Raw genomic sequence first — 57,671 nt, 5'->3', positions numbered from 1 at the left:
TGGAGTTAGATCATTTAAATCGTTTGCTTCAATTGCACCAACCGAATCAAAAGCCTTCCAGCACGAGTTTGCCGCGGGCCCGGCCGCTTTCGAGTAGTGCGTGTGCCTCTTTCAGATTGGCGGCATTGATGGTGCCGAGTGTGTCGGCAATGGTGGTGCGAATCACACCGCTGTCGACGAGGTCTGCAACCTTATCCAGCAGCTGATGCTGCGCGATCATGTCGGGCGTGCCGAAGAGCGAACGCGCGAACATGAACTCCCAGTGCAGGGAAGCGGCCTTACGCCTGAGTGGCTTGGCATCGAGGACTTTGGGGTCGTCGATGATGCCGATCTTCCCTTGTGGGGCGAGCACTTCCACCAGTGCCGGGTAGTGTGTCTCGGTGGCTGTCAGGCTGGCGATGTACTCCACCTCCGCAGTGCCGAGAGCGCGCAATTGCTCCGCCAGGGATTTGGAGTGGTCGATGACATGATGTGCGCCGAGATCGAGACACCACTGCTGTGTCTCCGGACGCGACGCTGTCGCGATCACTGTTAAGCTGGTGAGCTTGCGCGCGAGTTGGATCAAAATAGATCCCACTCCACCCGCTCCTCCAACGATCAGTAAGTTGGTCGAGCGATCGGGAGTAACTCCCAGGCGATCGAACAACAGCTCCCATGCGGTGATCGTAGTCAATGGCAGTGCTGCGGCGTGGGCAAAGTTCAAGGTTCGCGGCTTCTTTCCTACGATGCGCTCATCTACCAGGTGCAGTTCCGCGTTTGTGCCGGGGCGCGCAATGGAGCCTGCATAGTAGACCTCATCGCCGGGCTTGAACAGCGAAGCCTCGGGGCCTGCTTCCTTCACCACTCCGGCTGCGTCCCAGCCAAGAATTTTATATTCACTGCCTTCGGGCTTCCCGCTGGCGCGTACTTTTACATCCACCGGATTGACGGAGATAGCCTTGACCTCGATCAGGAGATCGCGCCCGTTTGCGTGTGGCTCAGGAACCTCGATATCGAGTAAGGATTGTGGATCCTCGATAGGCAGCGGTGTCTTTTATCCAATCGCTTTCATCGTTCCTCCTTTCCCTGTTAGATTGCGTCGAAGTCCGTCGAGATCGAAAGCGAGCGGTAAGCCTCGATCTCTGCCTTGAGCGCGTCGAGCTTCTCTTCGACGAGCTTCACTGCATCCGGGCCAAGTAGAAGATGCGCGGGCGGGTTTGGGTCCGCGAGGATCGTCAGCATGGCTTTGGCTGCCTTCACTGGATCGCCGCTCTGCTTGCCGTTGCGCTGCTGCCTTGCTTCACGCTGCGGCTCGAACATCTCGTCGTAGTCGGGGATGGTGCGTGGAGCGCGGCTCAGCGATCGGCCTGCCCAGTCGGTGCGGAATCCACCTGGAGCAACAGCGGTCACGAAGATGCCGAAGCCACGGACCTCTTTGCCCAGGGTCTCGGAGAGGCCTTCCAGGGCGAACTTGCTTCCGTGGTAGATGCCGACACCGGGAAACGTGATCAGCCCACCCATCGATGTGATGTTGAGGATGCGTCCTGAGCGGCGCTGGCGCATGAAAGGCAGTACCGCCTGCGTGACGGCCAGGGCTCCAAAGACGTTGACCTCAAACTGCCTCCGTATCTCTTCCAGAGAGGACTCTTCGATAGGGCCTTCCATGCCGTACCCCGCATTGTTGACCAGGACCTCGATGCCGCCGATTGTCTTCTCTATCTCGGCAACGACCTCCGGGATGCGAGCGTAGTCCGTCACGTCGAGCACATAGGCAAACGACTTGCCGGGCGCTGTTGCCGTGAAGTTCCTGGCGGCTTCCTCGCTGCGCACTGTGCCGACCACGGTCCAACCCTGTGCCAGGGCCTCTTGTGCCAGTGCGAGCCCAAGCCCCGAGCTGACGCCTGTAATCAGAATCGTTTTGTTTGCCATTATCTTTTTCCTTTCACTGTTGGGCGGGCCGGCTCTCTGCCGACTCCGCGAAAAGCTCCCGCTATCAACGCATCCGCTTGCGTATCGCTGAGAGGGGCATGGCCTGTCAGGAGCCGAAAGATCATCGGCCCGCTGATCAGGTCGAGGACTGTATCCATCGCCAGGTCAGACTTGATGTCTCCGCGATCGACGCCACGCTTCCAGATGCTTTCTATGACCTCACGGCGTGGCATGAGAAAGCGCTGAAGGAAGACCTCGCCGAACTCAGGATCGTTCTGTCCTTCGGCCAGGAGCTGCCGAAAGGTGCGTCCGACCGGGCCGGTATAGAACCGGATAACGGAACGAAGATGCAGGGCGAAGTCCCGTTCCGCCGAGCCGGTGTCCGGCGGCACAACGTTTCTCCGCATGGAGTACATCACCGCGTCGAGAGCCACGTAGGCCTTCGACGGCCACCAGCGGTAGATCGTAAGCTTGCCGACTCCGGCCTTCCTGGCGATGGCCTCAATGCTCAGGTCACGAAGAGAGGTCTCCTTCAACAGCTCTGTCGTGGCGGCGAGAACGGCTGCTTGCGACGCTTCGCTGCGAGGCCGACCGCGGCCTGAGTGCGTCTCTTCACCGATCTCTGAGGGTGCAAGCATTCTCTCCACGTTTCTGTAGATTCATTTATTTACGAAACGATTCGTATTATTTATGAAGATACCAACAACAGCCGGCTTACTTCGATCGATCGCCGGCAAGGTATTGGCTTGGCGAAGCGCCCATCACACGCTTGAACATACCGGCAAAGGCCCCTGGGGTCTCGTAGCCGAATTCCATCGCAAGTTCAGTGATAGGCACTCCCTCTATTAGACGCGGAATTGCGGATAGAGCACGAAACTGGTCTCGCCAGAGACGAAAGGACATGTTGCTCTCTTTGAGGAAGAGTCGCGTCAAGGTGCGAGGGGCAGCGCCTACCAGGCTGGCCCACTGGTCCAGCGTCCGGTTATCCGCAGGGTCGGCCGAGAGGGCTTGTTCAATGAGGATGAGGCGGGGATCACGCAGTAAAGGCATCACGATACCCGAGGCCGGCAGCCAACTGATTTCCGCGAGGAGAAGCTCGATCGTCTTCCCGTCATGACCCTCTTCGTCATACTCGATGGGCATCATCGTTGCGCGGCGCACGAGCTCTCTTAGCAGTGCGGACACCTGAATGATGCATGGTTCTTTCGGTGCCTGCGAGGGGCAGGATTCGGGGCGAATATAAAGCGTTCGCATCTCCAGGGCACTGAGCGCTCCGGTCTGATGAGGGTAGTTTGGTGGGAACCAGACCGCGCGGTGAGGAGGCACAATCCACGAGCCGCGATCTGTCGTGACCTTCATCGTGCCGGACTCCGCATAGAGAAACTGAGCGCGCGCATGGCTGTGCCAATACCCCGGATATCCGCTCGCATAGGACTTCGCCATTGCGCCGATGGGGCGGGGCACCTGCTGGTAGAACTCATGATCTGTACTTCGTTGCATTGATTTGTCCAATTCGGCGCAAAGACTGTCCGAACTCAGGAAGTAAGTTTCGGCACACTGTAATACTCTAAATACGACCGAATGAGTCCGAAATGCAAATCGACTCCATTTCAACCAGCTTTATCGGCTTAGCCGGTCTGAAGCTTTTGAAGTGCAAGTTGAGATTTGCGCAGAAGAGGAAGTCCCCGCAGCAGTCTTTTGGCGAAGCGTTGCGAGGACTTTGAGATCGACAACCCGCAGGCCGACGAACATCTTTCCTTCGGGAAGGACAGGGCGGACTGCGGAGACACGAAAGGTGTGTTCATGGCAGGTCCTGCTTTTCTATCGTGGCGGAAGTCCGCTTTCTTGTGCGTTCCATTGCTGCTGATGTTCCTGGCTCTTGATGCAAGAGGCTTTGCTCAAACAAAAGCCGATGGTCTATGCAATGTCTCCCGGACGGCAGAAGCCAGATCCATTACCGGAGCGATCACGGATACGTCTGGCGCAATGATTACGTCGGCCAGGGTGGAGGCCGAGTGTGACGATCTCCAGCGGCAGACTCAGAGCGGTGCGGATGGATCGTATCGGTTGAAGCTGAACCCTGGGCAATATCACCTTCGTGTGAGCGCGCCGGGATTCACGCCGGTTTCGCAGGACTTGGTGATTCCGTCTGACGGCAATGTCTCCGCGCTGAACTTCACACTCAAGGTGGGGCAGGCAGGGAGCACGGTGACGGTAACGGCCGATAGCGGATATATCGCCTCCGATGCCAGCACGGGAACGAAGACAGATCTGCCGTTGCTGGAGACACCACAGTCCATATCGACGATCACCCGCGAACAGATGGATGACCAGGGCGTCACAGGGTTGAGCAGCCTCCTGCTCTATACAGCCGGCGTCGCGGCGCAGACGCAGGGCTATGAACCGTCGCGTGATTGGAGCATCAGCCTGCGTGGGTTCGATGCGACGAGCTTTGGACTCTTTCACAACGGACTCTTCTGGGATTCCTATGCTCAGACCGACAGCTTCGAGCTGGAACGAGTCGAAATTTTAAAGGGGCCGAGCTCTGTTCTCTATGGAGAAAATACTCCGGGCGGTCTCATCAACATGGTGACGAAGAAGCCGGTCACGAGTTTGCTGCGGCGATCGGAGTTGGACTATGGCAGCTATGATCGCGTCCAGCTTACGGGAGATTTTGGAGATGCCCTCGATCGAGACGGACACTGGTCCTACCGTGCTCCTGTGCTCTATCGCCATAGCGGAACCCAGATCGATCACATCCCCGATAACCGCTTTCTGGTTGCACCTTCGCTGCGCTGGTCGCCGAACAGCGCAACCAGCCTGACGCTGCTGATGGACTATCAGTACGACCATACCGGCTGGATTCAGTTCATGCCGGGATATGGAACTCTCTTTCCCAATCCAAATGGACAGATTCCAACCAGCCTCGACCTCGGACAGCCCGGCTGGGACAAGACGATACGCCGCCAGGCTTCGGCGGGCTATGAGTTTACACAGCTCTTTGGAAGCCACTGGAGCTTCCACCAAAATCTTCGGGAGCTACTCACGAAGAGCGATACACGATTCACCTACTACGGAGATGGCAGCACGAATGGCAGCGGCTTTATCGACGCGGCGATGACCACCATTCTTCGTTATCCCTGGGAGTACTACCCACGCAATAACACCTTTGCTGTCGATAACCAGGCAGAAGGGAAGTTTGGCGGAGGCAGGTTGCAGCAGACGATCCTGGCTGGGGCGGATGTCCTGCGGTATAACTCGTCCATCACCTATACGGGTAGCGATACCTCTATCCCCTTGAACCTCTTTCATCCTGTCTACGGTCCCGTTGTCTTGCCCAGCGATTACAGCAAGGAACGAGAGAATGTGCACCAGACGGGGGTTTATCTTCAGGATCAACTGAAGTTCGATACGCACTGGGTGTTGCTGCTGAGCGGCCGCAATGACTGGGTCAACAGCATCACGGACTTTGACAGCAGCCAGCCTGCAACCGTTCAACCCGACCATCACCTATCGGGAAGAGCCGGTCTGCTCTGCGTCAGCAGCTCAGGGTTCGCACCGTACTTTAGTTACTCTCAGTCCTTTGTGCCCAACGTCGGCACCAACTTTTATGGACAACCCTATAAGCCCACAACTGCCGGTCAGTACGAAGCGGGCATCAAGTATCAGCCTCGCAATGCACGGTATTTGGTTACCCTGTCGGCCTTCAACATCTCAGAAACCAATGTGCAGACCCCCGATCCGGCAAACCCTTTGAACACGATTCAGACAGGGGCGGAACGCTCCCGTGGAATTGAACTGGAAGTCAAGGCGAATCCTCTTCAGGGATTAAACCTGACCGCCTCCTACACCTACGATCCCGTCAAGATCACGAGCACTACGATTCCGGATCAGCTAGGGACAAGCCCTGTAGCGACTCCTCGTTCTATGGGGTCTGTCTGGGGAGACTATGTGCTTCATACCAGAACAGCGCGAGGACTTGGCTTCGGTGGTGGCGTTCGCACGACCAGCAGCACGTATGGCGGATTAGGAGACAGCCTTCACCCTTCCATCACAGTGCCTTCTTACACGCTGTTCGACGGAGCTTTGCACTATGACCTGGAGAGATGGCGTGTCGCCGTAAATGGAGCCAACCTCGCGGACAAGCGATATGTTCCCTCCTGCAGCGGCATTGACAACTGCTACTACGGCTATCGCCGCACGGTAAACGGAAGCCTGCGCTTTACCTGGTAATTGGTTCGGAGGGAACTACGATGGGAAATACTCAAAGCTCAATGAGCGCACGGACTGTTCGCGCCTGGTATCGAATCCATAAGTGGACGAGCCTCGCCTGCACGGCTTTCCTTCTTATGGCCTGTGTTACCGGGCTTCCCTTAATCTTTTCGGATGAGGTCACTGCTCTCATAGAGCCGCACGTTGCTCCGGCGCCTGCATTGGCCGGAGCAACGGCAGCGAGCCTTGATCGGATGGTCGTGGAAGCTCAGGCGAAGTTCCCGTCGTTGCATCCCTTCGGACTAAGTTGGGATGAGGATGAGCCTAGGATCTTTGTCAATATGAGCCCATCGGCAGAGCCTAAGAGTGGAGAGATTCGTTCGGTTATTTTCGATGTTCACACCGGACGTCTTCTTGAGATCCCGAAAGGTGGATTTAGCCTTCTCGAATTTCTTTTAAATCTGCATCGAGAGTTATTCCTGGGATTGCTCGGAGAGTTATTCATGGGGCTCATGGCCTTATCCTTTGTCATCTCTTTGGTCTCGGGGGCCTTAGTCTATGGCCCTTTCATGCGAAGACTAAGCTTTGGAACCTACCGGCGCGGAGCAGTAAATAGAATACGGTGGTTCGACCTGCATAATTTGCTTGGAATCGTCACCCTGACCTGGGCGATGGTTGTCGGTGCGACTGGCGTGATGAATGCGCTATCGACGCCTCTCTTTGGATTGTGGCGTGCGCAGACTCTACCTAAAATTCTTGAACCTTATCGAGGCAATCCTGTGCCGTCCCATTTCGGTTCGGTCGACAGTGCTGTCAGCAAAGTCTCCGCGGCTTTGCCGCAGATGAAGGTTAGCTCTGTGCTCTTTCCGAATGAAGTCTTTGGCAGCCCTCGCCACTACATCGTCTGGACCAGGGGAAAGACCCCTGTCACGTCACGTCTCTTTACTCCGGTGCTTGTCGATGTGTCGACTGGTGCGATGACTGTCTCCGGTGGACTGCCCTGGTATTTGCGTGCCCTGGAGCTTTCACGTCCACTGCACTTCGGCGATTATGGCGGGCTTCCACTCAAGATCATCTGGGCGCTGTTCGATGTGGCTTTGATTGCGGTGCTGGTGAGTGGCGTGTATCTTTGGCTCTCCCGGCGTAGGGCCTCAGTCGAGAAAGAACTGGATCGTCTTGTAAAGCTGGAGAGCGTTCCTGAAGGAGTGATGGCGCAATGACCCAACCCTTCCCCTTCCGCAAAGTTTATGGGCCGGCAGCTATCCTCGCCGCCATCACAGCCTATGGGCTGCTCTCTGCGCTTCTTGGAGGTGGTGTTTGGGACGCAATCTCCTGGGTGGCGCTGGCGTGTCCACTCGTGGTGATTGCCCGTCTGCTTGGCAGACGTGGAAGAACGACAAAGTAAGTACATGAATATCTGTGGCTGCGAATTGGATATTCGCAGCCACAGATGGGATGTTTACAGTGCTGCTATGCCATTGAAGCCTGCGGATTTTGCGAAGTCGCCCGCTGTGCCGAGGTTTGTGAGAGCGCCATCCGTCCGGATGCCGAAGACGCCGATATTGCCTGTGGCGGAGTTCAGCGTGTAAATGTACTTGCCATCAGCGCTCACTGCGATGTCCAGATTGGTGGCGCCTTCAGGATTGTTTCCGACCACCGTTCCACCAATAGGCGTCAGAGCTCCGTTGCTGCCGATGGCAAATCCGGAGATGGTGGCGCTACCCGCGTTTGAGACGTAAACAAATTTGCCGTCCGGCGTAACTACATTCCAGCAGTTCGCACCTCCAAAGGTCGGGACGCTCTGGCTGATGGGAGATAGTTTGCCGTTTGTGGTGATCTTGTAAGAAGAGATCGCCGAACCATTGGTCGCTCCAGCTGCACCGGTTTCCGACACAATCGCATTTCCTTCAGGAGCAAAGGTGACTGAAAAAGCTCCGGGAGCAGGGCTGGGATTGACGATGATCGGGCTTAAGGTGCCGTTAGGTAGAACGTGGAAGACATCAATATTGTTGGCCAGTCTCTCTGTGACAACAAGAAACTTTCCATCGGGGCTGAATTTCAGCGATGCTCCGCCGGTGACGGTAGCCGTCAGGAACATAGTCGAATTTTTAATCTGTTTCAGCTGGCCGCCGAAGTCCAGCGTGAAGCCCACAACACTGCCTGCACCGCCCGAATTGAGGACGTAGACGAGGTTCTGGTTCTCCGCTACAGCTACCGGTTGGCTTCCGCCCGAAGGAACCTTGTTCAGAAGGATCAGATCAGAATGATGAACACTGAAGACCGAGATATTTCCGCTGCCGGCGTTGGCCGCAAAGAGGAGCGACTGATCCTGGCTGAGCGTCAGAGATCCCTGAGCCTCCAGCGGATCAGTGGTGCCACTGCTTCCACGACCTTCTGTATCGTAGTGCACCCCTCCGCTCAGGAGGCCGTTCGTAGCGCGTTCGTAAGAGATGATCTCATTTTTATCGGCATTGTTTGTCATGACGAATACTGCTCCGCCATGCGCACCTGATTGAGCGACGGTAGGGGTTGGCGATACGAGACTGATTACCGCCGCGACCAGAGACAGACCACAAGTTACTTTGAACATTCCCAGCTCCTTGGAACAGATTGCACAATGCCGCGAAGAAATGGATCTACTCTCAAGAGAGACTTTGGCCATGCTTATTGGATCGTGCAACCGTTAGAGCTACGACGTCAGAGAAAGTTACAGCCTTCGAATCGATTAACCTGCGGTACATCTATCGATATTCTGCTCGACTAATCGACGTACATTTTTACTGCCAACTCTTTGTCGGGACAACTCTTCTCCGGTCTATTGCATCGTGATGTAGCTCTGCTGGTGATTTACAGTTTAGGCAAGGTCGTAACATCCCAACCTCCACCTAACGCCTTGATCAGAAGGACATTGGCTTCAAACTGTCGCCGCATAATATCGATGTCATTCCGTTCGTTCGCCAAGGCTGTTGTTTGCGAAGTGACAACTTGCAGATAGGTATCGACACCACCCTCATAACGGTTTTGAAATAGCTGAAGAGCTTTTTCGGCAGATCCTGTAGCTTCATGCTGCTGTGCCGATTCTGTCTGGAGCACGTGCAGGACGACGATGTTGTCCTCTACCTGCTGAAAGGATGTCAGCACGGTCTGTCGATAGTTGGCAACTGCGCTGTCATAACCTGCTTTGGCTGTGTCCGTCGTCGCCCGGCGTCTGCCTGCATCGAAGAGAGTCTCCGATAGTCCTGGCCCGACGGCCCAAAAGCGGCTGGGCCAGTTGAACCAGTTCAACAGGGAGGAGCCTTCAAAGCCGGCAGCTGCCGACAGATTGAGAGTTGGATAGTAGGCAGCTTGCGCGATTCCAATCTGCTCGTTTGCCGCTGCCATGTGCCGTTCGGCAGAGGCGATGTCGGGGCGTCGTTCGAGCAGTTGCGCAGGGAGAACGACAGGAATAGACGGCATCGCGGGAGGCTGCAGATTGAGCGGGATCGGCTGCAGGTTGAAGGCAGCGGGAGGCTTCCCAATGAGAATGGCCAGAGCATGCTCGTACTGTGCTCGTTGAACTGTAATCTCTGAAGCCTGAACGCGAGCGGCATCGAGTTGGGTCTTTGCCTGTGCGACGTCGGACTCAGGCGCCGCGCCGCCCTCGAAGCGATTCACCGTCAATTCGAGCGCCTGACGATAGGCGGCGACGGTATCGTCGAGAAGCTTCTTCTGCGCATCCGCACTCCGCACTTCGAAGTAGTCGATGGCAACTTCGGCATGGAGACTCAACCGCGCTGTCTCAAGATCGGCGGCGCTTGCCTGGGCCTGTTCTCTCGACGCGGTGACGGTGCGGCGCACCCGTCCCCAGAGGTCGACTTCGTAGTTGAGATCGAAGGGGAGTGTGAAACTTCCTGTGCCGTTGTTTGCCAGGCTGGGCGAGAAATAGGGCTGGTTGGCTGAGTCGCGAACCGCTGAGATGCTGGGCGAAGTTCCAATCGTTGGAGCTTCAGCGGCACGGTTGAAGCGGATCGCTGCGCGGGCCTCGCGGAAGTTCGCTTCGGCAATCTTCAACGACTGGTTGGAAGGTTCTACCTGCTCTTCCAACTCGTTCAGTTTCGGATCTCCGTAGAGCTCCCACCACTTTCCTCGAATCAGCGTGCTATCCGGTTGGGCGACCTTCCAGCCATCCGATTCTTTCCAGTTGGTCAATTCCTTGAAGTCGGGTGCCAGGGGAGCTGTTGGCCTGGTGTACTTGGGGCCAACCATACATCCGGATAACAGCAATACGGCTGCGCTTAGAGGTAGAAGATACTTATTCATTGTCGTGCTCCGTCTGTCGGCTTCTGGGCGATCTGAACGGCGGCTCCATTCGCAAGGGAGTCCGAAGGATTTACGATGACTGCGTCCTGCGCAGAAAGTCCGCTGAGCACCTCTACGGAAGCCCCGTAGTCCTGCCCAATCGTGATGGGCGTTAGCTGTATGTGACCGTTGCGCACGATGCCGGCCCTCAGGCCCTCAGAGCGGAAGAGCAGCACGTTGCTTGGAACGGAGACGGCGCCGGTGCTGGCCGGGACTTTGAGATGCACAAAGGCGTAGGCTCCGGGCATCAATCGTCCCGAGGGGTTCGCGACGTCGACCTCTACGTTCAACGTGCGGGAGTTCGAGTCAATCGCATCGGCATTTCGTACCAGTGTTCCTGTGAACTTCTCTCCTGGAAAAGCATCCAGCGTTACTGGAACCTCTTCCCCCGTCTTGATGGAGGAGGCATAGACCTCAGGAACGGGAATATACACGCGCAACTTTTGAACGGCGGCGAGGTGGAAGAGCTCTTTGGGGCCAGTGTTGTCACCGGCCTGAATCAGGGCACCGATATCCGTGTTGCGAGCCGTAATCACTCCGTCGAATGGCGCGGTAATCCGCTCGAAGGCTTGAAGCTGTTCCAGGCGATCGACGTTGGCTTTATTCGAATCCACCAGGGCCTGTTTCGAGCCGAGATCGCTGATCGCTTGATCCGTCTCCTGTTGTGAGACGGAGTTCGTTTTGATCAGCTTCTGCCAGCGCGTTGCCGTAATCTGCGAGATCTGCAGATTGGCTTGAGCATTCTTGAGCTCTGCTTTCGCTTGTGCGAGTTGCTGGTCGAGTTCGGGGGTCTCGATCACGGCAAGAAGCTGTCCCTGCTTCACATGAGCACCGATATCTACATACCAATGCTGCACGTAGCCACTGGTGCGGGCATAGATAGGAGTGTCGGTAAAGGCCTGCGTGTTTCCAGGCAGCTCAACCTCTTCCGCCTCGGAGTTTCCCTTGGGATAGACCACATCGACAAACGGTATGGAGGAAGCTCGCGCCACGGAATGCAACTGCTCCTCCGCTTCCACGCGTGAATGGATGCCCTTGAAGACGGCTAACCCAATGCCAAGGACAAGGATGACTCCGATGATGACCGGTCGCTTGCTGCGAGGCCGATTCTGAGAAGGCACTGGAGCGTTTGCTGCGGCAATGTTTGATTCATTTTGTGTCATGACGTAACTCCGCTTTAGGCTGTTGCGTGATCCTGGATGTCCTCAGAGAGTTCTGAGGTTTTGATTTGAGTGTTGTGGTGGAACAACGTAAACACGGACGGAACAAAGACCAGGGTGGCGATGGTGGCGCAGAGCAGGCCGCCGATCACGGCGCGTCCGAGCGGCGCATTCTGCTCGCCACCGTCGCCGAGGCCAAGAGCCATTGGCACCATGCCGATCATCATGGCGAGAGCCGTCATGATGACGGGACGAAAGCGGGTGTTGCCGGCCTCTATAGCAGCTCTCAGAGCGTCTCCGTGAAGCTGTAGCCGTTCCTTCGCGAAGGAGACGACCAGGATGCTGTTGGCCGTCGCAACGCCGACGCACATCAGCGCTCCCATCAGGGCTGGAACACTCAACGTCGTGTGGGTGAAGAAGAGCATGAGAACGATGCCTGCCATGGCGGCGGGAAGTGCCGTGATGATGATGAAGGGGTCAAGCCATGACTGGAAGTTCACGACGATCAGCATGTACACCAGCACGATCGCAAACCCGAGACCCAGCAGCAAGCCGTTATAGGAGGCACGCATCGTAGTGATCTGGCCGCGTATGGTGATGAAGGTTCCACGCGGTAGGGAAGCCCGATTTGCATCGACGATTCGTTGCACATCGCGGCTGACAGAGCCGAGATCGCGATCCTGCACGGCTCCATAGACATCGATCACGCGCCGGATATTGTAGTGAGAGATGACCGCCATCTCATGGGAGCGCTGCATGGATGCAACGTCCCCGAGTATCTCCGGATTATTTTTATTGCCGTCCGCGATCGGAATATTCTGAATATCCTTCACCGATTGAATGCGGTACTGCGGAGTTTGAGCGACCATGTTGTAGTTCACCCCGTTGTTCCAATTGACGAAGAACATCGGTGTGACCTGGAAGCTGCCGCTCAGGGTGTTCAGTACACTCGAAGCAATATTCTGCTCCGTGAGTCCTGCCTGTGAGGCCTTCGTTCGGTCCACGTCGACATTGAGCGTGGGATAGTCGAGAGGCTGCTGGATGTGAAGGTCCGCAAGGCCGGACACCTGGTGTAACTGGGCCATCAGCTTTTCGGCGATGACATGGTTCGCCTGTACGTTGCTTCCTTCGATCTGCACATCAATTGGAGAGGGAAGACCGAAGTTGAGGATCTGGGTCACGATGTCCGCCGGCAGGAAGTAGAAGGTGACGCCGGGAAACTCTTGCGGAAGAGTCTTCCGCAGGTCGCGAACATAATCGGCTGTTGGACGATGGTGTTCGTTCAGTGACACGAGAATGTCGACGTCATTCGCGCCGAGCACCCCTGATGTCGAGTGCATCGTATTCAACGGGCTGTAAGGGAGGCCTATGTTATCGAGGATGTTGTCCATCTCATTCGCGGGGACTTCCTTGCGAATCACACCTTCGATGCGATCTGAGAGCTGTGCTGTCTCTTCGATCCTCATGCCGGTCTTCGAGCGAACGTGCAGGATGAATTGACCGCTGTCACTCTGCGGGAAGAAGTCCTGCCCGAGCCATGGCACCAGGAGAAAGACGCAGAGACAAACCAGGAGGAAGGCGGGAATAAAGAGCTTCCGATGGGTGACAAGGCGCGTCAGCAGATCGTGATAGGCGGCACGTACGCGCTCGAAGCCTCTCTCAAAGCCTCTTTGAAAGTGCACGAAAGGGTTGCGTGAGTCTTCGCGGCCCTCATTGAGCTTGAGCATGTACATCGCCAGCGTAGGCACAAGCGTTCTGGAAAGAATGTAAGACGCGAGCATCGCGAAGACGACAGCTTCCGCGAGAGGAACGAAGAGATAGCGAGCTACTCCGCCGAGCAGAAAGAGCGGCATGAAGACGATGCAGATGCAGAGCGTCGAGACCAGGGCTGGAACCGCAATCTGCTGCGCACCATCCAGGATGGCTTGCTTGATGTCGGTCTCATGCCCCTCTTCGAGAATGCGATTGACGTTCTCGATCTCAACGGTGGCATCGTCGACCAGGATGCCGACGGCGAGAGCCAGGCCGCCGAGTGTCATGATGTTGATCGTCTCGTGCAGAAAGCTCAAGACGATGATCGAGGTGAGAATCGAGAGGGGTATCGAGACGGCGATGATGATGGTGCTGCGCCAGCTCCCGATGAACAGCAGGATCATCAACCCGGTCAGAGCACCGGCGATCACGGCTTCTCGAATCACGCCGCTGATTGCGCCGCGCACGAAGACCGACTGGTCGGAGAGCGGGTTGATCTTCAGTTCGGGGGGCAGCGTTGCAGCGGCATGGGGCAAGATTCCGCGAATGCCCGAGACGACATCCAGCGTCGAAGCATTGCCTGCCTTCAGGATGGAGAGAAGCACGCCACGATGCCCATCCTGGCGGACTACGTTGGTCTGGACGGCGAAGCCGTCGCTTACGCGGGCAACTTCTCTCAGATAGATCGTCGTGTGCCCGACCTGTTTGATCGGGATGTTGTTCAACTCGGCGATCGTGCGAGGCGCTACATTCAGGCGCACATCCAGTTCGCTTTCAGCCACCTTTGCGGTACCAGAAGGAAGAATCAGGTTCTGTGCGTTGACGGAGTTCAGTACGTCGTCAGGCGTGACTCCCTTGGACTGCATCAGATTCTGATCCATGTTGATCATCACCTGCCGTTGCTTGCCGCCATAGGGCAGGGGGATCACGGCTCCTGGAACCGTGATGAGCTGGGTTCTCAGGAAGTTGAGGGTGAGGTCGTTCAACTGGGATTCGGACATCCCTTTTCCGGAGATTCCGAGCTGCAGGATGGGAACGCTCGAAGCGCTGAAGTTGATGATCTCCGGCGGCTGGACGTTTGGAGGAAGAAAGCGCTCTACAAACCCACCTGCTGCCACCACCTGGGCGTTCGCTGTGTCGAGGCTCGTTCCGGGCTGAAGATAGATCTTTACTACCGAGACACCGTTGTACGTCGTGGACTCAATGTGCTGAATGTTGTCGACCAGCGTGGTCAGCACCTTCTCGTAAGGAGTGGTGAGGCGAGTCTCAAGGTCTTCAGGATTAAGTCCCGTGTAGGTCCAGGCGACAGAGATCACCGGGATATTGATGTTGGGGAAGATGTCTGTGGGAGTTTGAAGAATGATCGCTGGGCTAAGCAACAAAATGAGGAGCGCCAGGATAATAAAGGTATAGGGCCGATTGAGGGCTAATCTGACTATCCACATAATCTTGTTTTCGCTCCGGGTGGCCTATGTTGGCCTCCGCTTCGCTTCTCCTTGGGTGCTGTTTCTCTGGTTCACCTCTTCCGCAAGCCGCAATCCCGCAGAAAGGGTTATGCAGTGATAGATTCCTATCGTGCATACTAAGAATCATGAAACTTCTTGATACTCATTATGAAAATTGAGCATTCTGTGGGGCTGAAGATGGCATATAAGGAATCATTCAAAGAAGAATGAGCATCATAAAGAGGAGAGGAGTCGAAGCGAATGAACCTGATTGATCTTGAGGCTTTCGTCTCTGTCGTAGACCATGGCTCGGTTGTGGCCGCTGCTGCCGGCCTTCATCTCACGCAGTCGGCTGTGACCCGCCGGATTCAGAACCTGGAAGACGCCTTGGGGATGCCGCTACTCGATCGGCAGACACGGCCCATGCGTCCCACTCGCGCGGGGCAGGAGACCTACGAGTTTGCGAAGCCCGTATTGAGCTCTGTGAACGATCTGAAGACAGGCATCATGAACGGGGGAGAGCCCTCCGGCAATTTTCGTTTTGGAATGCCGCGCGGGCTTGGAGATCTAGCCATCGGTTCGCCGATCCGATGTCTCCGCACGGAATTCCCGAAGTTGCAGATTCAGGCCTTTGTGCAGTGGAGTACGGTTCTCCTGGAGCGTCTCGCCAATCGAACGTTGGATGCTGCTGTCGTCCTGATTCCCGAGGGAGTTGTCCCCCCGTCCTCCCTGGTGGCGGAGTGCATTGGAACAGAGCCGCTCTCTATCGTTGCAGCGAAGACGAAGCGCTTACCGCAGTCGATAGACTTTGAAGAACTCTCTGCGGAGTCCTGGGTGCTGAACCCTCACGGATGCGGAAGCCGCCAGCTACTGGAAGTGGCTTTTCTGCAGCGTGGGTTGCCTTTTGTCTCTGCGGTGGAAGCAGAAGGATATGAGTTGCAGTTCTCTCTTGTGGCGGAGGGTATTGGGCTTGGTCTCGCGATGCCGCAGGTGTTTTATTCGTCCCCCTTGCGCAAACAGTTGAAACTGGTCGATGTAAAGGATTTCACTCCAAGGCAAAATATCTGGTTATTGCACTCCAGGCATATTGGCCGGTTAGCTCCGGCTGTTCGCTGTGTACGAGACATGGTCATCCAGTACCTTCGCTACAAAGGTCGGCAGTAGTGGTGGGTCATTCGTTAATGGAAGAACCAGGGGTATTCCATAGCGCGAAGCGCAAACCGTGACGCTTTAGCGTCGCGGGACGGAGGGAGCCGTAGCCTTTAGGCTACGGAATCAAGAGCAGGCGAGAATTGGGCTTTAGCCCCGGGCCCTTTTACCGCAGCCGAAAGAAGGCCCGGGCCTAAAGGCCACATCTTTGCTAAGCCTCTATTTCCGTAGCCTAAAGGCTACGACTCCCTCCGTCGCCCTGATGCTGAAGCATCAGGGAACGCGCTTCGCGCTGTGCTGAACAGATCATCATTCTTCCACGAACTAATGCTCCCTACACCAGTATGAAATTTCCGCGCTACATCTTCGGCGCGATGGCCAGGGGTGCATAGTGTGCCCAGTCCACATCGACATAGCCCATAACCTGAGCGTCTTCATCGGCATTGAAGGTGAAGATCGCGGGGCGAGCTGCCTTCCACCAGGTGAAGAAGATCGGGGTGGGAGTGCCCAGTGTCTGAAAGGTCTTTCCTTCGTTCGTGCTCCACGCATAGGTGGCGGTTTCGTGGGAGACCGTCACCCGAAGTTGTACGAGGTCGGTCGTGATGGTTGGACCGTCGAAGGCCTTGCCATCCAGTAGAGCGTGAAGCTGCCGTTTGCCATGGTCTTGCGTGATGAAGAGGGAGCCTGCCCGTTCCGAGAACATGGCTACTCCGGCTTGTTGTCCATCTGCCAGGCCTTTCAGTTGCAGCGCCACCGTGAAGGAATAGGCTGGGTCCTGTCCCATTTCGGTGAGGGTATTGCGCGCCTCCTGAAGACTGTGCGCAGGCATGGCATAGAGGCGAAGGAACCCGCGACGCTCCTCGAGCGACCAATGCGTAGGCTCGGGATTATGGTTCCACTCCCATTGCAGTCCGAGTTCGGAGCGAGAGAACTCGTCTGACGTCGCGGGCCGAGCGTTGGAGGGTGAACTCGCGGACACAGGCACGGGAGCGGAACTTACAGGCTCGCCCGTCACCTCATCGCTACCGGCTTTGCCGATGACGGGCCATCCGTCGTCCCATCGAACCGGTTCGAGATAGTCGATCCGCCCATAGGCACCGGCGGAGTGAAAGTGCAGGAACCAACCTTTGCCGCCGGGCGTTTCAATATAGCCACCCTGATGGGGGCCATTGACGGACGTTGAACCCTGCGCAAGCACCGTGCGAACTTCATAGGGGCCCTCGATGCTGCGTGATCGGAGAACGGCCTGTGCTCCTGTGCTGACTCCGCCATAAGGAGCGAAGATGTAGTAATAACCATCCCTCTTGTAGAGCTTTGGCCCTTCAAGCGTCGGCAGGTTTTTCGCATCCCGTTCGATCACTGTGCCGGCGTCGAGCACGGTGCGTCCATCCGGGCTCATGTGATGCAGGATCAGCGGACCGGCACCGACGCGTGAATGGATCAGGTAGGCCTGACCGTCGTCATCCCAGAAGGGGCAGGGGTCTTCATAGCCTGGACCTGCGAGCACAGCTACGGGAGGCGTCCACGGGCCTGCCGGAGAGCTCGCCGAACTCATGAAGATTCCTTCGTCCGGCGTGGGGAAGTAGACATAGTAGCGGCCAGCATGAACGCGAATGGCAGGCGCCCAGGCCCCTCTTCCATAGCGATTACCGCCGATCATGCTGTAGCGGGGATCGATGTCGAGGCGCGGAAATACGTGGCCTATGATCGTCCAGTGCAGCAGGTCTGTTGACTTCAGAACAGGGATGCCCGGCATGAAGGAGAAGGTCGAGGCGACGAGCAGGTATTCGTTGCCTACACGGATGACATCAGGATCGGAGTAGTCGCCCCAAAGGATCGGGTTGTGGTATTCCGTGTGAGGCGTCGATTGTGCGGCGCCTGGCGATATAAACCCGCAGGAAGGAATCAGAAAAAGAAGAACAGGGGAGAGAACTCGGTAGGCTATGGAACGCTTTCGTGGACTTTGCCGTGTCTTCAGAATCTTCATATCGATTGCCTTCCATCTTATAGAAGGCAATCGTGCGAGTTCCCTGTAACGGGCCTCCGAGGCGTCTTTGCGCCAGCCCCGTTCGTCTATTGGAACAGTCGTCAGCCTTTTGGGTTGTCGATCTCGGACCTCCTCCGGTGCTTCGCCAAAAAGACAACCGGAGGGGGTCTTCCTTCACTTCCCAAAAACATTTAGAACAACAACCTGGCGCCGAACTGAAACTGTCTGGCAGGATCGCTGTTGGAGATGCCTGCCGTCGGAATCATGAAGGTGTTTGCAGGCTTGATCCCGTTGCCGTAGGTGGTCGTCAACTTTACGTAGTTACCATGGTTGAGGACATTGGAGACCTCGGCCCGGCTTTCGAGATTCAGCTTCTGCCATAGGTGAAACGTTCGCGTCAGGGCCAGGTCCGTTTGTGCCTGTACGGGGCCTCTGAAGGAGTTTCGTGAGACTCCAAAGGCTCTGTCGGCAAGAATTCCATCCCCGTCGTTGTCCACGCCCGAGAGTGGATTGACCGGTAGACCAGAGGCTGCGACGGTTACTCCTGTGAGGCGAACTGCTGCGGGAAGATTCAGGATTCCCGTAGCGACAAAGCGATGCCGCTGGAAGTAATCGGACGGACCGCTTTCGCCCGTCTTCACGTTCCATACGCTGGGCGTGCCGGTCGAGTTGCCACCGGTGAAGAACACATTCGTAATGTTGGAGCTCAACAGGTACGCGGCCTGGAACTGAAACAGGCTTCCAAAGTGCCGCGATAGCTGCACCTCTCCCGAAGTGTTCCGCGCATTTCCCACATTGTCTACCTGCTCGACGTTGGCCACGGCGATCTGTGTGCCGTCGCTTCTGGGATAGAAGAGATAGGGCCTCGTAGCATTAGCTGCTGCCGTTGTTCGCGTCTGCCCTGCGGCAGTGCGAATAAAGGGTGCCGGCGCGTTCAGATTGTCGAGCATGAGTTGATGCCTTGAACCCATAAATACGGCATCGACCTGAAGCACCCAACCTTTGGGCAGCCGTTGTTCGATGCCTGCTGAGACCTCCATCGTGTAAGGATTCTTCAAACCAGGATTAAGCAACATGATGTCGCGACGATCCGCCGCTCCTCCTACGGTGGGTGGAGTTGGGTAAGACGGATTCGAAATGGTGTAGCTCGCCGCAGAAGAGTTCGGGCCGAGGTTCAATACGTTACGCTGCAACTGTCCGTAGATCTGATCGTAGAAAAGTCCTGCACCGGCGCGAACGAGGGTGTTGCCATTCCCGAAGGCATCCCAGGCGAGACCTAATCGTGGCTGTACATTGGCCACTCCGGAGCTGTTGGATTGATAGTCGTAGCGGACTCCCAGATTCGCCTTGAGCCTTTGCGTTGCCTTCCATTCATCCTCGGCAAATGCGGAGACGATCTCCTGTCCATACTGCAGCACCTGAGCTCCTACGGTTTGCGTGTACTTCAGAGGCTGCTGGTTTGGAGTCGGCGCCCTTGCCGCAAAGGTATACGTTCCGAGCGGCGTGCTGATGAAGTTGTAGTCCGTGTACTGATGGATGTAGTCTCCGCCTGCCGTGATCGCATGCGTCCCAAAGGTCTTTGAGATCGTCTCTGCCGCCTGCCATGCCTGCGCCCTCAGATGCTCGACGGCCGAACCGCCTGTAGTCGAGTAGCTGGGCCTTACGATCTGAATGCTCGCAGCCACGGGCGTGTACCAGAGAGGCAGCGAGTTCGAATAGGAGATTCTGAAATCGTTCAACCAGCTTCCGAACAGGGAGCGCTGGGTAATCTGTCCTGCCGCACTCTGCTGGATGTCGGTTCGCGCAGCGTTTGCCTGAACAAATCCTCCGACAATATCGTTCAGGTTATTGCTCTTAAGAAAGTCGCCGTTCAATCGAACTGTCGTAAACTCGCGATCGCTCCACTTGCGGTCCAACCGGACCAGGCCCATGTAGGAGTTCTGGATTCCATCGAAGAACCCCGGCACAGGGGATTGGATGAACGCACCGCGCTCCTGATGCTGCTGCTCGTAGGAGGCGAGAAAGTAGGTCCTGCCCCGCTGCACCGGACCGCCAATCGTGCTGCCCCACTGCTGCTTTGAGTTGGGCACATGAAACGTCGAGACGGGTGGCGCTGCCTGAATTCCAGAGGGTCTTACATATCCAAAGGCCTCTCCATGAAACTGGTCGGTGCCCGATCTTGTCGAAAGAAGAATGACGCCTCCACTCGATCTGCCGTACTGTGCCAGATACTCATTGGTAAGAAGCTTGAACTCGCCGATGGCAGAGATCGACACATTCTGCTGTGGTCCGTTGGACAGAATGAAGTCGGAGTCTGTGCTGCCATCGAGCTCGTACTGCGTGAACCGGAAGGACTGATTGTTGATCGTCAGCCTGGTGGAACTACGGCCATCCGATCCCGAGCCCACAGTATTTCTGGCCCTCGGATCGACCATCGCAAACTGCGCGAGATTTCGATTGGTACTTGGCAGTTGTGTGAGTTCGGTGGGGTCGAGCGTTCGCGTCAACTCCGGGGCCGTCACCAACTCTGAAGAGGTGTCGAAGACTGTAATCGTCTGCTGCAGTGGATCTATCCCGAGTGACAGGTTGAGCAATGTACCGTCCGCCATCACGCCTTCGCGGGTCAGGCGGCTCATTCCGAGTGCGGTCACGGTGAGGCGATAAGGCGTTCCAGCGGTCAGTGCGTGAAAGACAAAACTTCCATCATTCTGACTCGTCGTTTCCAGGCTTTTACCGGACGCATCCAGGAGGACGATGTTTCCTCCGGCGATAGCCGCCCCGGAACTGTCCTGTAGAACACCGTGAATCTCCGTCGCCGCGACTCCCTCCGGTTTCTGGGCATGGATCCATGAGAACGACGAGACCAGGACAAATCCAGTGATGCACAAGATCACACGAGCAATCTTTACGAGCGAAGACATGAGCGTACCTTTCTGTTGCAACGGAGACCTGCTTGTTGTTGGAGAGAATGAGGCTTTTGATTTACTGCCGTGCACGCGATAGGGACGGTCTGATCTAGACCATCTCCAGAGCTACCTTCTGCTCGACCTTGACTGTGCGCTTTCTCCACGCTGCCAGCCTGCGAAGCGCCAGCGAGAATCCGGTCCATACCAGGAGAAGCGCAGCCAGTGCTGCGATCAACGCGATCAACTGACCGGTTGCCCCAAAGAACTCGCCGGTATGCAGGTAGCGCGCATAGAGTCGCCACTGGCGGCCGCGCGGCTGGCTGCCGAACGGCTCCCAACGCACGACCTTCGCGTTTTTCAAGGACAGAACGAGCTGCGCCCTTTCCTGAGGGCGACCACCCTTGCCATCGTCGATGGAGAAGGTAACGTTCTTGTCCTTCTCTCCCGGCATCCGAAGCGACAGGCTGTACCAGCGAGCATCCTGCAACTTCGCACGCGCTATCAGAGGATCGAGAAGAGTGAGATCGGAGAGGGAGCCATGCTGCATCGGCCGCTCCGCTGGAGCCGTTGGGAGAGGCGTTCCTGCCGCTTGATAGAGCAGCCCATTGGCCCAGCCATAAGCCATGATCGAACCCGTTGCAGAGATGATGAGCAGCGGTACCGCCAACCAGAATCCGGCGATGTTATGCAGATTCCACTCGCGAGCCCTGCCCGCCAGGTTCCTCCGGAACGTAAACGCAGACTTCAGATTGGCCGCTCGCCAGCGGCGCGGAAACCAGAGGATCAATCCACTAAGCAGGAGGAAGAAGAAGCCCAGGTTGGCCGCATCCTTCACGTACCGCAGTCCCTCATGTTGACCGCGGCTCAGTGCGACCCAGCGGTGCAGATCACGCACGGAGTTGAAAAATATCCGAAGCCTGCTGGCACCCGGCCCAAGCACCTTGCCGGTGCAGCCATCGACGAGCAGAGTCGCGTCGCCCTGCAAGGTCACTTGCGCCGGCACGCCAGGGTCAGAGAAGAGTTGGACCGCCGTAGCAGCCTGACCGCTTTGCGCCTGAGCCGATATCAGAATGGCCGATGGAACCGCGCAGACTTCGCCTGGCGACGGAACGCTGGGCTTGATGCCTCGCTCGGCAAAGTGAACGATCTGGGTTTGAAAGGCCAGAATGGTTCCGGTAGCCGCCATATAGGCGACCCCTAAACCCACCGTAATTCCAACGATCAAATGTGCCCAGAACAAGAGGCGTCGTACGCTCATACTACTGTCTCCATATGGATGGAGGCTTGTAGAGCCATACCTCTAGGGCCTGCTCGTGAGCCATCATCGCCGATCTCAAGAACTATCCGGGCGCTTCGCCAAAAGACTCCCGGATAACTCACCTTCAAATGAAGACTAAATTGGTCCTATATTTAAATCAAGCCCATCCTGGCGCTAATAGCGCTTGTAGGAAAGAAACTTTCCGGACATGTTGATCTTGACCCTGTCGCCTTTGGGGTTGGGCTCGCGTTCGATCTGCATGTCGAAGTCGATGGCGCTCATGATGCCGTCACCAAACTCTTCTTCGATCAGAGCCTTCCAAGTCGTGCCATAGGTCTGCACCAGCTCATGGAAGCGGTAGATGAGAGGATCGGTGGGAGGTAAGGTCGGCAGGGAGCCGCGTAACGGAGGTTCTGTCAGCATGGTGGCCTCTATTTCGGTCAGCCCGAGAAGCCTGGCTGCATTCTCCGCTTCAGTTTTAGTGAGTGTCATCTGCCCGAGTAGGGCTGCGGTGTAGAGAATCGGAGAGCCCGGACCGATGCCCTCGGCGATCTGCTTCCAGGTCAGATTACGGCTGCGCTTCTCGTCCTGAATCTTGAGTGTGAGTTCTTCTCTTGTTGCCATGATGGTTCTTCCTCGTTTCGATGGGGCTAGTGTCCTGAGTCAGAAGTTCGTTTGCAAATGAAGCCAGCGATGGAAAGAATGCTGTTTGTTTTTCGCCGTCATCCTTCGCGTACCGCTCAGGATGACGACGAAAAAAAGAGAATTACTGATTCCTATCCGCGCAATGACTTCAACAAACTTCTGACTCAGGACACTAATGCATCTTCCTCTCCAGCGTGATGTGGCTCTTTCTATCCCACCCATACATTGTCATCTCTACACCACACTAGCTCTGAAGATGCTTTAACTGAAATGGGCGGAGCCTACGCTCCACCCATTCGTGATTGCCGGCAGGGCTACTTGCTGACAGTGTAAGAGTGCGCGCCGGTTCCGGCGAGCTTTCCGCCGTCGACGATGAGATATTCCTCACGGATGGGGCGCTCTTCGAACCAGCACTCCAGGATCTCGCGTGTGCCTGCCGCATAGCGTGCCTGTGCGGAGAGCGAGGTGCCCGAGATATGAGGCGTCATCCCGTGATGCGGCATCGTCCTCCACGGGTGGTCCTTCGGGGCAGGCTGCGGGAACCAGACATCGCCGGCGTATCCGGCCAGCTGTCCGCTCTCGAGCGCGCGAACGACCGCATCCCGGTTGCAGATCTTGCCGCGTGCCGTGTTCACCAGATAAGCGCCACGCTTCATCTTGGAGATCAATTCGTCGTTGAAGAGATCGAGCGTGCCTGGATGCAGCGGAGCGTTGATGGTGACCACGTCGCAGACCTTGACCATGTCTTCAACGCTGGGATGGTAGGTGAGGCCGAGTTCGTTTTCAACGCTCTCGGGAAGCCGATGCTGGTCGAAGTAGTGCAGCTTCACATCGAAGGGCTTCAGACGCCGAAGGACGGCGAGTCCGATGCGTCCCGCGGCAACGGTACCCACGTGCATGGCTTCGAGATCGTACGAGCGCTCCACGCAATCGGCGATGTTCCATCCGCCCTTGATCACCCACTGGTAGGACGGGATGTAGTTGCGCACGAGCGAGAGGATCATCATGACGACGTGCTCTGACACGCTGATGCTGTTCGAGTACGTGACCTCTGCTACGGTGATGCCGTTCTTGATCGCCGCTTCGAGATCGACGTGATCCGAACCAATGCCGGCGGTGACTGCCAGCTTGAGTTGCTTGGCCTTGGCGATCCGCTCCGGTGTGAGATAGGCAGGCCAGAAGGGCTGGGAGATGACGATTTCGGCATCGGGAAGTTCGCGCTCGAAGACAGAGTCTTCGCCTTCCTTGTCCGACGTTACGACAAGCGTGTGGCCCAGGCCTTCGAGATACTTGCGCAGGCCAAGTTCTCCGGAGACGCTACCCAGCAGCTCGCCTGGAGTGAAGTCGATTTGTTTGGGGGTAGGTGCTGTTTGTCCGCCGGGGTAGTGATCGATCTTGGGAACATCAGCGCGTGCGTAGGATTTCGGGTAGCCGGTGATTGGGTCGTCGTACAAAACACAAAGTATCTTTGCCATTGCTTCCTCCACTTACAGAAGCAAAGCTCTCAAACTGAAAGAACGACGGTCAAACAAACTACTTCGATGGGTCAATCGATAAATTCGATCATGATTGCAGGCATGTTCGATTTCGCTCCAAAAGCAGTTTGATGACAAGCCCTAGTGTGGTGAGTCGTTAATTCGTTGAAGAACCAGCGTTACTCCATAGCGCGAAGCGCAAACCGTAATGCTTTAGCGTCACGGGACGGAGGGAGCCGTAGCCTTTAGGCTACGGAATAAGGGCCAGGCAAGAATCGGGCTTTAGCCCCGGGCCTTTTCTCCGCAGCCGAAAGAAGGCCCGGGCCTAAAGGCCACATCTTTGCTAGGCCTTGATTTCCGTAGCCTAAAGGCTACGGCTCCCTCCGTCTCCCTGATGCTGAAGCATCAGGGAACGCGCTTCGCGCTGTGCTGAACAGACCATCCGTCTTTCGCAAATTAATGACTCACCACCCTGGAAAATTCTCTATTCGAGCGTGTGGGCAATCTCGTGTTTCGAATTCATCTCCTTTGCCAGATCCAAAAAAGCACGCGCTGCAGGCGGCAGAGGATCGCGGTCGGATGCGACCAGGCCGACTGCATGAGTCGTATCCGGTTCCACAAGAGCCAGCGCTCGCACACCTTCCATCTCTCCGACGAGTGGGAGAAACGAGTGCGGCACGATGGTCGACCAATGCCCGAAGTGGAGATGCGACCAGAGCGTGATTAACGAGTTGCTCTCGATCATCGCGTGGACCTCCGCTCCGGCCTCGCGAAAGTGCATATCGAGGATGCGGCGGTTCTGCATGTCGGAGGTCAGAAGGCACAGGGGATAGGTCGCAGCCTCTGACCAGGAGATGGTCTTGCGATCCTGCAGATGTTCACCCTGTTTTGTAAGGAGCACGTACCGCTCCATATAGAGCTGCAATCTGCGAACTCGCACCAGCGGCTCGTTATCGAGATAGGTCACGCCGATGTCGAGACTGAAGTCGTCCAGACCTCGCTGGATCTCGATCGATGTCAACGAGCGGATCACGGTTGTGGCCTGCGGATGGCGTTTTGCGAAAGGCGTGGTGAGAAGAGAGATCATCGGCAGTGTGGCGGGAATCGCGCCGATCTTCAGTTGACCTCCCAGACCGCGACGCATCTGGGTAAGATTCTGCTGCAGCCCGTCAAAGTCCGTCATGACGTGCTGCGCCCACTCCAGGACCTTTGCGCCCTCGGGGGTGAGGCCGACGAAGCGCTGGCCGCGCTCCACGAGCAGGACTCCGAGGCTCTCTTCCATCTGCTTGATTCCCGCAGAGAGAGTAGATTGAGACACATTGCAGGCGGTTGCGGCTCGGGCGAAGTGTCTTTCGCGTGCCAGTGCGGTGAGGAATTCGAGATGCCGAAGAATCATGGGATATCGCTAACGATTTAAATCATATCGTTTCACCATGTTCGGGCCGTCGTGTGGACCGGGTGCTGGCTTCGCTCACACAGCCAAGGGTGTCGGTCGTAGCCTTCTTCCGGGAAGCGGGCCAACCAGCAGACAGCCAATGATCGCTAGCGCGGCGAAGACCATGAGCACCAGGCGGTAGCCTCCTGTCGCGTCGACGACATGCCCGGCTCCCCATGAAGCGAAGAGTGTCTGTACCACGAGCAGCGGAGTGGAGAGTCCGATGATGGCTCCGAAATCGGCGCGCCCAAAGGTCTTGGAGACGACGACAGGAATCATTACACCCGATGCCCCTCCGCCAGCGCCAAGCAGCAGGCTCGCCAGTGCAAAGGAGGCAGAGGATCTGTCTTCAATTAGAAGCAGACACGCGAGCAGGCAGCCAAGCGGAGGAAGTGCGGCAATCACCCGCAATGGAATTCTGTCCGCAAGCCATCCGACTACCAGTTTGGCGGCGAGAGCGGCAAGAGCTAACCGGGACATGAAGAGGGAAGCGGTTCGGATGTCTACGCCACTCGCCTTGGCCATGGGCACGAAGTACGTGATCAGTTGATTCACGATGAGCGGCGTGAGCGTGATGATGATCGCCACCAGCCAGAAGAGCGGCGAAGGGAGGAGTGAGGCAATCGCGCGGCCTGATTTTTTCTCTGGAGTGATGTCGGCGGAGAGGCCGACGGCTGGCTGACCGTCCGGTGCCAGTCCTAACTCCTCCGGCCAGTCGATGACATAGCGCAGAACCAGGGGGATGAAGAGCAGGATGAGGCATCCATAGCCGAGCATCGTGTGGGAGAAGCCGAAGCGGTGAATCGAAAAGGCCATGGCGGGCGCGCCCAGAAATCCCGGCACGGCGAAGCCGCAGGCCGCAAGTCCAAAAGCCATGCCGCGACGCGCGATAAACCAGTGCGCAATCATCGTCTGCGCTACCGGCAGCCCTAACTGACCGATTCCGAACAGCACTCCGTAGATCAGTGCGATGTGCCAAACGTGCGACACCAGGCTCAAGCAGAGATACCCGACCGCCATGCACCCATAGATCACGACGGCAAAGACGCGCAGCTTGTATTTGTGTGCAAGAACACCAAACAACGCTGATGCGATTCCATAAGTGATCGTCATCAGCCCCGTGGTCGCCAGAAAGATCTGTTGATTCGAGACCTTGAACATCTCACGAAAGGAGACGATCAGGATGCCGTTGAGATAGAGCTGGCCGAAGCTGACAGCCTGGGTAAGCGCCGCCAGAAGTACGATGACCCATCCGTAGAAAAATCGAGATTTCGGTTGCATGTCTTCCGATCGTCTTTCATGAAGCAAGGGCAGGGACTTCTCAAAGTGAACCATACTTCGCGGCTGGCTGCTGCAATTTGAGGATGCTCTCAGTGTGCAGTCAGTTTGTTGAGCCACGAATCGGAAGGGCACGGTTTCAACCGTGCCGTAAAAGCAGCGTTTATGGGACTTTTCCACTCTGCCGAAGGCCGAAGTGAAGCCCGAAGGGCGCAACGACTGAATTGCCTTCCTTCGTGTGGTCCAAGCTGCACAAGCGCCACCGAGGGCACTTTTGAGGATGTAGCCACCTATTTTGCCGCAATCAAAGAAAGCAATTCAATCGTTCCGGCTGCGCCTCCACTCCAGCCTTCGGCAGAGCGGTACAGGTCTTCGGCTTGATGCTTTACGGCACGGTTGAAACCGTGCCCTTCCGCTTCGTGCCCCATCTGCACTATCCACCCATCGGGTGAAGCTCTACGCGTTGACGAAGTGCCGCGAGACGGCTGGTAGCTTCTTGTCCGGTTGCCGCGGAGAGACTGGAAAAGCTATAGGACTCAATACAAAAGGAAGCCGACACCGTGCCATAGAGTAGTGCTGTGATGGGATCGTCGCCTATGGCAAAGCCGGCCAGTACACCACCGCAAAAGGCATCGCCCGCTCCTGTTGTGTCGACCGGCTCAACGGGTATAGCTGGAATATGAATCCGCTCACCGGCTCCTGCAACGTGAGCGATCGCACCCTCTGCGCCGCACTTGATGGCGATCAACGCTACATCCGGTGCAAGTGCTCGCAGTTTATACAGGGCTTCGAGCGGAGTCACTCCCGGAAATATCGCGAGGACATCTTGCCGGCTGGGCAGAAAGAGATCGACTGCACGGATAAGTTCGACGATCTCTTCGAGACTCGCGCGGCCGAGGAGATCATGGTCATCCAGATCGAGTGAGAGGTAGAGTGTGCCCGCCTTGCGAAGTTCTCTGGCCAATCCTATGGCGATATCGTGCGGCAGCGGAGCAATATGGGCAGCAGTCTGAACGCCGGAGAGCGCATCTGCAGGCTTCGGGCTGAATTCAGCCCAGCCTCGGGTTGCACTGCGTGAGACAAAGTGCCGTCTTCCGTCTTCCTCGTAGAGGCCCCAGTTGCGCAGCGTGCGCGCCACACGCCGGCAGCGCGACAGGTCGATGCGTTCGTCGAGGAGTTCTATTGGATAATCAGCGCTGAGGGGAGCAACAATGCTCGCGCGTCCTGTCCAGAGTGCGGCTCCCAACGCCGTGTAGATCACACTGCCACCGGGAACAGCCCACCGGGTCGATCCGTCGGGGAAGACAAGATCGTCGATGGTGAAGTTGCCAAAGACGGATGCTGAGGAGGTCACGACCTCGTCCCAGGCCGTGCCAGGGTAAATTGCACCAGGGAAGAGTTGTGGTAGATCACACTGTACAAACCACGGCGTCGTTGGGCTTCGAACTGGATCTCCCGCATCAGCAGGAGAGGGAAGCCGGGTTTAACGTGCAGAAGCTCCGCATGTTTCTTGCTGGCGGCAACGGCCGTTACCGTCGCTTCGCTCGATATCAGGTGCCGTTGGAGTTTCGTCGCCATGAACTCGTAGATCGAGCCTCCATCGAACATCTTGATGAGCGGCAGCTTCCACTCGGCGTCGTCGAGGAGCGCTATGTAATCGTAGGCCACCACGAGAGGCGTCGCTCCCGCAAGCCGCAGGCGAAAGATCTCGGCGACGGGGGAAGACTCCGGAACATCCAGGGCCGTCGCAACTTCGGCGGTGGCGGCAACCTGCCGAATCTTCAACCCATCCACCCTGGCCTCATTGCCATTCTCGCGGATCAGGGCGGACATGGAGTGCATGGTGTCGAGAGGGCTGCTCAAATACCCCTGGCTCTCCGCGACGAACGTGCCTACGCCGTGGCGAATCGTGAGCAGACCCTCCAGGGTTAGAAGACGTGTAGCCTCGCGCAGAGTCTGCCGGCTTACCCCAAGCTCCCGTGCAAACTCCACCTCACCGCGAAGCTGAACCCCACGCTCCAGCTTTCCCGACTGAACCTGCTCGCGGATGGCGTTCGCAACGCGCGTTGCAAGATTCTCTCGGGGTACTCCGTTCCATATGCGTTCGTTCAGCCCCCTGGTGGAGAGCTCGTTCAGGTCCCTGTTGATCATGATCCCCAATTATGCCAGCCCTTTAAGAGCACGGTCAACGGACGTATGAGGTCAGACGTCTGTCGTGAATTAACCGTACTGTAACTTTCCATTCTCGCTGCATTTACTTAGCCGACTTAGTTTCACTTCTGGCTATTCATGAAAAGGAAGGCGCATTCAAAGATGCAGGCATAGCAGAGAGGGAATCCTTCGCGGTCCAGCCACTGGCCGTAGCCGAGAACGAACTGAGGATTCCATCTGTAGCACGCCTAAGATCGGCCGACCAGCTCCTCAAAACCTAAATTTGGTTCTTCGACAGTAGCCAGCAGGCAGTGGAATTCTTGTGCTCATTTCTCGACTTTACCGAGGAGTCGCGTGGCGCAGTTGGACGGTAACACCTAACCCAGGAGAGGCTTATGACAGTTAGAAAGTTAACAAGATACCTATTGATGCTTGTCTCGCTTGCGAGTGTGCATGCGCGGATGCAGGCACAGACGGCGGTCGACGGGGCCATCGGTGGAACCGTCGAAGACAAGACGGGCGCAGTCATCTCTGGCGCGAACATTGTCATCCACAACAACGGCACCAATGCCGAGCAGAACATCACTTCAGACGCAGCCGGATTCTTTCGTGCGAACCACCTGCAGCCCGGAACTTATACCGTCACGATCTCCGCGCCGAACTTCGAGGCCTTCAGGTCAGAGAAAGTCGATGTAACGGTTGGCTCACTCACGAACGTGCAGTCCAGCCTCTCGCCCGGATCTTCCAGCGAGATGATCGAAGTCACCAGCGCAGCTCCCGCGATCAACACCACGAATAACGACTTCACGAGCACCATTGATCTCAAGGCTCTCGAAGATCTTCCGGTCAACAACTATCGTTGGTCTGCCTATGCCTTGCAGGCGCCGGGTGTTGTTGAGTCCGGCGGGTTCGGTCTCCTCAGCTTCCGCGGACAGAGCACTCTGTTGAACAACATCACGATCGATGGAGCGGACGATAACCAGGCGTTCTTCTCCGAAGAGCGAGGCAGAACCAACATTGGATATTCAACGCCAAAGTCGGCGATCCAGGAGTTCCAGATCAACACCTCGAACTACTCCACCGAGTATGGAAGGGCTTCGGGCGGAGTCGTCAATGCCGTTACAAAGAGCGGTAGCAATCAGTTCCATGGAGAGGGTTATTTTCTAGACCGCGATTCAGCATTGGCCGCGTTCAATGATTTCACCTCTGAAAATGTGCAGCAGACGCCGGGTGGTCCCTTTACGTCGGTGCCCATCAAGCCTACCGATATTCGCAAGCAGGAAGGGTTCGCCTTCAGCGGCCCTCTGATTCACGACAAGCTCTTCTTCTTCTTCGCACTGGACCGCTTCTACCACGACTTCCCCATCGTCACGGTGCCCAGCGCGCCTTCGACGTTCTATGCGCAACCCTCGGCTGCTCTGCCGGGCAACGCAACCTGCCCCGGCGGTGCAAACCCCATCAGCAGCGTAACGACATCCGCAAACTACGACCCGAACTTCTTTGCTGACAGCGGCGCCTGCACGTTGCAGACGAACCTGAAGCTTGCTACCTATGCAGCGGCCAGGACGGACTACATCTCAGGACAGGCAGGCTTGAACTCGTTGCTGGGACAGGCTGCGCGCTTTGCCGACCAGACCCTGTTCTTCCCCAAGATCGATTGGCAGATCAACGGCAAGAATCATCTCAGTGCCGAAGTCAACCGGCTCCGCTTTATCTCGCCCTCCGGTCAGCAGACCAACGCAACTGCGAGCTATGGAACGCAGAGCATCGGCAATGTCTATGCGCGAGATACCTGGGGTGTGGCGCGACTCGACACTTACATCACCTCGGCTATCAGCAACGAGGTCCGTTACCAGTACAGCCGCGACTTCGAGTTCGCGGGTGCTGAGACGCCCACCTCCTACGAGCAGAGCACTCTGCTCAACACGGCGACGGGATATTCCAATCCTCTTGGCTTTCCTCCCAACGTCTCTATCACCGGAGCCTTTCAGTTCGGCACGCCCACCTTTTATCCAAGGCCTGCCTATCCCGACGAGCGCCGCTGGCAGGTGACTGACACTGTCCAATGGGTGCACGGCAACCATACCTTCAAGTTCGGTGGCGATTACATCCACACCAACGACCTGAGCGAGAACCTGTCGAGCTTCTACGGCGGATATACCTACACGACGCCGGCTACGTATCTCACGGACTTCTACCTTGCGCAGAACCCCGCCACGGTCTCCCAGGCCGCTCATTACAGCGGCTACCAGCAGGGCTTTGGTCCGCTTGGATTCGAGTTCCAGACCGGTGACTATGCGGGCTTCGTCCAGGATGAGTGGAAGGTAAGCCCGAGGCTCAGCGTTACGCTCGGTCTGCGCTACGAGTATGAGCAGGTTCCCAACGCGCAACTGCCCAACCCGCTTGTTCCGCAGACCGAATCCCTGCCCAGCGACAAGAACAACATCGCACCCCGTGTCGGCTTTGCCTACGATGTCTTCGGAAGCGGCAAGACGATTCTCCGCGGCGGCTATGGCATCTTCAACGCCCGGTTGATCAACTCGACCATCTACAACGCGATCGCGCAAACAGGAGCGGCCGGAGGCCAGGTGCAAAGCCCGAACCTGCTGCCGGGCAATCCCGGTGCGCCGGTGTTCCCGCAGATCATCTCAGGATCTCTGGCATCTTCGGTCACACCGAACGTGATCTACTTCGATCCTCACTTCCAGCTGCCGCAGGTCCATCAGGCGGATTTGAATGTGGATCAGGACCTGGGCTGGAATACGACGCTGACCCTGAGCTGGCTCGGTTCCTACGGGCGTGAGCTGCCGAGCTTCGTCGATACCAATCTGCCGGCGCCGGTGAATGTCACCTACACGGTCGTCAACAACAACTCGTCCGGCGTGTTGACGAATGGAGCGCAGATCAGCACCCGGTTCTACGGCTATCCGGTGAAGTCGCCGGTAGCAGGTGCGCCTGCGCCGCCGGCTGTAGCCGACTTCGGACGTCCTGATGTGCGCTATGGCGCGAAGACGGATATCTTCAGCGGCGTCAACTCCAACTATGAAGCGTTTGTGGCGCAGATCAATCATCGGATGAACCACAACGTGCAGTTCCAGGCGAGCTATACCTGGTCTCATGCGTTGGACTACGGCGAGAACAACACCACGTTCTCCAGCAGCAACAGCCTTCTCGATCCGCTGAACCTGCGGGCAGAGTATGGCAACTCGGTTCAGAACGTGCCGAATCGCTTTATCTTCACCGCGGTTATCGACTCGCCCTGGAAGGCGTCGGGATGGAAGAGCTACCTGGTCAACGGGTATGAGCTGTCTCCGAGCTTCTCCGCCCAGAATGGCGAGCCGTACTCGGCGACAGTGAATGGAAGCCCGACGAACCTGGCAACTTCAGGAAGCGTGACTGGCTATATCACGGGCACCAGCACCGGCTTCACGGGTTCTGGCGGATCGACACGCATTCCTGGATTCCAGCGGGATACGTTTGAACTGCCAAAGACCTACGTGCTGGACCTGCGTGGTTCGAAGAGGTTCACGATCCGCGAACGCTATAGCCTGGAGTTCCTGGCCGAGGCGTTCAATCTTCCGAACCATCAGAACATCACGGCAACCAATACCCCTGCCTACGCCTTTGGCACGGCAACGGGAGCTAACGGGCAACCGTATAGCACGCTCACTCAATACACCGGGGCGGCCTTCGGATCTGTCAGCAACTCCAATAACAACATGATCTACACCCCGCGGCAGATTCAGCTGGGAGTCCGTTTGCAGTTCTAAGGATCAGAGGCAGGGGATGAGGCATATCTCCTGCCTCTGATCCTTATGAATCAACGGAAGCGGGTGACAGGAGACTGTTCACCCGCTTTTTGCTTCTGCAAGAAGCGCTTCTGTTAGAGCCTTCCACTCTGCCTCCAGGGTGGTCTGACGGAAATGACTGCCGCACCGCTGATACCAGTAATCAGCGTTCGAGGAGGCGCCTTCTTTGCGGTGGAGATAGGCATGAACAGCCATGCCGTTCTGTGTCTCCAACTCGTCGACCAGGGCATGAGCCTGAGCCCAATCTCCCTTTGCATCCCACCACAGAGCTGCGAGTGGAGCGGGTAGATTGTTGTTTGGTGATTCGTCTGTAAGCGATTCTGTGAATTGCTTGAAGTTCATCGTGGTCCTCCAAACTACGCTTGGGACTCCAGGGCTTGGCTCTGCTTTTGAGCAGCGTTCCATAGAGTCTGCGCCGTTGCTAAAACGAAGATCAAGAAGACCCATTGGTCCGCGACCATCCACACGACGCCCCCGTAAACGTAAATAATCCAAGTGTTGTGAATTACATCGCTCAACATGAGCAGCATGAGCAACGTGATTCCTAACCTGGGCCTGGCGAAGAGAAGGATGGCAACAATCGGATCGAGAATAGTCAGCGCTGACCAAAACAGCACCGTGCCAATTGGTTTGCCTCCATAGTTCCATCGCCAACCATGACGAGCCAGAATCGAAGCGTGAGTGTAGGTACCTGCTGCAAGGCAGAGGACGTAGACAATTCGAACCCATGCCGCCCTTTTACCCTGCAAACCAAAGGTCATCATTCGAGTTCTATCCCCCACTTGAACGAGGTCCGAAGGCACTGCTGACATCAAATCCTCTTAGCAATTAGCATAAGGGGTGGTGTCTAAGAAGCTTCCTATAACTAAAGTTGATCTGGTCGGTGTCGGTCTCAACGCAACGGATACCGTCATCCCACTGTTAGCATTCCCCACTCTCGGCTCCAAGACCGAGTACAGCGAACGCAGTGTTCTGCTCGGCGGCGAGATCTCCACCGCTGTGATCGCCTGCCGCCACTGGGGGTTGCGCACCCGATACATCGGCCGCCTTGGCGACGACTATGCGGCACGTCTTCACCGCGCTGCCTTTGACGACGTCGGTGTCGAGACTCGCATCCTCACCGTAGAGGACGCACCCAGTCCGCAGTCGCTCATTCTTGTCGACGGCTCGGGCGAACGCACCGTTCTGTGTCATCGTGATCCGCGCCTGACGCTGCAGCCGGAGGACATGGAACGCGAATGGATCACCTCCGCGCGGGCGCTGCTCGTCGATGGCTATCACACCACCGCGGCGATCACTGCCGCGACATGGGCCCGCGAGGCAGGCATCCCCGTCATTGCGGATCTGGATGTCATCCGTCCCGGCATTAACGACTTGCTGCCGCTGGTGGACTACGCCTTTGCCAGCCGTGATTTTCCGGCAGCGCTGACCGGAGAGCCGGATCTGAAGAAGGCTCTGGCCAGCCTCCGTGACCAGTTTCATTGCCGCCTGGCTGGGGTCACCCTTGGTCTGGACGGCATCCTGACGTGGGATGGCAAGCAGTCGGTTCAGCGACCTGCCTACCGGGTCTCGACCGTCGATACCACAGGTGCGGGCGATCTCTTTCATGCCGGTTTTGTCTACGGCCATCTGCAAGGTTGGCCGATCGAGCGCCAGCTTGATTACGCCTGCGCCGCTGCCGCGCTTAACTGCACCCGCGCCGGCGCTCGTGGCCGCATTGGAACCGTCGACGAGATCTCGCACCTCATAGCAGGCGACAAGCGATACGACATTACTGAAGCGCTCTAAGGGTGAAGCTCTAGCCGATGCGCTTCCTTGTTTCGTCCAGAATCTCCCTGGCAAATACCGGGTCATCCACCGCACGCGCCAGGATAACGGCTCCGATCATGCTGCTGAATGCGTGTATCGCCAGGCCTCTCGCTTGTCGTTTCCCTCGTGCCCACGGAAAATGCTCGCTGAAGGTCGCGATCGTCTCCTTCAACTTTTCTGTGAAGGGCTTTGCGATGGCAGGCTCGCGTGCGACTTCGACGGCCAGAGCGGCTATGGTGCATCCCCCTTTGAGATCCGAAGCATGTGCGGAGCTCAGATACGTGTCCAGGTAGTCCCTCCGTCCGCGCTCCGTTTTGGGATACTCTTCGAGCTCCGATGAGCCTCGGTCCATCGCGCGCGTCAACGCCTCAACGATCAGTGCCTCTTTCGAAGAGAAGTGGTTGTAAAACGGTCCGTGGGTCAGACCAGCCGCCTTCATCACCTCTCCTACTGAGACATTGAGCCCATCCTGGCGAAAGAGACGAATCGACTTATCCAGAATCTCCTCATGTTTCTTTGCGGTCTCTGCTGCGGATACACCCATATGCTCTCCCTTCGCTGCTGCACCCTTTTAGGATAACTCCATGATACTCATCATGCTCATCGCTTGACAGAAGAGCATGATGAGTGTCATGCTCTTTTTGAGGAGCAATTCGGTTGCTCTGAGAAAGAAGAGGAGCACACGATGTCCAGCAAATTGGGAACAGCAGTGGTGACGGGAGCGTCATCCGGTATTGGAGCGGTTTACGCAGACCGTCTCGGCGCAAGAGGATATGATCTTCTGTTGGTGGCCCGCAGGGTCGAGCGTTTGGAGAAGCTTGCGGCCGATCTGCGCAGCAAGCATGGGGTTCATGTAGAGGTCGTTGGTGCGGATCTGGGGAAGGCAAGTGACCTGGAACAGTTCGCCGACCGTCTGCGTGGCGACGAGCACGTGACGCTTCTGGTGAACAATGCGGGGCTGGCCTATATGACCCCTTCTGCAGATCTCAGCGCAGCCAGGGCACAGGAGCAGATCAACGTAAACGTTACGGCGCTCGTGCAGTTAAGTCTTGCCGTGTTGCCTCGTTTCGTCGCGAAGAACGCGGGAACTTTGATCAACATCAGCTCGGTGCTTTCCATCTTTGCGATGCCCCTGTCGACCACGTACAGCGGCACGAAGGCCTTCGTCACACTCTTCACCCAGGGCCTGCAGCAAGAGGTCAAGGACACAAACATCCGTATTCAGGCTGTCCTGCCGGCGTCTACCGCAACCGAGATCTGGGATGTCGCTGGTATCGGCGGTCATGGCGTGCTCGATCCGGCGACTGTGATGAGCACGGAGGTGTGTGTCGATGCAGCGCTGGCCGGACTGGACGCAGGGGAATTGATCACACTCCCCAGTCTTGAGGACGGAGCACTTTGGAGCCACCTGGAGCAGGCGCGATTGGCAATTCCTGCGGCGGTGAACACCAGAATTCCGGCTAGTCGCTACACATCGCGCGCCTGATCGGTACATTTCCGTAGCATCGCTGCACGCGAGCCCTATGGGGCTCGCGTGCGTTTTTGCAGGCGATTTCATCGAGGTCTGGAAGAAACAGCCTGACGGCACAGGGAAGGCCGTCGACGACACCTGTCATTCCGATCTGCCCACTTAATCCTGATACCACGTTATTGACAACGCCTCCATGCTCCGGCTACGGTTTCCTTGGAAAATTCATTTCTAATTTGGAAATTCTGGTGGAGTGGCGATGAGGAATCTGAAGGTTCGCAAATCAATGGCTTGCATCGGCGGCACGATGTTGTTTGCCTGCGCAGCGTGGGCACAGACGGCCCCACCCACACCCAAGCCCGCACCGGATGTGGTTGCCGGTATCCCCGTGAACTATGACGAAGCCAAGGTAGGCACCTATACCTTGCCTGATCCGCTGGTCCTGAACAACGGCAAGCCCGTGCGGGATGCGAAGACCTGGCTCAAGCAGCGGCGGCCGGAGATCGTCTCACTGTTTGAGACCGAGCAGTACGGCAAAGCACCGGGGCGTCCCGCGGGCGAATCCTTCGAGGTCTTCGAGAAGGGAACGCCTGCTCTGAACGGCAAGGCCATTCGCCGCCAGGTGATGATCTATCTCACGAAGGACAAGACTGGCCCGGCGATCCAGCTTCTGATGTATCTGCCGGCGGGAGTGACCAAGCCTGTCCCCATGCTTCTCAGTATCAACTTCGGCGCGGTGCAGAATGCCGTCGACGATCCCGGCATCAAGCCGGAGACCGTGTGGGACATGAAGACCAACACCCGCATTCAGGCGGTGGGAAGAGGCTTTGGCAAGCTGAACGTGGAGCCTCTATTGGATGCCGGATTTGGCGTTGCGACGTTCTACTACGGCGATGTGGAGCCGGACTATCGCGAGGGCTTTGCGAACAGCATCCGCGCTCGCTATGCCAAGCCCGGAGGGACGGAAGAGAATCGTGCCGCCGATGACTGGGGCTCTGTTGCGGCCTGGGCCTGGGGCATGAGCCGTGTGGAAGATTACTTTGAGACGGACAAGACCGTGGACAGCAAGCGCGTCGCCATCCACGGCGTCTCGCGCCTGGGCAAGACGGTGATGTGGGCCGGAGCGCACGATGAGCGCTTCGCTGCCGTCATTGCGAGTTGTTCGGGTGAGGGTGGCGCGGCGCTCAGCCATCGTAACTACGGAGAGACGGTGGCGCACCTGACGGCGCCCACACGCTATCCGTATCAGTTCGCAGCCAACTATGCGAAGTGGGCGGGCTTTCCGGATAAGGCTCCGATGGATGCGAACCTGCTTGTAGCGCTCATCGCGCCGCGGCCTTTGTTGCTGCAGACGGGCAACACCGATAGCTGGTCTGACCCCAAGGGCGAGTTCCTCTCCGAGGTTGCGGCGGGGCCTGCCTATCGCCTGCTCGGGAAGCAGGACCTCGGCACTGAGGTATGGCCTGCGGCGAAGCAGCCCATCTTCCGCGACGGGCTTAACTACTACATGCACGATGGCGGCCACGGCATGGTTCCCAGCGATTGGGACATCTACGTGCAGTTTCTCAAACAAGCTCTGCACCCGGAGCGATAGATGCGACAGGCCCCGTTCTTATTGGCTGCGATCGTCCTGGCATCGATCAGCGCCGTAGCCGTTGCGCAGACCGCAACGGACCCGCTGGCTGCAGGATTCAGGAATCCGCCTGAGGCCGCGCGGCCGCGCACGTGGTGGCACTGGACGAACGGCAACGTCACGGAGACCGGCATCACCAAGGACCTCGAGTGGATGAAGCGGTCCGGCATCGGAGGCTTCCAACTGGTGGATGTCGCCTCCGGCGGCGGACAGACAGTTGAGCCGAAGATCCACTTCGGTACCGAGGAGTGGTACCACGCGGTGCGGCACTCTGCGGAAGAGGCCAGGCTGCTTGGGCTGGAGATGTCGATCTTTAGCTGTGCGGGTTGGAGCGAGGCAGGCGGCCCATGGGTCACGCAGAACATGGCGATGAAGAAGCTCGTATGGAGCGAGACTCATGCCGACGGACCTGCAAAGTTTTCAGGACAACTTCCTGAGCCTCCGTCGAATGAGGGGCCGGTGCGGGATGCGAGTGCTCGTCCCGATGGTCCGCACTTCTATCGTGACTCCGCAGTGATTGCCTACCGCACGCCGCAGGACGCAGCTCCGATCAAGGCGCTGCATCCCCGCGTGACTGCCAGCAGCGGCGCGATCGACGCCGCGCCATTACTGGACGACAGTCTCAATACTTCGGTGACGATACCCGCGCCGAAGGATGGCTCGCCGGCGTGGCTGCAGTTCGAGTTCGCGCAGCCCTATACCGCGCGTGCTCTCTCCTTCGGAGCGCATGGACGCATTCCGGTAGGAAAGATTCTTGCCAGCAACGACGGCACGACCTTCCACGCCATCCTTGATATGCCTGGACCGCAGGGCTATCACGGTGCCTCGATCCGCACCTTCACGTTCCCGGCAACAACAGCGCGATTCTTTCGCATCGAACTCGACGGCGCGGGCCTTACTCCGGCTGCGGTGATTCATGGCGGCCCGGTGGTTGCTGCGAACGCGTACACGGTGACGGAAGCGATCCTGTTCTCCGATGCTCGCATCAATCGCTGGGAGGACAAAGGCGCCTTCGGCAGTTTGATGGACGTCTACGATGTTGTTCCTACACCGGCCTCGCCTGACTCTGCGGTGATTGCCCGCAAGGACGTCATCGACCTGACCTCCCGCATGAAGCCCGACGGCACGCTCGATTGGGAGGTGCCCGCAGGTCACTGGACGGTGCTGCGCATGGGGTACTCGCTGACCGGCGCAAAGAACCGTCCGTCCGTGCCCGCCGGCAGCGGCTATGAAGTGGACAAGCTGAGCGCAGACTATGTGCGCCAATACTTCTCCGGCTATGTGGACCCGCTGCAGCAGCACCTGGGCTCGCTCCTCGGATCTACGCCGCACTATATGACGATGGATAGCTGGGAAGCCGGCATGCAGAACTGGACCGACGAGATGATCGCGCAGTTCACGCGGCGGCGCGGCTATGATCCTCGACCCTATCTGCCGGCGCTCGCCGGGCACGTCGTGGGCAGTGCCGATGTGAGCGACCGCTTTCTCTGGGACTTCCGCCGCACCCTGGCCGACATGTACGCCGATGAGTTCTACGGCACCATGACCGATGAGCTGCACAAGCGCGGCATGGAAGATTACTCCGAGGCCTCAGGCGTTGCGCTTGAGCTTCCCGAAGACACGCTGCTGAACAAGAGCAAGGTCGATATTCCGATGGCTGAGTTCTGGGTGCATGCCCTGCATCCGGAGTCGATGTACTACGTAGACGTGCGTGGCGCTGCTTCTGCCGCACACGTCTACGGCAAGCCCATCGTTGCGGCGGAGTCTTTCACCGGCGGCGGCTACGAGTCGCCGTTCACATTGAAGAAGATCGCCGACTACTGGTTTACGCAAGGTATCAACCGCCTGGTCTTTCACACCTCCGCACAGCAGCCGCTCGATACACCGCCGGGCAACACCATGGTGGGAACTCATCTCAACCGCAACATCACCTGGGCCGAGCAGGCGAAGCCGTTTATGGACTACGTAGCGCGGGTCTCGTACATGCTGCAGCAGGGAAGCCCCGTTGCCGACCTCGCTTACCTGCTGCCGGAGGGTGCACCCTCGACCATGCCATTCTGGGGCTCGGGGCTCGAACCGGCTCCGCCCGCGGGTTACGACTACGATTACATCAACACCGACATCCTTCTGCACCATACCTCGGTGGATGCCGATGGACGGCTGCGGCTCGATAGCGGAGCGAGATATCGCTTGCTGGTGTTGCCGCCGACAACGCAGATGACGCCTGAGGTCTTGCGCAAGTTGCATGAGCTTGTTGCGGCTGGAGCTTCGATCTCGGGCCCTCGGCCGATGGCTTCTCCCAGCCTCGTGAACTATCCCGCCTCCGATGAAGAAGTACACACCCTGGCCTCCGATCTCTGGGCGGATATGGATGGCGTCACAAAGAATCAGCACAGTCTGGGCAAGGGAATCGTGTACTCAGGGCTTGCGCTCAATGAGATTCTTACCCGCCTTCATGTAGAGCCGGACTTCGCCGCCAGCGGCTCGCCGGAGAATCCGCCTGCATGGATCCATCGCCATCTCGCGGACGCGGATGTCTACTTTGTCGTGAACCAGTCCGATCGGCCCGAGTCGATGGAAGCGCGTCTGCGGGTTGCGGGTAAGAGTGTGCAGCTATGGCGTCCGATGGATGCTTCGCTCAACAATGCAAGCTACACCGCAGGTGCACCGGTAGAAGATCGCTCCGGCAATAGGCAGCCGGGACTTCAGCCGGCGGTCTATGTTGCACAGACAGACTTCACGAACGTCTCACTCAACCTCGAAGCTCGCGAGGCTCTCTTCATCGTCGTGCGTGACACTGCACAGACTCCCTCAGTTGTCGCTTCGCCGGTAAGCCAGACGCTCATTTCTTTGCATGGGCCATGGACTGTTGCCTTCCCCGCGCACTTCGGTGCGCCATCCAGCGTGCAACTCAACAAACTTAGTTCCTGGACCGAGAGCCAGGACCCCGGCGTGAAATTCTTCTCCGGTACGGCGACTTACAGCACCACGTTTACCGTTGCTGCAGAGAGGCTTCACCGCAAGTCCGTCGCAGGAAAACATATCGTGCTGCACTTCGAGAATGTCCACGATATAGCCGCGGTGAAACTCAACGGCAAGTCCACCGGTCTCACCTGGGCACCGCCTTATGAGGTCGATGTCACCGATGCCATTCGTCCTGGCGTCAATAAGCTGGAGATTGCCGTCACCAATGAATGGACGAATCGTATTCTCGGAGATCGCGCTCTTCCGGCAAGCCAGAAGATTCTGCCCGATGTGCCGCCATCACGCCCTGGCGCGCCGGTACCCGGGCTGCCGGAATCCGGACTCATCGGTAACGTAACGCTGCTCAGCGTTACCCCGGTGGATTGAATAGTGTGATGATCGCTTTTGCCAGTGCCTGAGATACATGCAGCTCTATGTTCTTACTCACACCCCCACAAAATCGTCATCCTGAGCGTAGCGCCTCGCGCTTTTGCGAGGCGCGCAGTCGAAGGACCCCGAGGGACGTTATCTCACCCATAAGGTTGGGACCTTTTCCACCACGAAGGCCCAGGCGCGAACTTTAGAGGTAGAAAAGGTGCGTAAGAAGCGGCACGAATCCCAGCCCCACAGGGGCGGCTCCATCACAGCCCAGGGTGAGGACGCAAAGCGCGCCACAAACATTTGCATCGCGCTCTGCGTCAAGGGCGAAGCCCTGGGTTAGGGAATCACCACAAGAGTTGAGCCCTGAAAGGGCGATCTATAGATGGCAGCACGAGAGATTGCTTGGCGTTTGCTCAAACTCTCTCCTGTAGCTCAATCTAATGATGGGCGTAACGCTGACTTAGGATAAAACAGAAGAAGTCCGCGAAGAGACGCATCGGCCCACACGAATGACGGCAAAGAAAAAACGAGCAGTGCCACACGGAAAAAAACCGGCGACGATGAGGGACGTTGCACGCCGCGCAGGTGTATCCGTTGCAACCGTCTCACGCGCTCTCGATGGATCCTCGACTGTTGCGGAAGAGACAGCTTTGCTGGTTCAGAACGCGGTTGAGGCCCTGGACTTTGTCCCGAATATCTCCGCTCGAACCTTGAAGTATGGTCAGAGCCGGGCATTAGGCGTCATTATTCCCGATCTCTCCAATCCCTTCTTCTTCGAGTTCCTGCGTGAGTTCGAAGCTCTCGCCTCGGCAAACGAGCAGGTGGTTCTGCTGGCGAATGCGGAGACAAGCACGGGCGGCCCGAGAAGCTCCGTTCGCCAGATGCTCATGCGGCTTGTGGATGGGGTGGTAGTGATGCCGTCCATCGACGAACTGGAGCCCTATCAGTTGCTCACCCTGCGCAAGGTTCCGACGGTAGCCATCGACAGCCGCCGCGTTGGACCTTATTTCAGTGATGTGAGCCTGATGCACGAAGAGGGAATGATACAGGCGGTAGGCTGCCTGAAGGAGCTCGGACACAGACGCATCGCGTTCATCGCCGGCTCCGAGGGACTTTTCATCTCCAGTATCCGGCTTGAAGCTTTCAGGTCGGCACTCCGGAAACACCTGATCCCTGAACGTGCGGGATACATTCGCACAGGCAATTATCGTGTGGACGGCGGCGATCGTGAGATGAGAGCGCTTCTGGAGCTTCGCGATCGTCCAACCGCCGTGATCGCCATTAATGACATGACTGCCCTGGGCGCGCTCAGGGCCGCCAGGGCTGCTTCCGTCTCCGTTCCGGGAGAGGTGTCGGTGATTGGCTTTGATGGAATTGAGCTCGACGAGGTGGTAAGTCCTACGCTGACCACCATCAGTGTCTCCCGCGCACATATGGCAAAGAGCTGCCATACGGCTCTCAAAGAGTTGCAGACTGCGCGGCATCATGAGGGAAGACAGTTCCAGGTCCCGGTTGAACTGGTGCGCAGGCAATCCACGGGGCCAGCTCGAAGACTAAGCAAGGCCGTACGCTGATCTTCTAGAGCAGTTTCCCCATAGGGCGTGTCATCAAATTGCTTCTGGTACGAAATCGAACTGTGCAACCAGTTTGTTGAGGCAGGGAGCGGAAGGGCATAGCTTCAGCTATGCCGTAAAAGTCGCTCCGAAGGCCCATACCTCTCTGCCGAAGGCCGGAGTGAAGGCGTAGCCGCAACGACTGAAATGCCTTCTTTGGTCGTAGCGAAACCGCCCACCCGAGCCACGAATTCCCTGGCGTGCCTTGCACAGTCTTGGCAGCAACGAAAAAAGCAATTCAGTCGCTCTGGCTACGCCTTCACTTCCGCCTTCGGCAGATTTGAAAAATCCCCCTACGCCTATGGAGAAACCGCTCTAAGGCACCAGGTAATCGTGTGTTCCACACGAACGCCGCACGACGAGTTCGGCCGGCAGGACGATTCGCTTCGGTTTGCCTTGTGGCTCTGTTGACGTCAGCTTCGAAAAGAGGAGTTCAGCGCCGATACGCCCCATGGCATCGCTCGGTTGCCGTACGACGGTGACGGCAGGTTGAATGATATCCGCCATTTCGAAATCGTCGAAACCTATGAGAGCGATCTCCTCGGGAACCCTGACCTTCAGGCTGGAAAATGCATGCAGCGTGTTGCGTGTCGTGAGGTTGTTGCTGCAGAAGATGGCTGTGGGTGGAGATTTGCGGTTGCGCAGTGTGCGTATCGTTTGCAGGGTTTCCCACGGCGATTCGGTTACGACATGGGAGTCTTCCTTCAGCCCTGCTGCTTCCATCGCGGCGCAGTATCCCTGTAGCCGTTGCCTCATCGTCCAGAGTTCGAGGGTAAGGCCGATACAGGCGATACGACGATGGTGATGATCAATGAGATGTTGCACGCCTAGTTGAGCCCCGCGCTTATTCTCCACAACGACAGAATCAAAGTGGCTGCCGGCAACCGGGCGATCGAGGGTCACAATCGGCGTTTGTGTGAACTCGGGATCGTTCAGAAGGGTCTTCCCCCGTGCGGGGATAATGATCAGGCCTTCAATATGGCGGCGCAGCATTCGCTTGGCTTCCATTAACTCTGTCTGAGGATCTTCGTCGGAGGTTGTGATGACAGTCGAATACGAATGCTGTTTGACCACCAGGCTGATCGCATCCGCGCAGACGGCGAAGAACGGATCGTGGAGATTCGGAACAATAATGCCAATCTGATGGGTACGCTGCTCGCGCAGGGAGCGGGCGATCTCGTTGGGCAGATAGTTGAGCTTCGCAACAGCGTCCAGCACTCGGCTCTTGGTCTCTTCACTGACTGGGACGTTGCCCTTGAGGACGCGAGATACGGTCATCGTGCCGACACGTGCCAGCTTGGCTACATCACTCATGCGCACGGGACGATTCAAATAGCCTGCCTCCAGGTGATGATTCTGATGGTTCGAGCGCGTTTTGATTTTACGCGATAAAACCGCTCATCGTGTCCATCGCGAGGAGTTCTTCGCCGCTATACGGTCGACAGCTTCCCAGGAGCAACTGATTGATAGATAAAGAGTCTGAGGCTTGTATCGTGCAATGTGGCAGTCCGATTTCTCAGCATGATTGAGCGCTCAAATTACACGCTTGAATCCTGAAGCGAGCGTCTGATGACGTAGTTTGGATAGTCTCGAATTTTAAAAAGAAAAAACTTCTTGACAGTTATTCCGGAAAATATGTATATAGGTTGACGTCTTGATATCGATATCATATAGAAATTTGAAAGGCGAAGGTTTATGTAACCGGATACATAAGACTGCCAAAAAACAATCAAAGTAAGAACTCTTCAATGCTGCGCTCAAATTCGTGACGTCTTGGTCGCGAATCCTGCAAGCGCTGAAAGTTCACGACAGTGCCCCAGCAGAGGGCATCAGTTTCCGGGTACTTACCTGGATCGAAAGGACCTTTATGTCTCAAAATATTTCGATTAAAGCTGCAATCAATACGTTTAGCGTGGCCAGCGCTGCTACAAAATATGCTTCGGTCAGGAATATTCTTCGTCTCCTCTGCCTGGCAGTTCTTTTTCTGTCCGCTTCCACCGTGTTCGGCCAGGAGTTTACAGGCCGCGTTACGGATCCATCCGGCGCAGCGGTATCGAAGGCAAAGGTTACTGTAACAAACCAGGACACAGGGGTAGCTGTTTCGACAGCAACGACCGGCAGTGGAGACTACACGGTGCCTTATCTGCGTCCGGGCTTGTATGCCCTTACCGCGGAAGCGCAGGGGTTCAGCCAGGAGGCACGCACGCAAATCACCCTGCAGGTGGGGCAGACCGCGGTCATCAACTTCACGTTGAAAGTGGGTTCGATCAGCGAAACGGTGACTGTTCAATCGGACGAAGCCTTGCTGGCGGGCAGCGGTGATGTTGGCGAGGTTGTAGAGAATACGCGCGTCACGGAGCTTCCTCTCAATGCCGGAAACGCAATGACGCTTGCCACTCTCAGTGCCGGTACAAGCTTGTATGCCGACCCGAAGTATCAACGCCCCTTCGATGACATTCAGGCCGATCTGTCTATCAACGGCGGCGGCGCGGGTAACAGCCAGATTCTCCTGGACGGAGTCTCGAACGAAGCCGCCCATGGCGATGCTTACAACGGCACGAACGGACAGATTGGCTACATTCCGCCTACCGAAGCCGTTGGAGAATTCAAGATCATTACCAACCCTTACAGCGCCGAGTTTGGCCGTGCCTCTGGCGGTGTCATCGATATGACGCTGAAGAACGGAACAAATACGGTGCATGGAAGTGTGTATGAGTTCGCGCGCAGAACCTTCCTCGATGCGAACAGCTGGGCAAACAATTTCAGCGGCAATCCCAAGACTTCACAGCGGCGAGACCAGTATGGCGCCGAACTGGATGGCCCTGTCGTATTTCCAAAGCTCTACAACGGTCGCGATAAGACCTTTTTCCTGCTCCAGTTCGAAAACTTTACGAACACCGACCCCGGTACATTGATTGTGTCCGTGCCTCAGCCGGAATGGTTTAATGGCGACTTCAGCAAGCTGACCTATTATGACGTGGCCTCTAAGTCTTATAAGCCGGAGATCATCTACGATCCGCTGACGCTGCACGATAACGGTTCAGGTGTTCTGGTTCGTGATCCATTTCCGGGGAATATCATCCCGGCCTCACGTATCAATCCTGTTGCGCAAAAGATTCTCTCGTTTTACCCCTCGCCAAATCTTCCGTCGACAGCAGGCCTGAATACCTGGGTTAGTAACTATCAGACACCGCAGCCTCTGGTGGATGTCTACAGAAACGTTCTGGCTAAGATCGACCAGAATATCTCCAGCAAGGACCGTCTGACCCTGCGTTATGGATATTGGGAACGCTCTGAGACGCAAAATTATAACGGCATCCCTGGAGCCGCAGCTCAAGGCGAGTATCCCCATGGCGAGCGCAGCAATACCTTCGCCACGGATTGGGTGCACACCTTCACTCCCAACCTGCTGTTTGATTTCAGAGCATCGGTCATCGTTCGTGGCAATATTGCCGAAACAGGCCCAGCCAACTTCGACATTACTTCTCTCGGACTCCCTCCGTCGCTCGTATCTGAGCTGGGAATCTTTGCGAACCACTTCCCCTCCATTGGGGCAAGTGAGTTCACCACTTTGGGTAACTCAGGCGGCCAACTGACGATTGGCAATTCTTTGGCCATGTTGCCAAGTGTGACGTGGGTCAAAGGGAAGCACACGATCCATGCTGGAATCGATTGGCGCATCCTCCAGGACAGTACGCGTGGTGTTCAGGGTGGCATGTCACTTAGCACCGATCGCAGCTGGACACAGGCAAATTACAACACGGGCGATCCAGCCAGTGGTAACTCGATCGCCTCGTTCCTGCTGGGTACCGCGAACTCAGGCAGTATCAACATATCTCCAAACATATTCTTCTCTCAGCACTACTACGCACCGTTCGTTCAGGACGACTGGAAAGTCACGCCCCGGCTTACGTTGAACCTTGGAATTCGGTATGACCTGAACGAACCACCCGTCGATCGTCATAACCGGGCGGACTACGGCTTCGATACAGAGGTGGTCAACCCTGTTAACTCACAGATCGACCAGAGTGCCTTGCCGAATGGGCCGGTAAAGGGTGGGATGACCTTTGTGGGTGTGAATGGAAATCCTCGCGCCTTCTATTCCGCCACGAAGACAGATATACAGCCGAGGTTTGGATTTGCCTTTGCGGTGGATGATCGCACCGTGCTGCACGGTGGTTTTGGGGTGATGTACCGAAACCCGAACCCCGGTCCGAATCAATATGGTTTCTCCTCTACAACTTCGTATGTCGGGTCGAACGACGGAGGAAAGACCCCCATACCGCAGAGTGTATCGAATCCGTACCCGACCGTTATTCAGCCGACAGGATCATCGCTGGGATACCTCACTGCTCTCGGACAGGGGCCCTATTTCATCAACCCGCATTACAGGACACCTCAGTTCCAGACATTCTCTGTTGGTATGCAGCATCGTTTCCTGAAGAACGACACCCTGGAGATTAACTATGTCGGGACTCGGACCTATCACAACGACAGCAACGACAATATCAACCGCATCGCTGCAACAGCCTATGCGAATTGCAACATTTTGTTGGGCGGAGATCCCAGCCGTTGCGACAGTGCTGCTGGCAGCTATGTAAAGAATCCCTTCTATCAAGCTCCAGCATTCCAGGGGACCGGCTACTATACGGCTTCTACGATCCAGGCCATCCAACTCACCCGTCCTTTCCCGGAGTTCACTGATATTCAGGAGTACCAGTTGAATAATGGCCGCTCCTGGTACAACGCCATGCAGGCGACAGCGATGCATCAGTGGAACAAAAGCCTGACCTTGCATGCCACCTATACCTGGTCAAAAACCATGGATTCGGGCGGCTATGCTGACCAGATCTATCGCATTCCCTCAAGGAATATCGACTCATTAGATGCCACCCATGCCGTTACCCTCTCAGGCGTCTGGCTGCTTCCGGTTGGTCGTGGTCAATATTTCCTGGGCAATATGAACCGGGTACTCGATGAGGTGATTGGCGGCTGGGAGTTTGGATCGCTTTATACCTATCGTTCTGGCTTCCCGTGGCAACTGAATGGAAGCACCCAATATGTTTCTAACGCCTGGGTTCCCAGGCAGGCCGACCCGACGATTGCGAATTCCATACGTGGTGTGAAGCCTTGCGCAGCCCAATACGTGCAGCAGAATGACGGTTCCTACGTGTTGACACCGATCCAAAGCAATTGCGGGGGAAGCTACAACTTCATCGTGAATCCTCGATATGGTGCGGAGCAAAACGTTATCTACTCCGGCATTCGAAATCCTGGGACCTGGGATTGGGACATAAATCTCGCAAAGAGCTTTGCGATCTATGGACGTCTTCATCTTCAGCTTCGCCTCGAGGCGTTCAATGTCCCAAACCACCCAATCTTTGCCGGAAGTTACGACAATGGTCCGCTGGATGCAGGCTTTGGAACGATCAACAAGACTTCAGGGCAAACCAATCAACCCAGGCAGGCTCAACTCGGAGCGAAATTCCTCTGGTAGTGACCGGGCTATAGCAAAGAACGACGCGGGATCCGTCCCGCTACGCATCGATGTGGCGAAAACGCTGGACAGGAGATAGTTATGAAAACTACGAAAACAACTCAATGCGGACAACCAGTCCAAAAGATGTGGAACTACACGTTTGTTCTTGCGGCCTGGATCTGTTCGCTTTTGATGTTCAGCCAACTGACAGCATGCAGCAGCGGCGCGGCCGCTGGAGGTCCACTGACGGTGGCCTCCATGTCGCCGCTGCAGCTCACAACGAATGGCGGACAGGTCGCTTTTGCGGGCACCAACTTTACACCGGACACTACCGTAAAGTTTGGTGATGCCGCAGCTCTGAAGGTGTACTTTCAGAGTTCCACTCTCATCACGGCGGTGTCGCCCGCGGTTGGTTCACCCTCGACTGCGGATGTGACCGTCAGTAGTCCTAAAAACGGATCGGTTACACTCTCCGGCGCCCTGCAATACGTCCCGCCACCACCGCCCGTGGTCGTTGGTTCCTGTACGACGTTCCCCTGCACCTATAAGGCCACTGATCCAGGGAATACGCTGGTGGGCGGCGCACAAATATCAGCTTGCGCGGGTTGCCCCGATGGAATTAAGGTCGGTAGTCTCGGTTACGGCAGCGATGTCATCATTAATCATATTTACGCACCCACCACAGGAAATTACACGCTGACGATCTCCGGTTGCGAGGGCGGAGGAACACAAAACTACCAGGTGATTGTGGATGGCGCGCCCCCCGTCATTGTGCCGCTTAGCGGCAGCAACTGGTTTGCACCAGCTCCGCCTGTTTCTATTACGGTCCCATTGCAGGCAGGGGCGAATAATACGATCGAGTTAGGCAATGCAACCGACTATTCTCCAGATGTCGTTTCTATCCAGATCAATTCTTTGGTGCAGACACCGCCTATTACAGTTACTGCGATCAGCCCAACTCAAGTGTTGCAGTCGGGTGGCACGGTACAATTTACCGGCACAAACTTTACCCCAGACATCTCCGTAAAATTTGGCGGAGTCGCAGCGACTTCATTCACTTACACAAGCGCGACTCAATTCAGTGCGGTTGCGCCTGCAGCCACAGCAACTGGAGCGGTAGATGTTGTGGTCACCTCTCCAAGCGGTGGTACCGTCACCCTATCCAAGGGCCTGACGTATGTTGCAGAATGCACCACACTCCCATGCACCTATGCGGCGACGGACCCCAACAACACACTTGTTGGTGGCGCAAAGATTGGCACTTGCTCTGGATGCCCGGGTGGCGTGAAAGTAGGCAATCTGGGATATGGGGCAGATGTCATCATCAACAATGTCTTCGCCCCAGCGAATGGCAATTACACCCTGACGATTACAGGGTGTGAGGGCGGAGGTACTCAGAACTATCAGGTCATCGTAGACGGAGGAACGCCTATCATTGTTCCTCTCACAGGCAGCGACTGGAATAATCCAGCGGCACCCGTGTCAATTACAGTGCCTCTACAAGCCGGTGATAAAAACACGGTTGAGCTGGGCAATGCGACTGAGTATTCCCCTGATGCCGTCTCGATCATGATTAGTGCCGCTAACCCTGCGACAGTTCCCACCATTACATCGATCACTCCAAACCAGTCGTCAATTACAGGTGGTCAAGTTGTGTTGCAAGGCACGAACTTCGAACCCAACTCTACGATCACCTTTGGAGGCATCGTTGCACCTGGCTTCACCTTCCAGAGTTCGACCCAGGTTACCGTGAATGCGCCTGCCAGTCCGACGGCAGGGGTGGTGAATGTAGCCGTGAACACGCCGACCAACGGCGATGTAACGGATGCGAAGGCCTTTACTTATACAGGATCGGCGGCCTGCACGAGCGCAACCTGTGTCTATCAGGCCTGGGACCCAGCCAATACTCTTAGCGGTGGTAGTAAGACTGCGACCTGCATCGGCTGCCCCTATGGTCTCAAGGTAGGAAACCTGGGATACGGCGCAACGGTGACGATCAATAACGTGTATGCGCCAGCCGACGGTAACTACCTTCTAACCCTGGTTGCAAGTGAAGGTGGAGGAGATCAGAACCTCCTCGCCATCGTGAATGGTGGAGCAGCAGTTACTCTGCCTTTCACAGGACACAACTGGTATCTCGCAACTCCACCCGAGGCCGTCACCATCCCACTGAAGAAAGGTAGTTCCAATACTATTCAGCTGGGCAATGCTTCCAACTACTCCCCGGATGTCGTCTACGCCATTGTGAGTCCGGCAAATACACCCTCCACAACACCGACTCCTCAAACCGTGACCATGCAGAGCGGTTCGACGACGGTGACTTATGACCTGAGCACGGGACTTGCAACGTTCAGCTACAGCGGCGTTGACAAGATCTCTAACTTCTACGCGCAGGGCTATAACGGCTTTACTTTGTACCAGTCAATATCGTCGGTCTATACCCGCACCGCCGCTAATCTTCCCAACGGTGAGACGGACATCACCCTCACTGCTTCAGACGGATCGCCGACCCTCATCCAGCGGTTCTTCTTGAGTAATAACCATTTCACTACCCAGCTCGAGATGGATGGTACGGGTCTGAGCAGCAACGAAATGTCACCCATCGTGGTGAGTGGAACTGGAGCGGTCGATCTTGGCAGCTACGCGGACACGCGCTTCCTCCAGGTGCCCTTCGATAACGATAACTTCGTAAGTTATAACGCAGGTTCATCGAATGGATGGGCAACCACGGGCTTCGAGGTCGGTGCCTTCTACGACAACACCAGCCGTAACGGTCTTGTGATCGGCTCCGTCACGCACGACAACTGGAAGACGGGCATCTCGATGTCCGGCAGCAGCAGCAAGCTGGATGCCTTGACAGCCTTTGGCGGTGCGAATACACCGTCGGACCAGCTGCCACACGCAGCGGTGATCGGCAATAAGATCACGTCTCCGACAGTACTGGTTGGCTACTATAGCGACTGGCGCGATGGCATGGAAGATTATGCCAATGCAAACGCACAGGTCACACCGATGCTGGCCTGGTCGAAGCCTGCCCCGATGGGCTGGGGTTTGCTCGGGCCAAACGAAGCCGGCCTCACGATGACTCAGGCGACGGCAGTTGCGGATTACTTCCACACGAAACTACCGCAGTTCAACGACCAGGGAGTGCAGTACATCAACCTGGACGCTGAGTGGGCAAATAGTAGCGATGCGGAGCTGGCAGCGTTCGTCAGTCACGCGCATAGCCAGGGCCAGAAGGCTGGTGTCTACTGGACGCCGTGGGTCGTCTGGGACTGGGCAGATCTGACGGCAACCCTTGACGGAGTAACCGGATATACGAATAACGATGTCATTCTGAAAGATCATTATGGCAACCCGATGGCCCCGGTAGATGGCGCCTACGGTGTAGATCCGACTCATCCCGGTGTAAAGGCGAGGATCGACTACTACAGCAACAAATACCTCACACTGGGCTTCGATTACATCAAGATGGATTTCTTAAGCCACGGTGCTCTGGAGGGCGGATCAAACAACGGCGTGCACTACGATACGACCGTGCAGACCGGCGAACAGGCTTACAACCAGGGCATGACATACCTCTACTCGAAGATTGGAACATCGGTGCTGCTTGACGAATCGATTGCTCCTATCTTCCCCTATCAGTATGCTCATGCTCGCCGCGTCTCGTGCGATACGTACGGTTCGATCGCTAACACGAGCTACGAGATGAATTCGGAAAGTTATGGTTGGTGGCTGGCTGGCCGGCTCTATAACTGGAACGATCCGGATATGATCCATCTCGAGAACACGGATACCTCGGGTACGCCTTATACTTCGAACGAGAATAAGAGCCGTACGACTTCGGTTGCCGTCGCGGGTTATATGTTGAGTGGCGATGATGTGACGGACACCATCGCTCCACCGCTGGTCCAGCAGTGGCTTACCAACGCCAACATCAATGGCCTGCCGGCGCTCAACCTGAAGTTCCGCCCTGTTGAGGGAAATACGGGTACTTCAGCGGTGAATGTGATGGTTGCTCAAAGCGGAACAACCTACTATCTCGCGGTGTTCAACTACGATGGGTCGAATGCGTCCAATCAGACCATTGATCTTGGCCGGGCCGGTCTAAGCAGCTCCGCACAGTACGATGTAACGGACCTCTGGACAGGGGCAACCTCATCGGCGACCGGTAGCATCACCGTCAACCTCAACCAAGCCGAAAGCACGATCCTGAAGCTGCTGCCTCACTAGCAGACAGGGTTTTCCAGGAGAGACCGCGCCATATCTTATGGTGCGGTCTCTCCGCATATCTCTAAGGTTTGTAGCCATATCGCTCAAGCCAGATAGCATCTTCCGCGATGAATGCGATGACAACGACAAGGCAAAATGGAGAGATTGATGTCCGTCCGTAAATATGTATTTTTGACTTTGCTTTTCAGCCTGTTTGTACAGATGAACCTGGCTGGACATGCTCAAAGCCTGACGCGGCAAAGCCTGGACGGAGCATGGCAGTTCCGGCAAGTGGTATCGGACTCGGATGCCAGGTCCCCGGCACCGGCGGTGGAGTGGATGCCCGCCAAGGTTCCGGGCGATGTACATCTGGACCTTATCGCAAACAAACGCATTCCCGATCCGTTCTATCGCGACAACGAGTCTAAGATCCAGTGGATTGAAAAGGCAGCATGGGAGTATCGCCGGAATATCGATGTAACTGGCGCGATGTTGAGACATCAGCACCTTGAGCTTGTATTCAAGGGGCTGGATGCAGCATCGAAGGTATATCTCAACGGGGAAGAGATCGCCGCTCCTGCCAATATGTTCCGTGAGTGGCGGCTGGATGTAACAGGCAAATTGAAGAGTGGAAGCAACGAGTTGCGTGTGCTCTTTCCCTCTCCCATCAAGGCAGCGGAAGAGGTTGCTGCAAAAGATCCCTGGCGTGTTCGTACTCATACCGATGCCAAGGTGTATGTGCGTAAGGCTGCCTATGAATATGGATGGGACTGGGGCCCGCGTTTTGTCACGAGTGGCATCTGGCAGCCTGTCTCACTGGAGATGTGGGATGACGCCCGGATTGAGAATATCTTTGTAGAGCAAAAGGATATCTCCTCCACTGTTGCCCATCTGGATGTGCAGACAGAGGTCGTGGCTTCGAAGCCTGGCCTGGCAACTCTTTCCCTTAGCTATGGACTAAAGGATGCCGAACAGAGGACCGAGCAGAGGGTGATGCTCAGCGCAGGCCTGAATCGTCTCTCCTTGCCGGTGAACATCGACAAGCCCGCGCTCTGGTATCCATCCGGCTATGGAGAGCAGCCGCTCTATTCGTTCCATGCCAAGGTAAGTGTTGGTGGACAAGTGGTAGATACGGCAGATACAAAAGCAGGTCTCCGCTCGATCGTGCTGCGTCGAGATCTCGACAAATGGGGACGCTCTTTTGAATTTGTGGTCAATGGCATTCCGGTTTTCGCTAAAGGTGCGGACGTTATTCCGTTCGATAGTTTTCCCAATCGCGTAACCACCGCGGACTATCGTCATATCCTCCAGGCAGCGAAAGACACGAACATGAATATGGTTCGGCACTGGGGCGGAGGCTACTACGAGTCGGAAGAGTTCTATTCCATCTGTGACGAACTAGGCCTGATGGTGTGGCAGGACCTGATGTTCGGCAATGACTGGCAGCCAGGAACCTACGACTTCAAACAGAATATTCAGCAAGAGGTTGAATATCAGATGCGAAGGCTGAGGAACCATCCCAGCATCGTTCTCTGGGCGGGTAATAACGAAACCGAGCTAGCTAAAGAGTGGAACGGAAGAGGCAATTTGCCTGCCGATGTGCACGAGCATATCTGGCAGGATTATCTTACTGAGTTTAGCGGCGTTCTGGCCGTTACGGCTGCGCGTGTCGATCCCCAGACGCCTTATTGGCCGAGCTCTCCTTCGGCGGACTATGAAGACTTAAGTGACTCTTTTCAGAGTGGCGATAATCATGACTGGAGCGTGTGGCACGGTCGTGTAGACTTCGCAGATTATGAGAAGCACCACTGGCGCTTTGTCTCAGAGTATGGCTTCCAATCCTTCCCGGAGATGAAGACCATCGAAAGCTTTACTACGCCGGAGGATCGTACGAGCATCTTCACGCCTGTCATGCTCGCGCACCAGAAGAATGGAAGCGGCAACAGCCTGATCCAGGAGTACATGCGCCGGTACTACGGAGACCCGAAGGACTTTGCTTCGTTCCTGTACTCCAGCCAGGTATTGCAGGCAGAGGCCGTAAAGACCGGAGCGGAGAGCTTCCGCCGCGAGCGGCCACGTACGATGGGGTCGCTGTTCTGGCAGCTGAACGATTGTTGGCCTGTAGCTTCGTGGTCCAGCATCGACTCTGAGGGCCGATGGAAGGCCCTGCAATACTATGCACGCCGTTTCTACGCTCCTGTGCTGGTATCGCCGCATGTTGAGGACGGAAGCGTGGCGGTCTATGTCGTCAGCGATCATGTTCAAGCAGAACAGGCCGAGTTATCTTTGCAGGTGATGAGGTTTGATGGCTCAATTGTTAAGCAAAAGAATCTTGACGTCCAGGTCAAGCCGCTCAGCTCCGAAGTTGTGATGAAGGTACCGCTCTCCGAGTTGCTGGATGCTGGAGTCGATCCAGCCGACGTAGTGGTTGTAGCCAGGCTGCATCAGGGAGGCAAGGTGATCTCCTCCAACCTCTTGTATCTGCCGCCGACGAAAAAGATTGTTCTTCCCAAAGTACCGATCGATGCCACCTTGGCGAAGGTGGCGACAGGGTTTGACGTCACCTTGAAATCTGCCGCGCTTGCACGAAGCGTATATCTCTCCTTCGGCGAGCAGGATGCAACCTACAGCGACAACTATGTGGACCTGTTACCTGGAGAGCCTGTAACGATTCACGTTACGAGTGAGGCCTCGTTGGCTGCGTTACAGGCAGGAATGCAGGTGAGAAGCCTCTCCGATGCCTTCAACCCCACCACTAAAGGAAAGGAATAGCCCTCTGCAGGTCCAACAGCAAATCTCATGGTGGTGGAATAAATTTAATTCCCCTGGCACTCATGCAAATGTAGTCAAAGATCATGCCGTTTCCAGAAGAGTTCGTATGATGAGAAGTTTTGCATGGTTATGCCATGCAATCGTTTTGTTGGGTACTTCCGTTGTTGCAACGTCCCAGGCTCAGACAAAGACAGCGCCGGCGCTTATCGGGTTTGACCCTTCCACGAAGGTTTTTCGTATCGATGCGGAAAATACGACTCTTGTGATGGGGATCAACGAAAGTGGCCAGGTGCAAACCCTGTATTGGGGCGAGCATCTTTCGGCGAAGGATCATTTTGCTGCAGCGGAGTCAATGCCTGGTGCTTCATCCTTTGATCTGCCGGTGACGACCACGCCGCAAGAGTTTGTAGGCTGGGGCGGAGGCTTGTTTGTCGAGCCTGATCTGAAGATCACATTTCCGGATGGCAATCGGGATCTTGTGTTGAAGTACGCTTCACATACGATCGATGCCAACAGGCTTTCAATCGTGATGAAGGACATATCGCGTGAGGTGTATGTAACGCTTCAGTATGAAGCTGATGCGGAGACTGGCATCCTGCGACGCTCTGCCGTCATAGAGAACCGTACGGATGCGCCTTTTACTATTGAGCAGATAGCGGCGGGAACGTGGAACCTGCCCCGCGGAACAGACTATCGTCTGCGCTATCTAACTGGCCACTGGGCTGGTGAGTGGAGCTTGCAGGAAGAGCCCGTGAATCCGGGCAAGGTGGTGCTGGAGAGCCGGCGCGGCACCACTGGTGCGCAGAATAATCCATGGTTCGCCATCGATCGCAGTGGAAGTGCGGATCAGGATGAAGGTGGTGTCTGGTTTGGCGCACTGGGCTGGAGTGGGTCGTGGCAGATCTCCGTGGAGCAGGATGTCTTACAGCAGGTCCGCATCACAGGCGGATCGAACGCCTTTGACTTCGGCTATCTCCTCAAGAAAGGCGAGCGCTTTCAGACGCCCTATTTTTATGGTGGCTATTCGGGGCATGGCATAGGCGGAGCCTCACGCCTGCTGCATCGCTTTGAGGTGGATTCACTCCTGCCGCATCATCCCGATCCGAAACTAAGGCCTGTGCTCTATAACTCATGGGAGGCGACAGGGTTTGATGTAAATGAAGCCGGACAAATGGCTCTTGCAGAAAAGGCAGCGCGAATAGGTGTTGAACGCTTTGTCATGGATGACGGCTGGTTTGGGCAGCGTAAGAACGACCATGCCGGTTTGGGTGACTGGTACGTTAACCCACAGAAGTTCCCGCATGGTCTGAAACCGCTGATCGATAAAGTCCACTCTCTGAATATGGACTTCGGTCTTTGGGTTGAGCCCGAGATGGTGAACCCCGATAGCGATCTCTATCGCAAACACCCGGATTGGGTGCTTGAATTTCCCGGACGTCCCCATACAGAGGCGCGCCATCAACTGGTGTTGAATCTTGCACGACCCGATGTGCGCGCTTATGTATATGGATTCCTCGATAAGCTGCTCAAGGAAAACGATATTTCTTTTCTTAAATGGGATTACAACCGTAACTGGTCTGAACCGGGCTGGCCTGCGGTCCCTCAAGAACAAGAGAAGAATGTTTATATCGATTTTATTCGTAACTATTATTCGATCCTCGATGAACTAAGGCGCGAGCATCCGAAGGTAGAGATTGAGTCCTGTTCCGGTGGTGGCAGCCGCGTGGATCTGGGCGTGATGCAATATACGGATGAGGTTTGGCCTTCAGATAATACGGATGCCTATGACCGCCTGCTGATCCAGAATGGTTTTACTTACGCCTATACTCCCGCGGCGATGATGGCCTGGGTTACGGATTCGCCTAACTGGGTGAATAACCGCGCACTTTCGCTGGAATATCGTTTCCTGTCCTCGATGCAGGGCTCGCTCGGGATTGGGGTGAACCTGAATCAGTGGAAGCCGGAAGATTTCGCCACAGCCAGGCTGATGGTGGAACGATATAAATCTATTCGCGAAACGGTGCAGAGGGGCGCGCTCTATCGCCTTCTGACTCCTGAGCACGGTAGCGAACAGTCCGTAACGGAGACGGTCTCACGCGATGGAGATCAGGCGGTAGTCTTCGCTTTTCTGCACTCCAGCCAGGAGAACTATCCGTTTCCTCGAATCTTCCTGCGTGGTCTGGATGAGGGAGCGACTTATAGCATCAGTGCCTTTGCAGGCAAATTAGCGGAGGGAACTCCAAAGCAGGCCAGTGGTTCGTATTGGGAACAGCATGGTATCGATGTGGATCTGCATGGAGATTTTCAGGCGATGGCCTTCACGCTGAAGCGTAGTCGCTAGACCATTTTACCTTTAGGTGTAGTTTCCGAACCGGAGTCTGAGCCATGCTTTTGCGTCTTGTGGTGTGATGGTCTGTAGAGCTTGAGCGGTG

Annotated in this window: 36 protein-coding genes; 14 read left to right on the top strand and 22 right to left on the bottom strand. The window is 56.4% G+C overall.

Going from position 1 to position 57,671, the window contains the following annotated elements; translation table 11 throughout:
* Window positions 1–46: 46 nt before the first annotated feature.
* The 4 genes from HDF15_RS20225 to HDF15_RS20210 all read right to left on the bottom strand — a co-directional run bounded on the left by HDF15_RS20225 (window position 47) and on the right by HDF15_RS20210 (window position 3,408).
* Entirely contained in the window at window positions 47–1,018 is a 972-nt protein-coding gene (locus HDF15_RS20225) for a zinc-binding alcohol dehydrogenase family protein (RefSeq protein WP_311733163.1), read from the bottom strand.
* Between the two features lie 50 nt (window positions 1,019–1,068).
* Window positions 1,069–1,908: an oxidoreductase gene (locus HDF15_RS20220; protein WP_221314533.1), complete on the bottom strand. Its 840-nt coding sequence runs from the start codon at window positions 1,906–1,908 to the stop codon at window positions 1,069–1,071.
* Entirely contained in the window at window positions 1,908–2,546 is a 639-nt protein-coding gene (locus tag HDF15_RS20215; protein WP_184258855.1) for a TetR/AcrR family transcriptional regulator, read from the bottom strand. Before HDF15_RS20215 ends, HDF15_RS20220 begins: the two co-directional genes overlap by 1 nt.
* A 76-nt stretch (window positions 2,547–2,622) precedes the next feature.
* A complete protein-coding gene (locus tag HDF15_RS20210) occupies window positions 2,623–3,408 on the bottom strand; it encodes a helix-turn-helix domain-containing protein (protein WP_184258853.1) in 786 nt (261 codons plus the stop codon).
* Between the two features lie 198 nt (window positions 3,409–3,606).
* Between HDF15_RS20210 and HDF15_RS20205 the strand changes: the two genes are divergently transcribed.
* Genes HDF15_RS20205 through HDF15_RS20195 form a run of 3 tightly spaced genes read left to right on the top strand, consistent with a single transcriptional unit; the run spans window position 3,607 to window position 7,525 of the window.
* Window positions 3,607–6,141 carry a TonB-dependent siderophore receptor gene (locus HDF15_RS20205; RefSeq protein ID WP_184258851.1) on the top strand — a complete coding sequence of 845 codons (2,535 nt, stop codon included), beginning with the start codon at window positions 3,607–3,609 and terminating at the stop codon, window positions 6,139–6,141.
* 41 nt (window positions 6,142–6,182) lie between these two features.
* Window positions 6,183–7,340, top strand: a complete 1,158-nt coding sequence (locus HDF15_RS20200; protein ID WP_184258849.1) for a PepSY domain-containing protein — start codon at window positions 6,183–6,185, stop codon at window positions 7,338–7,340.
* Window positions 7,337–7,525 carry a hypothetical protein gene (locus HDF15_RS20195; RefSeq protein WP_184258847.1) on the top strand — a complete coding sequence of 63 codons (189 nt, stop codon included), beginning with the start codon at window positions 7,337–7,339 and terminating at the stop codon, window positions 7,523–7,525. Before HDF15_RS20200 ends, HDF15_RS20195 begins: the two co-directional genes overlap by 4 nt.
* A 54-nt stretch (window positions 7,526–7,579) precedes the next feature.
* Here the strand turns inward: HDF15_RS20195 and HDF15_RS20190 are convergent, their stop codons facing one another.
* The 4 genes from HDF15_RS20190 to HDF15_RS20175 all read right to left on the bottom strand — a co-directional run bounded on the left by HDF15_RS20190 (window position 7,580) and on the right by HDF15_RS20175 (window position 14,815).
* Window positions 7,580–8,710, bottom strand: a complete 1,131-nt coding sequence (locus HDF15_RS20190; RefSeq protein ID WP_184258845.1) for a beta-propeller fold lactonase family protein — start codon at window positions 8,708–8,710, stop codon at window positions 7,580–7,582.
* A 257-nt stretch (window positions 8,711–8,967) separates the two neighbouring features.
* Window positions 8,968–10,419: an efflux transporter outer membrane subunit gene (locus HDF15_RS20185; protein WP_184258843.1), complete on the bottom strand. Its 1,452-nt coding sequence runs from the start codon at window positions 10,417–10,419 to the stop codon at window positions 8,968–8,970.
* Window positions 10,416–11,621, bottom strand: a complete 1,206-nt coding sequence (locus HDF15_RS20180) for an efflux RND transporter periplasmic adaptor subunit (RefSeq protein ID WP_184258841.1) — start codon at window positions 11,619–11,621, stop codon at window positions 10,416–10,418. Before HDF15_RS20180 ends, HDF15_RS20185 begins: the two co-directional genes overlap by 4 nt.
* A 14-nt stretch (window positions 11,622–11,635) precedes the next feature.
* On the bottom strand, window positions 11,636–14,815 hold the full coding sequence (locus tag HDF15_RS20175) for an efflux RND transporter permease subunit (RefSeq protein ID WP_184258839.1): 3,180 nt from the start codon (window positions 14,813–14,815) through the stop codon (window positions 11,636–11,638).
* Between the two features lie 261 nt (window positions 14,816–15,076).
* Between HDF15_RS20175 and HDF15_RS20170 the strand changes: the two genes are divergently transcribed.
* A complete protein-coding gene (locus HDF15_RS20170) occupies window positions 15,077–15,979 on the top strand; it encodes a LysR family transcriptional regulator (protein WP_184258837.1) in 903 nt (300 codons plus the stop codon).
* A gap of 343 nt (window positions 15,980–16,322) precedes the next feature.
* On the opposite strand, the gene HDF15_RS20165 is transcribed toward HDF15_RS20170, so the two are convergent.
* The 10 genes from HDF15_RS20165 to HDF15_RS20120 all read right to left on the bottom strand — a co-directional run bounded on the left by HDF15_RS20165 (window position 16,323) and on the right by HDF15_RS20120 (window position 29,099).
* On the bottom strand, window positions 16,323–17,951 hold the full coding sequence (locus tag HDF15_RS20165; protein WP_184258835.1) for a glycoside hydrolase 43 family protein: 1,629 nt from the start codon (window positions 17,949–17,951) through the stop codon (window positions 16,323–16,325).
* Between the two features lie 191 nt (window positions 17,952–18,142).
* On the bottom strand, window positions 18,143–20,872 hold the full coding sequence (locus HDF15_RS20160; RefSeq protein ID WP_184258833.1) for a carboxypeptidase regulatory-like domain-containing protein: 2,730 nt from the start codon (window positions 20,870–20,872) through the stop codon (window positions 18,143–18,145).
* A 94-nt stretch (window positions 20,873–20,966) separates the two neighbouring features.
* Complete coding sequence (locus HDF15_RS20155; protein WP_184258831.1) at window positions 20,967–22,115, bottom strand: PepSY domain-containing protein; 1,149 nt, start codon at window positions 22,113–22,115, stop codon at window positions 20,967–20,969.
* Between the two features lie 174 nt (window positions 22,116–22,289).
* Complete coding sequence (gene cynS, locus HDF15_RS20150) at window positions 22,290–22,739, bottom strand: cyanase (protein WP_184258829.1); 450 nt, start codon at window positions 22,737–22,739, stop codon at window positions 22,290–22,292.
* Window positions 22,740–23,074: 335 nt separating this feature from the next.
* Window positions 23,075–24,235, bottom strand: a complete 1,161-nt coding sequence (locus HDF15_RS20145) for an NAD-dependent formate dehydrogenase (RefSeq protein ID WP_184258827.1) — start codon at window positions 24,233–24,235, stop codon at window positions 23,075–23,077.
* Window positions 24,236–24,719: 484 nt separating this feature from the next.
* Window positions 24,720–25,631, bottom strand: coding sequence for a LysR family transcriptional regulator (locus tag HDF15_RS20140; protein ID WP_184258825.1), 912 nt, complete (start codon window positions 25,629–25,631; stop codon window positions 24,720–24,722).
* 75 nt (window positions 25,632–25,706) lie between these two features.
* Complete coding sequence (locus tag HDF15_RS20135; protein WP_184258823.1) at window positions 25,707–26,951, bottom strand: MFS transporter; 1,245 nt, start codon at window positions 26,949–26,951, stop codon at window positions 25,707–25,709.
* A gap of 287 nt (window positions 26,952–27,238) precedes the next feature.
* Entirely contained in the window at window positions 27,239–27,376 is a 138-nt protein-coding gene (locus HDF15_RS20130) for a hypothetical protein (protein WP_184258821.1), read from the bottom strand.
* 5 nt (window positions 27,377–27,381) lie between these two features.
* The gene (locus HDF15_RS20125) at window positions 27,382–28,302 is read right to left on the bottom strand and encodes a PfkB family carbohydrate kinase (RefSeq protein ID WP_184258819.1); all 921 of its coding nucleotides are present in this window, start codon (window positions 28,300–28,302) and stop codon (window positions 27,382–27,384) included.
* Window positions 28,299–29,099 (bottom strand): GntR family transcriptional regulator, encoded by an 801-nt coding sequence (locus HDF15_RS20120; protein WP_184258817.1) that lies wholly within the window; start codon window positions 29,097–29,099, stop codon window positions 28,299–28,301. Before HDF15_RS20120 ends, HDF15_RS20125 begins: the two co-directional genes overlap by 4 nt.
* 395 nt (window positions 29,100–29,494) lie before the next feature.
* Between HDF15_RS20120 and HDF15_RS20115 the strand changes: the two genes are divergently transcribed.
* Complete coding sequence (locus HDF15_RS20115) at window positions 29,495–32,869, top strand: TonB-dependent receptor (protein ID WP_184258815.1); 3,375 nt, start codon at window positions 29,495–29,497, stop codon at window positions 32,867–32,869.
* A gap of 78 nt (window positions 32,870–32,947) precedes the next feature.
* Here HDF15_RS20115 and HDF15_RS20110 read toward each other — a convergent pair whose 3' ends face one another.
* Both HDF15_RS20110 and HDF15_RS20105 read right to left on the bottom strand, forming a co-directional pair.
* Window positions 32,948–33,250: a hypothetical protein gene (locus HDF15_RS20110; protein ID WP_184258813.1), complete on the bottom strand. Its 303-nt coding sequence runs from the start codon at window positions 33,248–33,250 to the stop codon at window positions 32,948–32,950.
* 14 nt (window positions 33,251–33,264) lie between these two features.
* Entirely contained in the window at window positions 33,265–33,672 is a 408-nt protein-coding gene (locus tag HDF15_RS20105) for a hypothetical protein (RefSeq protein WP_184258811.1), read from the bottom strand.
* 79 nt (window positions 33,673–33,751) lie between these two features.
* Between HDF15_RS20105 and HDF15_RS20100 the strand changes: the two genes are divergently transcribed.
* Window positions 33,752–34,696: a PfkB family carbohydrate kinase gene (locus tag HDF15_RS20100; RefSeq protein WP_311733161.1), complete on the top strand. Its 945-nt coding sequence runs from the start codon at window positions 33,752–33,754 to the stop codon at window positions 34,694–34,696.
* A gap of 10 nt (window positions 34,697–34,706) precedes the next feature.
* Here HDF15_RS20100 and HDF15_RS20095 read toward each other — a convergent pair whose 3' ends face one another.
* Entirely contained in the window at window positions 34,707–35,261 is a 555-nt protein-coding gene (locus HDF15_RS20095; protein WP_184258807.1) for a TetR/AcrR family transcriptional regulator, read from the bottom strand.
* A 141-nt stretch (window positions 35,262–35,402) separates the two neighbouring features.
* On the opposite strand from HDF15_RS20095, the gene HDF15_RS20090 reads away from it, so the two are divergent.
* From HDF15_RS20090 to HDF15_RS20075, 4 genes are all read left to right on the top strand, one after another.
* Window positions 35,403–36,203 (top strand): SDR family oxidoreductase, encoded by an 801-nt coding sequence (locus tag HDF15_RS20090; protein ID WP_184258804.1) that lies wholly within the window; start codon window positions 35,403–35,405, stop codon window positions 36,201–36,203.
* 241 nt (window positions 36,204–36,444) lie between these two features.
* The gene (locus tag HDF15_RS20085) at window positions 36,445–37,779 is read left to right on the top strand and encodes an acetylxylan esterase (RefSeq protein ID WP_184258802.1); all 1,335 of its coding nucleotides are present in this window, start codon (window positions 36,445–36,447) and stop codon (window positions 37,777–37,779) included.
* Window positions 37,780–41,169 carry a glycosyl hydrolase gene (locus tag HDF15_RS20080; protein ID WP_184258800.1) on the top strand — a complete coding sequence of 1,130 codons (3,390 nt, stop codon included), beginning with the start codon at window positions 37,780–37,782 and terminating at the stop codon, window positions 41,167–41,169.
* A 554-nt stretch (window positions 41,170–41,723) separates the two neighbouring features.
* Window positions 41,724–42,737, top strand: coding sequence for a LacI family DNA-binding transcriptional regulator (locus tag HDF15_RS20075; RefSeq protein ID WP_184258798.1), 1,014 nt, complete (start codon window positions 41,724–41,726; stop codon window positions 42,735–42,737).
* 354 nt (window positions 42,738–43,091) lie between these two features.
* Here the strand turns inward: HDF15_RS20075 and HDF15_RS20070 are convergent, their stop codons facing one another.
* On the bottom strand, window positions 43,092–44,108 hold the full coding sequence (locus HDF15_RS20070; RefSeq protein ID WP_184258796.1) for a LacI family DNA-binding transcriptional regulator: 1,017 nt from the start codon (window positions 44,106–44,108) through the stop codon (window positions 43,092–43,094).
* A gap of 535 nt (window positions 44,109–44,643) precedes the next feature.
* Here HDF15_RS20070 and HDF15_RS20065 point away from each other — a divergent pair.
* From HDF15_RS20065 to HDF15_RS20050, 4 genes are all read left to right on the top strand, one after another.
* Complete coding sequence (locus HDF15_RS20065) at window positions 44,644–48,273, top strand: TonB-dependent receptor (protein ID WP_184258794.1); 3,630 nt, start codon at window positions 44,644–44,646, stop codon at window positions 48,271–48,273.
* Window positions 48,274–48,354: 81 nt separating this feature from the next.
* Window positions 48,355–52,488 (top strand): IPT/TIG domain-containing protein, encoded by a 4,134-nt coding sequence (locus tag HDF15_RS20060; protein WP_184258792.1) that lies wholly within the window; start codon window positions 48,355–48,357, stop codon window positions 52,486–52,488.
* A 147-nt stretch (window positions 52,489–52,635) separates the two neighbouring features.
* A complete protein-coding gene (locus HDF15_RS20055) occupies window positions 52,636–55,239 on the top strand; it encodes a glycoside hydrolase family 2 protein (RefSeq protein ID WP_184258790.1) in 2,604 nt (867 codons plus the stop codon).
* A gap of 265 nt (window positions 55,240–55,504) precedes the next feature.
* Entirely contained in the window at window positions 55,505–57,580 is a 2,076-nt protein-coding gene (locus tag HDF15_RS20050) for an alpha-galactosidase (RefSeq protein WP_260331201.1), read from the top strand.
* Window positions 57,581–57,671: the final 91 nt, after the last annotated feature.

This window comes from Granulicella mallensis (assembly GCF_014203225.1).
GTDB classification, from domain to species: domain Bacteria; phylum Acidobacteriota; class Terriglobia; order Terriglobales; family Acidobacteriaceae; genus Granulicella; species Granulicella mallensis_A.
The sequence above is the reverse complement of the archived record's forward strand: the minus strand, read 5'-3'. Positions and strand labels throughout refer to the sequence as shown.

Excerpts from the sequence above, each read along its gene's own strand:
- HDF15_RS20220 (WP_221314533.1), bottom strand. The coding sequence starts at position 1,908 with ATGGCAAACAAAACGATTCTGATTACAGGCGTCAGCTCGGGGCTTGGG.
- HDF15_RS20215 (WP_184258855.1), bottom strand. The coding sequence starts at position 2,546 with ATGCTTGCACCCTCAGAGATCGGTGAAGAGACGCACTCAGGCCGCGGT.
- HDF15_RS20210 (WP_184258853.1), bottom strand. The coding sequence starts at position 3,408 with ATGCAACGAAGTACAGATCATGAGTTCTACCAGCAGGTGCCCCGCCCC.
- HDF15_RS20200 (WP_184258849.1), top strand. The coding sequence starts at position 6,183 with ATGAGCGCACGGACTGTTCGCGCCTGGTATCGAATCCATAAGTGGACG.
- HDF15_RS20195 (WP_184258847.1), top strand. The coding sequence starts at position 7,337 with ATGACCCAACCCTTCCCCTTCCGCAAAGTTTATGGGCCGGCAGCTATC.
- HDF15_RS20190 (WP_184258845.1), bottom strand. The coding sequence starts at position 8,710 with ATGTTCAAAGTAACTTGTGGTCTGTCTCTGGTCGCGGCGGTAATCAGT.
- HDF15_RS20185 (WP_184258843.1), bottom strand. The coding sequence starts at position 10,419 with ATGAATAAGTATCTTCTACCTCTAAGCGCAGCCGTATTGCTGTTATCC.
- HDF15_RS20180 (WP_184258841.1), bottom strand. The coding sequence starts at position 11,621 with ATGACACAAAATGAATCAAACATTGCCGCAGCAAACGCTCCAGTGCCT.
- HDF15_RS20175 (WP_184258839.1), bottom strand. The coding sequence starts at position 14,815 with ATGTGGATAGTCAGATTAGCCCTCAATCGGCCCTATACCTTTATTATC.
- HDF15_RS20170 (WP_184258837.1), top strand. The coding sequence starts at position 15,077 with ATGAACCTGATTGATCTTGAGGCTTTCGTCTCTGTCGTAGACCATGGC.
- HDF15_RS20165 (WP_184258835.1), bottom strand. The coding sequence starts at position 17,951 with ATGAAGATTCTGAAGACACGGCAAAGTCCACGAAAGCGTTCCATAGCC.
- HDF15_RS20160 (WP_184258833.1), bottom strand. The coding sequence starts at position 20,872 with ATGTCTTCGCTCGTAAAGATTGCTCGTGTGATCTTGTGCATCACTGGA.
- HDF15_RS20155 (WP_184258831.1), bottom strand. The coding sequence starts at position 22,115 with ATGAGCGTACGACGCCTCTTGTTCTGGGCACATTTGATCGTTGGAATT.
- cynS (WP_184258829.1), bottom strand. The coding sequence starts at position 22,739 with ATGGCAACAAGAGAAGAACTCACACTCAAGATTCAGGACGAGAAGCGC.
- HDF15_RS20145 (WP_184258827.1), bottom strand. The coding sequence starts at position 24,235 with ATGGCAAAGATACTTTGTGTTTTGTACGACGACCCAATCACCGGCTAC.
- HDF15_RS20140 (WP_184258825.1), bottom strand. The coding sequence starts at position 25,631 with ATGATTCTTCGGCATCTCGAATTCCTCACCGCACTGGCACGCGAAAGA.
- HDF15_RS20135 (WP_184258823.1), bottom strand. The coding sequence starts at position 26,951 with ATGCAACCGAAATCTCGATTTTTCTACGGATGGGTCATCGTACTTCTG.
- HDF15_RS20130 (WP_184258821.1), bottom strand. The coding sequence starts at position 27,376 with ATGGGGCACGAAGCGGAAGGGCACGGTTTCAACCGTGCCGTAAAGCAT.
- HDF15_RS20120 (WP_184258817.1), bottom strand. The coding sequence starts at position 29,099 with ATGATCAACAGGGACCTGAACGAGCTCTCCACCAGGGGGCTGAACGAA.
- HDF15_RS20115 (WP_184258815.1), top strand. The coding sequence starts at position 29,495 with ATGACAGTTAGAAAGTTAACAAGATACCTATTGATGCTTGTCTCGCTT.
- HDF15_RS20110 (WP_184258813.1), bottom strand. The coding sequence starts at position 33,250 with ATGAACTTCAAGCAATTCACAGAATCGCTTACAGACGAATCACCAAAC.
- HDF15_RS20105 (WP_184258811.1), bottom strand. The coding sequence starts at position 33,672 with ATGATGACCTTTGGTTTGCAGGGTAAAAGGGCGGCATGGGTTCGAATT.
- HDF15_RS20095 (WP_184258807.1), bottom strand. The coding sequence starts at position 35,261 with ATGGGTGTATCCGCAGCAGAGACCGCAAAGAAACATGAGGAGATTCTG.
- HDF15_RS20090 (WP_184258804.1), top strand. The coding sequence starts at position 35,403 with ATGTCCAGCAAATTGGGAACAGCAGTGGTGACGGGAGCGTCATCCGGT.
- HDF15_RS20085 (WP_184258802.1), top strand. The coding sequence starts at position 36,445 with ATGAGGAATCTGAAGGTTCGCAAATCAATGGCTTGCATCGGCGGCACG.
- HDF15_RS20080 (WP_184258800.1), top strand. The coding sequence starts at position 37,780 with ATGCGACAGGCCCCGTTCTTATTGGCTGCGATCGTCCTGGCATCGATC.
- HDF15_RS20075 (WP_184258798.1), top strand. The coding sequence starts at position 41,724 with ATGAGGGACGTTGCACGCCGCGCAGGTGTATCCGTTGCAACCGTCTCA.
- HDF15_RS20065 (WP_184258794.1), top strand. The coding sequence starts at position 44,644 with ATGTCTCAAAATATTTCGATTAAAGCTGCAATCAATACGTTTAGCGTG.
- HDF15_RS20060 (WP_184258792.1), top strand. The coding sequence starts at position 48,355 with ATGAAAACTACGAAAACAACTCAATGCGGACAACCAGTCCAAAAGATG.
- HDF15_RS20055 (WP_184258790.1), top strand. The coding sequence starts at position 52,636 with ATGTCCGTCCGTAAATATGTATTTTTGACTTTGCTTTTCAGCCTGTTT.
- HDF15_RS20050 (WP_260331201.1), top strand. The coding sequence starts at position 55,505 with ATGGGGATCAACGAAAGTGGCCAGGTGCAAACCCTGTATTGGGGCGAG.